Annotated in this window: 51 protein-coding genes (1 of these 51 cut by a window edge); 25 read left to right on the forward strand and 26 right to left on the reverse strand. The window is 66.9% G+C overall.

Annotated elements, in window-relative coordinates:
- Window positions 1-105 precede the first annotated feature (105 nt).
- The 4 genes from AACX88_RS04865 to AACX88_RS04880 all read right to left on the reverse strand — a co-directional run bounded on the left by AACX88_RS04865 (window position 106) and on the right by AACX88_RS04880 (window position 3,296).
- Window positions 106-621 carry a hypothetical protein gene (locus AACX88_RS04865; protein WP_339391984.1) on the reverse strand — a complete coding sequence of 172 codons (516 nt, stop codon included), beginning with the start codon at window positions 619-621 and terminating at the stop codon, window positions 106-108.
- A 147-nt stretch (window positions 622-768) separates the two neighbouring features.
- Window positions 769-1,698 carry an HNH endonuclease gene (locus AACX88_RS04870; protein ID WP_339391985.1) on the reverse strand — a complete coding sequence of 310 codons (930 nt, stop codon included), beginning with the start codon at window positions 1,696-1,698 and terminating at the stop codon, window positions 769-771.
- Window positions 1,685-2,125 carry a (deoxy)nucleoside triphosphate pyrophosphohydrolase gene (locus tag AACX88_RS04875; protein ID WP_339391986.1) on the reverse strand — a complete coding sequence of 147 codons (441 nt, stop codon included), beginning with the start codon at window positions 2,123-2,125 and terminating at the stop codon, window positions 1,685-1,687. The genes AACX88_RS04870 and AACX88_RS04875 overlap by 14 nt, the downstream gene beginning before the upstream one ends.
- 130 nt (window positions 2,126-2,255) lie before the next feature.
- Window positions 2,256-3,296: a DUF2891 family protein gene (locus AACX88_RS04880; RefSeq protein WP_339391987.1), complete on the reverse strand. Its 1,041-nt coding sequence runs from the start codon at window positions 3,294-3,296 to the stop codon at window positions 2,256-2,258.
- 370 nt (window positions 3,297-3,666) lie between these two features.
- Here AACX88_RS04880 and AACX88_RS04885 point away from each other — a divergent pair, with 370 nt between their 5' ends.
- Window positions 3,667-3,900, forward strand: coding sequence for a hypothetical protein (locus AACX88_RS04885; RefSeq protein ID WP_339391988.1), 234 nt, complete (start codon window positions 3,667-3,669; stop codon window positions 3,898-3,900).
- 70 nt (window positions 3,901-3,970) lie between these two features.
- Entirely contained in the window at window positions 3,971-4,375 is a 405-nt protein-coding gene (locus AACX88_RS04890; protein ID WP_339391989.1) for a hypothetical protein, read from the forward strand.
- Between the two features lie 67 nt (window positions 4,376-4,442).
- Here AACX88_RS04890 and AACX88_RS04895 read toward each other — a convergent pair whose 3' ends face one another.
- Complete coding sequence (locus tag AACX88_RS04895; protein WP_339391990.1) at window positions 4,443-7,748, reverse strand: DEAD/DEAH box helicase; 3,306 nt, start codon at window positions 7,746-7,748, stop codon at window positions 4,443-4,445.
- Window positions 7,749-7,880: 132 nt separating this feature from the next.
- A complete protein-coding gene (locus tag AACX88_RS04900) occupies window positions 7,881-8,678 on the reverse strand; it encodes a helix-turn-helix transcriptional regulator (RefSeq protein WP_339391991.1) in 798 nt (265 codons plus the stop codon).
- A gap of 163 nt (window positions 8,679-8,841) precedes the next feature.
- Between AACX88_RS04900 and AACX88_RS04905 the strand changes: the two genes are divergently transcribed.
- A complete protein-coding gene (locus AACX88_RS04905) occupies window positions 8,842-10,482 on the forward strand; it encodes an AMP-binding protein (RefSeq protein WP_339391992.1) in 1,641 nt (546 codons plus the stop codon).
- Window positions 10,483-10,552: 70 nt separating this feature from the next.
- On the opposite strand, the gene AACX88_RS04910 is transcribed toward AACX88_RS04905, so the two are convergent.
- From AACX88_RS04910 to AACX88_RS04920, 3 genes are read right to left on the reverse strand one after another with little or no spacing between them, the layout of a single operon-like run.
- Entirely contained in the window at window positions 10,553-10,849 is a 297-nt protein-coding gene (locus AACX88_RS04910; protein WP_339391993.1) for a hypothetical protein, read from the reverse strand.
- Window positions 10,846-11,214 carry a hypothetical protein gene (locus AACX88_RS04915; protein WP_339391994.1) on the reverse strand — a complete coding sequence of 123 codons (369 nt, stop codon included), beginning with the start codon at window positions 11,212-11,214 and terminating at the stop codon, window positions 10,846-10,848. Before AACX88_RS04915 ends, AACX88_RS04910 begins: the two co-directional genes overlap by 4 nt.
- Window positions 11,215-11,259: 45 nt before the next feature.
- On the reverse strand, window positions 11,260-11,511 hold the full coding sequence (locus AACX88_RS04920; protein WP_339391995.1) for a hypothetical protein: 252 nt from the start codon (window positions 11,509-11,511) through the stop codon (window positions 11,260-11,262).
- Window positions 11,512-11,573: 62 nt separating this feature from the next.
- Here AACX88_RS04920 and AACX88_RS04925 point away from each other — a divergent pair, with 62 nt between their 5' ends.
- The 3 genes from AACX88_RS04925 (at window position 11,574) to AACX88_RS04935 (ending at window position 12,964) form a co-directional block, all read left to right on the forward strand.
- Window positions 11,574-12,230, forward strand: a complete 657-nt coding sequence (locus tag AACX88_RS04925; RefSeq protein ID WP_339391996.1) for a homing endonuclease associated repeat-containing protein — start codon at window positions 11,574-11,576, stop codon at window positions 12,228-12,230.
- A gap of 191 nt (window positions 12,231-12,421) precedes the next feature.
- Window positions 12,422-12,706, forward strand: coding sequence for a GlsB/YeaQ/YmgE family stress response membrane protein (locus AACX88_RS04930; protein ID WP_339391997.1), 285 nt, complete (start codon window positions 12,422-12,424; stop codon window positions 12,704-12,706).
- Between the two features lie 69 nt (window positions 12,707-12,775).
- Complete coding sequence (locus AACX88_RS04935; protein ID WP_339391998.1) at window positions 12,776-12,964, forward strand: CsbD family protein; 189 nt, start codon at window positions 12,776-12,778, stop codon at window positions 12,962-12,964.
- 277 nt (window positions 12,965-13,241) lie between these two features.
- Here AACX88_RS04935 and AACX88_RS04940 read toward each other — a convergent pair whose 3' ends face one another.
- Together AACX88_RS04940 and AACX88_RS04945 are read right to left on the reverse strand one after the other, a co-directional pair.
- The gene (locus AACX88_RS04940; protein WP_339391999.1) at window positions 13,242-14,411 is read right to left on the reverse strand and encodes a pyridoxal phosphate-dependent aminotransferase; all 1,170 of its coding nucleotides are present in this window, start codon (window positions 14,409-14,411) and stop codon (window positions 13,242-13,244) included.
- Between the two features lie 312 nt (window positions 14,412-14,723).
- Complete coding sequence (locus AACX88_RS04945) at window positions 14,724-16,175, reverse strand: NAD(P)/FAD-dependent oxidoreductase (protein ID WP_339392000.1); 1,452 nt, start codon at window positions 16,173-16,175, stop codon at window positions 14,724-14,726.
- Between the two features lie 174 nt (window positions 16,176-16,349).
- Here AACX88_RS04945 and AACX88_RS04950 point away from each other — a divergent pair, with 174 nt between their 5' ends.
- The gene (locus AACX88_RS04950; protein WP_339392001.1) at window positions 16,350-16,793 is read left to right on the forward strand and encodes a cupin domain-containing protein; all 444 of its coding nucleotides are present in this window, start codon (window positions 16,350-16,352) and stop codon (window positions 16,791-16,793) included.
- A gap of 107 nt (window positions 16,794-16,900) precedes the next feature.
- Here the strand turns inward: AACX88_RS04950 and AACX88_RS04955 are convergent, their stop codons facing one another.
- From AACX88_RS04955 to AACX88_RS04965, 3 genes are all read right to left on the reverse strand, one after another.
- On the reverse strand, window positions 16,901-17,410 hold the full coding sequence (locus tag AACX88_RS04955; RefSeq protein WP_339392002.1) for a hypothetical protein: 510 nt from the start codon (window positions 17,408-17,410) through the stop codon (window positions 16,901-16,903).
- Window positions 17,411-17,476: 66 nt separating this feature from the next.
- Window positions 17,477-18,532: a DNA polymerase III subunit beta family protein gene (locus AACX88_RS04960; RefSeq protein WP_339392003.1), complete on the reverse strand. Its 1,056-nt coding sequence runs from the start codon at window positions 18,530-18,532 to the stop codon at window positions 17,477-17,479.
- 85 nt (window positions 18,533-18,617) lie between these two features.
- The gene (locus AACX88_RS04965; RefSeq protein ID WP_339392004.1) at window positions 18,618-19,244 is read right to left on the reverse strand and encodes a TetR/AcrR family transcriptional regulator; all 627 of its coding nucleotides are present in this window, start codon (window positions 19,242-19,244) and stop codon (window positions 18,618-18,620) included.
- Window positions 19,245-19,539: 295 nt separating this feature from the next.
- Here AACX88_RS04965 and AACX88_RS04970 point away from each other — a divergent pair, with 295 nt between their 5' ends.
- From AACX88_RS04970 to AACX88_RS05010, 9 genes are all read left to right on the forward strand, one after another.
- A complete protein-coding gene (locus AACX88_RS04970; RefSeq protein ID WP_339392005.1) occupies window positions 19,540-20,997 on the forward strand; it encodes an APC family permease in 1,458 nt (485 codons plus the stop codon).
- Entirely contained in the window at window positions 20,994-22,733 is a 1,740-nt protein-coding gene (locus tag AACX88_RS04975; RefSeq protein WP_339392006.1) for a N,N-dimethylformamidase beta subunit family domain-containing protein, read from the forward strand. The genes AACX88_RS04970 and AACX88_RS04975 overlap by 4 nt, the downstream gene beginning before the upstream one ends.
- Complete coding sequence (locus tag AACX88_RS04980) at window positions 22,730-23,083, forward strand: cupin domain-containing protein (RefSeq protein ID WP_339392008.1); 354 nt, start codon at window positions 22,730-22,732, stop codon at window positions 23,081-23,083. Before AACX88_RS04975 ends, AACX88_RS04980 begins: the two co-directional genes overlap by 4 nt.
- A 242-nt stretch (window positions 23,084-23,325) precedes the next feature.
- Complete coding sequence (locus AACX88_RS04985; protein WP_339392009.1) at window positions 23,326-24,522, forward strand: pyridoxal phosphate-dependent aminotransferase; 1,197 nt, start codon at window positions 23,326-23,328, stop codon at window positions 24,520-24,522.
- A 193-nt stretch (window positions 24,523-24,715) separates the two neighbouring features.
- The gene (locus AACX88_RS04990) at window positions 24,716-25,633 is read left to right on the forward strand and encodes a LysR substrate-binding domain-containing protein (RefSeq protein WP_339392010.1); all 918 of its coding nucleotides are present in this window, start codon (window positions 24,716-24,718) and stop codon (window positions 25,631-25,633) included.
- A 112-nt stretch (window positions 25,634-25,745) separates the two neighbouring features.
- Window positions 25,746-27,047: an MFS transporter gene (locus AACX88_RS04995; protein ID WP_339392011.1), complete on the forward strand. Its 1,302-nt coding sequence runs from the start codon at window positions 25,746-25,748 to the stop codon at window positions 27,045-27,047.
- A 112-nt stretch (window positions 27,048-27,159) separates the two neighbouring features.
- The gene (locus AACX88_RS05000; protein ID WP_339392012.1) at window positions 27,160-28,506 is read left to right on the forward strand and encodes a M20 family metallo-hydrolase; all 1,347 of its coding nucleotides are present in this window, start codon (window positions 27,160-27,162) and stop codon (window positions 28,504-28,506) included.
- Entirely contained in the window at window positions 28,503-30,053 is a 1,551-nt protein-coding gene (locus tag AACX88_RS05005) for an amidase (protein WP_339392013.1), read from the forward strand. Before AACX88_RS05000 ends, AACX88_RS05005 begins: the two co-directional genes overlap by 4 nt.
- 215 nt (window positions 30,054-30,268) lie before the next feature.
- Window positions 30,269-30,955, forward strand: coding sequence for a DUF1345 domain-containing protein (locus AACX88_RS05010; protein ID WP_339392014.1), 687 nt, complete (start codon window positions 30,269-30,271; stop codon window positions 30,953-30,955).
- A gap of 295 nt (window positions 30,956-31,250) precedes the next feature.
- On the opposite strand, the gene catA is transcribed toward AACX88_RS05010, so the two are convergent.
- The 5 genes from catA to AACX88_RS05035 all read right to left on the reverse strand — a co-directional run bounded on the left by catA (window position 31,251) and on the right by AACX88_RS05035 (window position 36,235).
- On the reverse strand, window positions 31,251-32,123 hold the full coding sequence (gene catA / locus AACX88_RS05015; protein WP_339392015.1) for a catechol 1,2-dioxygenase: 873 nt from the start codon (window positions 32,121-32,123) through the stop codon (window positions 31,251-31,253).
- An 88-nt stretch (window positions 32,124-32,211) separates the two neighbouring features.
- The gene (gene catC / locus AACX88_RS05020) at window positions 32,212-32,487 is read right to left on the reverse strand and encodes a muconolactone Delta-isomerase (RefSeq protein ID WP_339392016.1); all 276 of its coding nucleotides are present in this window, start codon (window positions 32,485-32,487) and stop codon (window positions 32,212-32,214) included.
- Window positions 32,488-32,556: 69 nt separating this feature from the next.
- On the reverse strand, window positions 32,557-33,657 hold the full coding sequence (locus AACX88_RS05025; RefSeq protein ID WP_339392017.1) for a mandelate racemase/muconate lactonizing enzyme family protein: 1,101 nt from the start codon (window positions 33,655-33,657) through the stop codon (window positions 32,557-32,559).
- Window positions 33,654-34,643 (reverse strand): LysR substrate-binding domain-containing protein, encoded by a 990-nt coding sequence (locus AACX88_RS05030; RefSeq protein WP_339392018.1) that lies wholly within the window; start codon window positions 34,641-34,643, stop codon window positions 33,654-33,656. The genes AACX88_RS05025 and AACX88_RS05030 overlap by 4 nt, the downstream gene beginning before the upstream one ends.
- Window positions 34,643-36,235: an AAA family ATPase gene (locus AACX88_RS05035; protein WP_339392019.1), complete on the reverse strand. Its 1,593-nt coding sequence runs from the start codon at window positions 36,233-36,235 to the stop codon at window positions 34,643-34,645. Before AACX88_RS05035 ends, AACX88_RS05030 begins: the two co-directional genes overlap by 1 nt.
- A gap of 526 nt (window positions 36,236-36,761) precedes the next feature.
- On the opposite strand from AACX88_RS05035, the gene hutU reads away from it, so the two are divergent.
- From hutU to AACX88_RS05075, 8 genes are all read left to right on the forward strand, one after another.
- Window positions 36,762-38,519, forward strand: a complete 1,758-nt coding sequence (hutU, locus tag AACX88_RS05040; protein ID WP_339392020.1) for a urocanate hydratase — start codon at window positions 36,762-36,764, stop codon at window positions 38,517-38,519.
- 185 nt (window positions 38,520-38,704) lie between these two features.
- A complete protein-coding gene (gene hutI, locus AACX88_RS05045) occupies window positions 38,705-39,988 on the forward strand; it encodes an imidazolonepropionase (protein ID WP_339392021.1) in 1,284 nt (427 codons plus the stop codon).
- 48 nt (window positions 39,989-40,036) lie between these two features.
- Window positions 40,037-41,353, forward strand: coding sequence for a YjiH family protein (locus tag AACX88_RS05050; protein WP_339392229.1), 1,317 nt, complete (start codon window positions 40,037-40,039; stop codon window positions 41,351-41,353).
- A 142-nt stretch (window positions 41,354-41,495) separates the two neighbouring features.
- Window positions 41,496-43,187 (forward strand): histidine ammonia-lyase, encoded by a 1,692-nt coding sequence (hutH, locus tag AACX88_RS05055; RefSeq protein ID WP_339392022.1) that lies wholly within the window; start codon window positions 41,496-41,498, stop codon window positions 43,185-43,187.
- Window position 43,188: 1 nt separating this feature from the next.
- A complete protein-coding gene (locus AACX88_RS05060) occupies window positions 43,189-44,487 on the forward strand; it encodes an allantoate amidohydrolase (protein ID WP_339392023.1) in 1,299 nt (432 codons plus the stop codon).
- Window positions 44,484-45,953 carry a formimidoylglutamate deiminase gene (locus AACX88_RS05065; protein WP_339392024.1) on the forward strand — a complete coding sequence of 490 codons (1,470 nt, stop codon included), beginning with the start codon at window positions 44,484-44,486 and terminating at the stop codon, window positions 45,951-45,953. The genes AACX88_RS05060 and AACX88_RS05065 overlap by 4 nt, the downstream gene beginning before the upstream one ends.
- 3 nt (window positions 45,954-45,956) lie before the next feature.
- Window positions 45,957-46,715, forward strand: coding sequence for an IclR family transcriptional regulator (locus AACX88_RS05070; RefSeq protein WP_339392025.1), 759 nt, complete (start codon window positions 45,957-45,959; stop codon window positions 46,713-46,715).
- A gap of 213 nt (window positions 46,716-46,928) precedes the next feature.
- Complete coding sequence (locus tag AACX88_RS05075) at window positions 46,929-48,629, forward strand: ABC1 kinase family protein (protein ID WP_339392026.1); 1,701 nt, start codon at window positions 46,929-46,931, stop codon at window positions 48,627-48,629.
- A 60-nt stretch (window positions 48,630-48,689) separates the two neighbouring features.
- Here the strand turns inward: AACX88_RS05075 and AACX88_RS05080 are convergent, their stop codons facing one another.
- The 4 genes from AACX88_RS05080 to AACX88_RS05095 all read right to left on the reverse strand — a co-directional run bounded on the left by AACX88_RS05080 (window position 48,690) and on the right by AACX88_RS05095 (window position 52,614).
- The gene (locus tag AACX88_RS05080) at window positions 48,690-49,070 is read right to left on the reverse strand and encodes a VOC family protein (RefSeq protein ID WP_339392027.1); all 381 of its coding nucleotides are present in this window, start codon (window positions 49,068-49,070) and stop codon (window positions 48,690-48,692) included.
- A 125-nt stretch (window positions 49,071-49,195) separates the two neighbouring features.
- Window positions 49,196-49,546: a hypothetical protein gene (locus AACX88_RS05085; protein ID WP_339392028.1), complete on the reverse strand. Its 351-nt coding sequence runs from the start codon at window positions 49,544-49,546 to the stop codon at window positions 49,196-49,198.
- Window positions 49,547-49,646: 100 nt separating this feature from the next.
- The gene (locus tag AACX88_RS05090) at window positions 49,647-50,900 is read right to left on the reverse strand and encodes a methyltransferase domain-containing protein (RefSeq protein WP_339392029.1); all 1,254 of its coding nucleotides are present in this window, start codon (window positions 50,898-50,900) and stop codon (window positions 49,647-49,649) included.
- 151 nt (window positions 50,901-51,051) lie between these two features.
- Entirely contained in the window at window positions 51,052-52,614 is a 1,563-nt protein-coding gene (locus tag AACX88_RS05095) for a cryptochrome/photolyase family protein (RefSeq protein WP_339392030.1), read from the reverse strand.
- 134 nt (window positions 52,615-52,748) lie between these two features.
- Here AACX88_RS05095 and AACX88_RS05100 point away from each other — a divergent pair, with 134 nt between their 5' ends.
- Window positions 52,749-54,059, forward strand: coding sequence for an ISL3 family transposase (locus AACX88_RS05100; protein ID WP_167560104.1), 1,311 nt, complete (start codon window positions 52,749-52,751; stop codon window positions 54,057-54,059).
- Between the two features lie 161 nt (window positions 54,060-54,220).
- Here AACX88_RS05100 and AACX88_RS05105 read toward each other — a convergent pair whose 3' ends face one another.
- The 3 genes in view from AACX88_RS05105 to AACX88_RS05115 are tightly spaced (at most 60 nt apart) and all read right to left on the reverse strand, a layout consistent with a single transcriptional unit that may run on beyond the window.
- Window positions 54,221-54,787, reverse strand: coding sequence for an NADPH-dependent FMN reductase (locus tag AACX88_RS05105; RefSeq protein WP_339392031.1), 567 nt, complete (start codon window positions 54,785-54,787; stop codon window positions 54,221-54,223).
- Window positions 54,787-55,980, reverse strand: coding sequence for an LLM class flavin-dependent oxidoreductase (locus AACX88_RS05110; protein WP_339392032.1), 1,194 nt, complete (start codon window positions 55,978-55,980; stop codon window positions 54,787-54,789). The genes AACX88_RS05105 and AACX88_RS05110 overlap by 1 nt, the downstream gene beginning before the upstream one ends.
- A 60-nt stretch (window positions 55,981-56,040) precedes the next feature.
- Window positions 56,041-56,455: the 3' portion of a MarR family winged helix-turn-helix transcriptional regulator gene (locus tag AACX88_RS05115; protein ID WP_339392033.1), read on the reverse strand. The gene runs 32 nt beyond the window's last position; only the last 415 of its 447 coding nucleotides appear in the window; the start codon falls outside the window, past its right edge — the gene reads right to left on this strand; it ends in the stop codon at window positions 56,041-56,043.

Raw genomic sequence — 56,455 nt, forward strand, 5'->3', positions numbered from 1 at the left:
ACCGGCAGCGGCTCCACTCGAGCCTCGGCTACCGCACGCCCGCCGAAGCGCGCGCCGACTACACCCTTCAGGCCGCGATCGCCGCCTGATCCACAAAGAGATCGTCTACGAAACTTGACACAGCCCATTGTGGGTGAACCGGGCGGTCTCCGCGGTGTCGCTGGACGGCGTGAGGCTGGCGTGAGTGATGCGGTGGTCGTTGAGGAGTGCCAGAGCGCGTTCGCTGACGAGGAGGTCGCTGCCTCGGCGGGCGAAGTCGGTTACTTCTGTGGGTCCACGGTCTTCTGAGGCTAAGGCTGAGGCCGGCTCGGGGCTGGGGACGAGACGTCCCCAGCGATCGGGGAAATCGGTGTTGCTCTCGGAGACGAACTCGGGTGACTTCGTGATGACGGGGTCGGTGCGCAGCTCGAACCCGGTGAGGTCGGAGGCGCGTAGTGCGTCGGCGAGCGTTCCGGAGACGATGAAGTCCGGTGCGACGCTGACGAGATCGTCATCGAGCCAGCCGGCGAACTCGCACCGCAGGGGATCGATCTGGGTGCTCGACCCGGTGGAATCTTCAGTCCATTGCGCACCCGGGCCGACCGTGCCGGTGGCTTCAGGAGACAGGGCGTGGCGGGTCATCGGTGGCTCCTCGGGGATGCGGGGTCACTGCGTTCAATATGAATTGAAACCTCCGCATGTCTGATCACCGAAGGCTCAATTTCCATCAGTACTAGATAAGTTTCAAAGTGGACTGACGACATGCCAATGATCGATCTTGGTCAGCTCCTATCCACTCGCCGTAGCGGCTTGGAACTCCTTATATTTGGTTTCCAGCAGCTCTTGATTGGGGCGGTCGCGTCGATGCGCTGGAACCTTCATGAGTTGCCGTCCGTGAAGGTCCTGCAGTCCGTGCCTGAGCATAGGCCCGTCGACCTCTTCGAGTAGATCGTGGCGGATCTGCACGACGGAGTCCGGGCGGATACCAAGGAAGTTGCGGTCGAACGCTGCGTGATGGATCTTACACATGGCAAGACCATTAGTCACTGCCGCGATTCCTCGTTCGTCTCGGTCTGGCACAATGTGCGCCGCGTCGAGCAAGCCGGGATGCCCGAGATTGCAAATGGTGCAACGGTTCTCATATGCAGAAAGAACCATCGACCTAAACGCTGGTTGGTGCACGCGCACCTTTGCCATGCGCTGGAGGTAACGACGAGTAACTTCTTCGTGCATTGACCCTTCCAGTTCAAATGCCGCAACGGAATCTTCGGCAGCAGTGAAGGCGAATTGCTGTTGTTCTGGCTCCTCAGCCACGATGAAGACCGGGGCGATGACTTGGTACCTGGCCGGATCCATCGCGACACCAAGGAACCAAATCAATGGCAAACGAAGATTCATGGCCTCTCGAAGGCCGACGTTCTCGGGATGATTCGGGTTTGTTCCACGCCACTTGTATCGGAAGAGGCCGTCATCGCCCGTCTTGTCCTCATATGGAGGTGGTTCCCCGGGCTTGGTGTACGCAGTGCGAAACGACAGCGCAGCCGCATAGCCGCGGGGCTTCCAAATGCCTTGCATGGGGGCTTGGAGCCGCACGGACTCGCCGGCAAACTGAAAGTCAAGGATGTCTTCTCGGGTTAACGGTTCAATGCCGCCGTCTGAACGCAGTTGCAACCAATCGATTGCGGCTTGTCGCAGCCCTCTCGGCTCAGCGGTCGGCATGGTGAGACTCCTCGTGAGGCACTTGCGACTGAGAGAGTGCAGAGATCAGCGAATCGACAATGGGCCAATCGGCAGGCGCCCAATCTAACGTGGAGAGCTGATCGACAGTGCACCAACGCATTGAATCGTGATCAGTGCTCGTACGAGGAGGGTGCGACACCTTCACGCGATAGCACGCTAAGTCAATCAGCGTGCCATTGCTCTTAGTGGTCTTGCGCTCAACCAGACTGAGTATCTGAGCGTCGAGCAGATCGAGCTCCTCCGCTAATTCACGCATGAGGGCCTGTTCGGGCGCCTCTTCAGTCTCAACCTTGCCTCCGGGAAACTCCCATTTGCCACCTTCGGCCTTTTGAGGTCGGCGGCGGCACGCAAGAAACTTGCCGTCGCGCTCAATTACCGCCCCGACAACTCTGAGCACCTCAACCATGACCTCATGCTATGTCAGATACTGCTCCAGCGACCGTCGAGAGCCGACCAATGTCCAGTAGCCTGGGCGTGCTTCTGCCGGACGAAGTTGGGATGTCGGATTACGCACCGATGAAGACGACTTCGCTACCTCACGTCCCCTGCAGCTCCAGAGCCTCCCACGCAAAGGTCGCGACCCAGTGCGATGACATGTACTCGTCGGACACTGCGGCCTCGAGACCAGGCGCCATCAATGCTTCGACGCGAGTGAGCATGCCCTTGGCCAAGTGATCGAGATCTTCGTTACCGGTCTTATCGGCGATCGCCTCGAGGTGCGGGGCCAGCCGCATGATCGAGGCCGCGACCGACAGCCCCAGCCCGTAGAGGTGGCTCTGGTATCCATCGGTGGGATCGAGCACCTCGACGGGCGTGAGTGCCGGCGACTCGGGTGAGAGCTCGGAGAAGAAGCCGGGCAGCCACACGGCGAGCTCGTCCTCGGTGAGGAGCTCGGTCATGAGGTCGGCCTCGCAGAGACCTGCCGAGAGGAAGTCGTGGCCGCTCCGCTCCTGCGTGAAGTTCCACGCCCGATCCTCGGCGTAGAACCTCCTCGCCACGCCCGCGATGACGTCGACGACGTCCCGCCGACCCTGCGCCCGCGCGCCGAGGAGAATCCTCCGCAGACCGAAAGCCGTATTCGTATGCACTCCATGACGCACTGGCTCCGGAACCTTCGGCAGCCACTCAACCGTGAGATCGAAGACTGTGTCGGCGAGGATCTGCGCATTCCCAGCCAAGTCACGCAGCTGCGGATCCTCACTGGTCCGCAGCGCCTCGGCGAGTTCGACCGCCCACGCCCACCCGTACGGACGCTCCCAACTCCGGTTCTCCCGGAGGAACCATGCCTCGGCATTGAGCTTCGCCTCATTGAGATGCGAGTGCAAAAGCTCGATCGCCTCATCCCGCCACGACGCGTTCTGTGCCACTTCGGAGCCGAGCAACTTCACGAGCAGATAGTGCATGTGCACGCTCGAGTGCCAGTCGAACGAATTCGCGAACGCCGGATTCTTCTCACTAGCCGGCACGATATCGGCGAGACTGTTCGCCACATGATGCGAGGCGTACGGGTAGTCCTGCGTGATGTTCGTCAGCGCGACTCGGGCGAACGGGTCGACGACGTCGTCGGGAGTGGGCATGCGCGGGTCCTCTTCTCAGGCGGTCGGCGTCGGAGTCGGACAGCCGTTGGCGAGCCGCGTCCTCCGCACTGCCTCGATTCTGTCACTACTTCGCCGTGGTGTGCTTCGCGGTGGCGGGGTGGCGACTGGCAATTCGGGACAACCCTGCCGCGACGCCGAAGCATGGTAGTTAGGCCCGACAGCAATGAAGCGATAACGGATCGGCCGGCCGCGCATCCCCGGCGGCGACTTCGCCCCCGAAGCCGCCGACTAACAACGACGGCCGGTCGCTTGCGGTGGGGAGGTGACCGGCCGCCGAATACAGGGAGACAGCTCAGGGGAAGCCGTGCCAGGGAGACCGCTTCAGGGCATGCCGCGCCGAAGCGCCTCTATGCCGTGGAGCGTCAGCCATTTCTCGGTGGCTCCGCTGGCCGAGACCGTCGCCCGCTCGGTCACCGTGATCACCGCGCTCGCCGCTGTCTTCGGGTACTCCCCGGCGGCTGCGCTGGCGAAGGAGGCGCTCGCCTCGGACGGGCGGGTCGCCGATCTCGTCGAACGTCAGGGGCTGCTCGAGGCGGCCGAGCTCGAGAAGCTGCTCACGCCGTCCCGGCTGACCGGGGTGTGACGGGCCGAGGGGTGTTTGGGGCGCGGGCTTGCTCTGGCTGAACCCGGGAGAACGTGGGTAGGGTGTGGGCATGGTTTCGCACAACGAGGCGCGCGACTCCTCCCAGCGGTCTCGACACAGCCGAACTTTTCGTTCTCTTCAGCGGTCGGACGCGATCCGGCATGAGCTGGCCAAGATCATGAAACGAGTCGGAGCCGTAGCCGGTCCCGGCCGACACAGCTTCGCCGACGGTCTCGAAACCCATGACATTGCGAGCATGGCGGTCATCCGGCTGGCCTCCGTCATCGAGCGGGGCGATTTTCCCTCGTCGAAGCCATTGCTCACGGTCGAAGAAGCGGCGGAAATTGCGGCTGCGCGAGAGATTGCCATGCACGGTGGTGCTGATGCCATGGATGACGACCTGCTCTGGATCGTCGTCACTCAGCGGATTCCGGCAATCGTCTGTCGCCTCCGCGGACTCCTCCCGGCTCCCTGAAGCAATCAGTATTCGCTCTGCGGACGCTGCATAGGCGAAGAACCCGATTCGTCGTCACTGAGCCGGCTCAGCTCCTGCCGTCGAACAGGTCTCGGATGTCCTCGGCCGTCACGGCCCGGCTGAACGCCTGACCGCTGGCACTGGCAACTCCGGCCGCGCCAGCCCCAGCGCCAGCATCCCCCTCCGCCTCGGTCATGAGGTCGGCGAAGAGCTCCGCCTTCCGCTCCTGCAGGCCGAGCACCTTCTCCTCGACGGTGCCCTCGGCGACGTACCGGTAGACCATGACGTGCTTCGTCTGACCGATCCGGTGCGCGCGGTCGATCGCCTGATTCTCCGCCGCCGGATTCCACCACGGATCCATGAGGAAGACATAGTCCGCCTCGGTGAGGGTGAGACCGAACCCGCCGGCCTTGAGACTGATGAGGAAGACGGGCGCGGTCCCGGACCGGAAGGCCTCGACCACCTCGGCGCGATTCCGGGTCGACCCATCGAGGATGACATGCGGGATCCCCCGGGCACCCAACTCCTCGGCCACATGGTCGAGGAACGAAGTGAACTGGCTGAAGACGATCGACCGGTGGCCTTCGGCGACGACCTCGTCGAGACGCTCGAGGAGGGCCGAGAGCTTGCTCGAGGGCACCTCGGCGTGCTCGGCGTCGACGATGCGCGGGTCGAGGGCGAGCATGCGCAACAGGGTGAGCGACCGGAAGACGATGAACCGCTGCCGGTCGTAGTCGCTGTCGATGAAGCCGAGGACCTTCTTCCGCTCCTTCTGCAGGATCCGGTCGTAGAGCTTCCGATGCGCGGCGCTGAGCTCGATGGTGATGACCTGCTCCTGCTTCTCGGGCAGATCGGCGGCGACGAGATCCTTCGTCCGCCGCATGAGGAACGGCCGGATCCGTCGCTGAAGCCGCTGCATCCGGCCCGGATTCTCCCCGGACTCGATCGGTCGGACGTACTCCTCCTCGAACCGGTGCGGGGACGGGAACAGACCCGGCGCCGAGATCGCGAACAGCGACCACACGTCGCGCAGCGAGTTCTCCAACGGCGTTCCCGTCAGCGCCAGCCGGAACGGCGCGTCGATCGACTTCGCCGCCTGATGGACCTGCGAGGTCCGGTTCTTGACGAACTGCGCCTCGTCGAGGATGAGCCCCGACCATGTGAGCCCGGCGATCTCGGTCTCGTCGAGGCGGAGGATCGCGTACGAGACGACGATGACATCGGCACCGGCGACCACCTCGGCGAAGGAGGTGCCCCGCTTCCTCGTCGACTCACCGATGACGCGAACGTCGAGGTCAGGCGTGTGCTTCGCGGCCTCCTGGGCCCAGACGGGGACCACCGAGGTGGGGGCGACGACGAGGAACGGCGGCTCGCCCGACCGGGGCGCGGAATCGCGATCGTCGGGTGATCGGCTCACGGTCGTCGGGCTTGCGATCGTGCGGCTCTCGGTCGTCGGGCTTTCGGTCGTGCCGCTCCCGGTCGGGCCGCTCCCAGCCGTCCGGCGGGCGTAGGCGATGAGCGCGAGCGTCTGCAGGGTCTTGCCGAGGCCCATGTCGTCGGCGAGGATCCCCCCGAGGCGGCAGCGGTGGAGCAGGGCGAGCCAGCGGAATCCCTGCACCTGGTAGGGCCGCAGCCGCACGCCGCCGAGGTCGGGCACCTCGGTGTCGGGAAGCCGGTCGAGGTCGGTGAGCGCTTGGGCGGACTCGCGCCAGGTCACGGCGGGTTCGGCTGCGTCGGCGAGGTCCTCGAACTCGGACCACAGACCGACGTGGAGGCGGCTGATCTTCGGGGACTCCGGTTCCCACTCGTCGATGAGGTCCGCCTCGGCGAGGAGGGCCTTGATCCGGTCGAAGACGGGACGGTCGAGGGTGAGGAACGAATTGTCGACGAGCTTGAGCTTGCGCATCCCCTTGGCCAGCGCCGTGAACAGCTTGACGAAGGGCACCGACTTGCCGCCGATGCTGATCTGGAAGCCGAGCTCGAACCAGTCGGTCTTCTCCGACTCGACCGAGGTGATCGTCACGCTCGGCTCCCCACCGAGCTCGCGGTAGGGCTGCTTCTTCCCGCGCGTGATGACGTGGACATGGTCGATCTCCTCGAGGCCGGGCAGCACGTTGGCGACGAAGTCGGCCGTGTCCGCGCCGTCGAAGTCGAGGTCCGTAGGCACGGTCGGGAACTCGGCGCGCGGGTCGGCGGGGACGAACCGGGCGAGCACAGTGGTGACGTGGGCGAGGACCGTGTCCTCGTGCTCGATGTCGCGGAGTTCGGCGGCCGGAGCGGTGGCGAGGTTGTTCGCCGAGGTGGCGCGCCCGTTCGTTGAGGCGTGCCCGGTCGCCGAGGTGGTCCCGGTTCTTCCGGGCCGCCGCACCGGCAGGGTCCGGCGGGGACCCGAGTACTCCCAGTACCAGCGCAGGTTGAGCCGGTCCTGCGCGCCGAAGGTGAGGAAGAGGACGAGCCGCGGGTCCCGGTAGCTGGGGAAGCGGACGGATTCGTCGGTGCTCACGACCTCGGTGCTCGTGCGCAGCAGCGGGTAGTACTCCGCGAAGAACTCCTCGGCCTCCGCCGTCGGAATCGTGATTGGGCCCGGGGAGGAGAGGACCGGAAGCGCCGAGGCGGTCGTCGGCTGGGCGGCCGGGGCCAGCGTGACCGTGAACCCGGTGCGGGTGTCGACGCCGAAGTACCCGTGCGTCCAGATCGGTTTCGCCAGGCCGGGCGCGAACTCACGTTCGTCGATCGTCACGTGCGGTTGCACGCGCAGCCCGCCCGGACCCTTGCGCACATCGATGATCGCCTTCGCCTCCCGGCCGATGCGGACGTCCATGCCGGGGTTGACGCCGACGAAGGCGATCCCGAGATCCGCCCCGTGGGCGAAGACGTCCCAGATCAGGGAGGTGTGGAAATCGCCGAGGTGGTACGGCGCCCCGTCGGGTGTGAAGTCGGTCTTGTCCCGGGTGCGCAGGCCCGCGAGTTGGGAGAACCACTCCTGGTGGCGGGGGTCGACGCCGAACTGGGAGACCATGCGGTCGATCGTGCGCCAGCTCAGCGATTTCTTCACCCAGTTGCCGGACTCGCTGAGGACGAGCGGGCGGATCGCGAGCGACGGGTTCGCGCCTGGGCTGACCTCGGCATTTGTCAGCAGCGCGGTGTGCTGGGGTTCGAACCACGAGCGCGGGACGACCTCGACGAGCTCGAATCCCAGGGCCACGGCCGTGTAGTCCTGCGGGGCCGCCTCGGCGAAGGAGGCGAAGGCGGCGCGCCAATCGCTGGGCGTTCTGGATGTGGACCGGGTCGCGGTCGAAGCGGAACGGTGCACGCGCACTCCGGGTGCACTGCCCTCGTCATCGGGGGCAGCGGTCGCGCGGTTCTCAGGCACGATGTCATCCTCTCATCCCCGACTGACGCGGGCACAGCGCGCACCTGGCAACCGCCTCGGCGACACCGTCTCCCTGGCCACCGCCTCGGCGACAATCGCCCCGGCGACCACCGCCTCGGCGAGCAAGTCCCCTCAGGGCAGCAGGCCGGCACTCCTCGCCTCGACGACCGCGGCGAGCCGGGTCCGTGCATCGAGTTTGGCCATGATCGCCTTCATGTACGCCTTGACGGTGAGCAGCGTGAGGCCGAGCCTGTCGCCGATCTCCTGATTCGTCATGCCCCTCGCCGCCAGGGACAGGACGTCGATCTCCCGATCGGTCAGCGACACCGGACCGGGAGGCGACGGATGCTCGGGTTCGGTGAGGGCCTCGGCGATGCCGCGCAGCTCGCTTCGCAGGCGCGGGTCCGTGACGGTTGCACTGAGTTCGCGGAGCTCACCATGGACGCGACGGACACGGGCGGTCAGTGCGCGGGCCGCCTCGGCGTCATGGGAACGGGCGACGATGAGGTCGTGTTCGAGGGCGCGCGCCTCGTCGCTGAGGGTCGAGAGCAGACGGTCGGCGAGGGTCTCGTCGCTGCGGAGGGCGGCGTAGAGGACGAAGGCGGTCTGACTGCCGATGACGACGGGGGCCGCGGCGATCGCCCGGAGACGTTCGGTGCGGATGACCGCATCGTACTGGTGGGAGATCGCGTCGGATGCGACGTAGTCGTCGAGCGCGAGCGGCCGTCGGATCGCGACCGCGCGACCGCCGAGCCCCGCGTCATAGGTCAGGGTGACGCCGGGCAGTGCCCCGACCGTGTGCCCCGAGAAGTGGTTGAGCGCGAGCTCACGGGTCGTCGTGACCTCTCCGCCGAAGGCCAGCGCCACGCCCGTGCGCGTCCGGACGCGATCGAGCGCGTGCCGGATCCGTTCGGCATCTGCACCGGCCATCGTCGCCCGCCCTCGCTCGGTCTCAGCCGCAGGTTGTGCGGCCCTCTTTGGAGGGTAGTCAGGTTCGCCGGGATTGCCTAGTCTCGCCTCAACGCGGTGGACGCACGCACCGCCGAGTGCCGAGACAACGACGCCGACGCCGAACGAGAGCGAGCCCCCTGCTATGACCGACCATCGACCTGCCGCCAAAATCGCCGAGGCAGCCCCCGCGCCGTGGACGAACCATGCCGACATCGTCGCCGAAGTCGACGACCTGCGCCGCCGCTTCTCCGCACCGGAGCTCTCTCTCGCCGAGGTGCTCTGCGACGCACATCCTGCCGCCGACACCGCGTTCATCTGCGTCGACGAGAGCTTCGAACCCTACCGGCTGAGCTACGGCGAACTCGCCGACCGGTCCAGGCGGCTGGCGAGCCTCCTTCGGGACCGAGGCATCGGTCGCGGGTCCCGCGTCGGCGTCCTCATGGCGAAGACCCGACAACTGCCCGTCGTGCTCGTCGCCCTGTGGCGCCTCGGCGCGGTCGAGGTTCCCCTCTTCACCGCCTTCGCCGGCCCGGCCATCGCCACCCGCGTCAACGGCGCCGGTGCGGGACTCATCGTCGCCGACGAGTCCCAGCAGCCCAAGCTCACCGGAATCGACGTTCCCGTGCTGGGGACCGGTCCCGGCCTCGACCTCGAGATCGATGCGCAGGAGCCGATCGAGGTCGCCGAGGCGGTCGGCGGGGACGGTCTGTTCCTCCAGCTCTACACCTCGGGGACGACGGGAACCCCGAAGGCGGTCGGCGTCTCGGGGTCTGCACTGGCCGCATTCGTCGCGTATATGCGCTACGGGCTCGGGGTCACCGACGATGACGTGTTCTGGAACGCCGCCGACCCCGGATGGGCCTATGGGCTCTACTACGGCATCGTCGGACCCTTGGCGATCGGGCGACCCAATGTCCTCTTCGCCGGGAACTTCACTGCGGAGTCCACGGCGCGCCTGCTCGATGCGCTGCAGGTGACGAACCTGGCCGCAGCACCGACCGTCTACCGGGCGCTGAAGAAGTCCGGCGTCATGCCGCAGCGTCCGCTGCGCGCGGCGTCGTCGGCGGGGGAGCCGCTGACCGCCGATGTCGTCGACTGGGCGCCCGAGGCGCTCGGGGTGGTCGTGCGCGATCACTGGGGGCAGACCGAGCAGGGGATGGCGATCGGCAATGCGTGGGACGAGCGGCTGCGCACAGAGGTCGCGCCGCGGTCGATGGGTCAGGCGCTGCCGGGATTCGTCGTGGGCACGGTCGACGAGTCGATCGCGCTCTCGGTCGATGAGTCTCCGCTCATGTGGTTCTCCGGCTATGTCGATGCTCCGGAGCAGACGCGGGAGCGCTTCACCCCGGACGGAGACTGGTATCTCACCGGTGACGTGGGTCGGGCGGACGGGGCGGATTTCTTCTTCGCCTCCCGCGACGACGATGTCATCCTCGCCGCCGGGTACCGGATCGCGCCGTTCGACATCGAGAGCATCCTCGTCGCCGATGCCGCCGTCATCGAGGCCGCCGTCGTCGGCCGTCCCGACGAGATCCGCGGTGAGGTCATCGAGGCGTTCGTCGTCATCGACGAGGCGGCCGAAGAGAGGGCCGGACGCGTGGCCGAAGAGGGCGCCGCCGGAGAGGGTGCTGCCGGTGAGGACCTGCAGTCACGTCTGCAGGCGGCGGTGCGCAGCATGTACGGCGCCCATGCGTATCCGCGCCGTGTCCACGTCGTCGCCGAGCTTCCCAAGACTCCGAGTGGCAAGGTCCAACGCTTCGTGCTCCGCGACATGGAGGTGTGAGAGCGGGAGCCGCACGGAAGATGTAGGCGCGCGGGCGCGGTGGAGGGTGGGGTGAACGGTGCCGGACGGTTCACTCCCCGCGCAACTCATCCCAGGCGAAGGAGGATGCGGCGACTTCAGCTTGGAGCATGTCGAGGAAGTCCTGGGCCATCTCCGCGATCTCCTCGTCGTCATCGGCACCGGGGACCGTCACCGGAAGGGTGAAGACTTCGTCGCCGACCGTGATGCGCACGTCGATGAAGTTGCGGCTACGTCTTTCGATGATGTCGAGACCGTCGAGTTCACCCTCGCGCAGGATGCGATCGACGGCGGGTCGGACGATGCGCTCCATGACCTGGTCGTCACGCAGCCGCGGTGTTCGAGTCATGACCACAGCGTCAGCGAAGACTCGGAGAACCGGGGTTCGCGCTCGACTCCGGGCGGCAACGGTGGTCTGCGGTCGTATTGAGCGATGAGGATAGATTCCTTGCGCTTGCCCTGTCCGTTGATGATGGCGAAGACCTCGGTTAGTCGTGCTGGAGGAGTCTGGGACGTCTTCGCCCACTCGATCGCCTCGTCGAGGGTCGCCGTTGCGGATTCATAGACGGCGACGGCCGTGAGATCCTGCGGATCGCCGTCGTACCCCGTCCAGTGCGCAACGCGGAATGCGTCAGCTTCGACCTCCCGTGTGATGTCGCGCTCATCAATGAGGGCGAAGGACTCGTCTGCGGATGCGCGTTCGGAGGGGTCCATAATCGGAGCATAGTCGCCCTCGGCCTTGTCTGACGGCGGAAGGGCTCACTCCCCGCGCAGCTCGCCCCACCCGAAGGAGGACTGAGCGACGAAGTCCTGGAGGTCGCTGACGACGCGTTCGGTCAGCTCCTCGACGCTGATCTCCACGTCTGGAATGTGCAGCCAGCTCCCAACCTGTTCATCTCCTGCAGTGAACTCAACGAGGAGCGAGCCGTCGTCCTCCCTGGTCAATCTCACGCTGTCGAGTTCGCCGTCGCGGAGGATCCGCTCGACTGCGGGACCGACCACGAGGTCCATGAGCTCATCATCGCTGAGTTCGTGCGCCATCCTCATGACGACAACGATAGTGTCAACATAGGATGAGAGACGTGAATGATGCCTCCGATCGGTCCCACATCTCGTCTCCCGCGATTCTCGGTGCCCTGCTGCTCGCGACGGCGCGCACGGTCGATCTGCTCAATGCCGCTCCTCCTCGCAACCCGACGAGGCCGCTTGGCCGACACGACAAGGACATCGTTGCCGGAGTCGAGACGGCGCTGCAGGCACAGTTCCCCGATGCGCCGAAACTCATCGCCGAGACCGTCGACGAGGTGGCCTCCGCCATCCGCTTCGTCCGCAACCGCGGAGAAACGCCGAGCCTGGCCGCAGCGAAGTACGACGCGGCACGCACGGCGTTGCTCGACCGCCTCGGCGTGGATTCGGCGAAAGGTGTAAGCGTCTGGCCGCCGACGAGCCAGACGGCCGTCCAGCGGTTCGGCTCGTGGAACGACGCGCTGACCGCCGCAGGCCTGGCGACGAGCAGCGTCGGGCGAGCCAAGGGCCAGCTCCGCTTCGATGCCGATGCCTACGATGCCGCGATCGCCGCATTCGTCGCCGACTGCGAGTCCCGCGGTGTTCCCGCCACCTACAAGGAGTACGGGTCCTACGCCGGAGAACACAAGGGCGACGTCCCGTCGGCGGCGGCCGTACGGAAGTTCTACGGAAGCTGGAACACGGCTCTCACCTCGGCGGGGTGACCGTTCGGCCGTGTGACGACCGTCCGCGGACCGGAAATCGAAACGACAACATCACTTGGGGAACGATCCGGCAAAAAACCTTGCACAATGTGCGTGAGGTTTGTAGTCTCTGAACGTCTGTACAGATGGAACCGATCGCGGTGGGCTGCCTGCTCGCCGGTGGTCGGTCACGGAATCGAAGGGACGGAAACATGGTTGTCATCGGTTGGATCATCGTCGGACTGCTCGCGGGCGCGCTCGCGAAGCTCATCCTGCCCGGTAAGCAGGGCGGCGGCTGGATCAGCACGATCATCCTCGGCGTCATCGGCGCATTCGTCGGCGGACTGCTCTTCGGGCTGTTCGGCGGCAAGGGGATCGGCGCTGTCTTCTCGGATCCCTGGTCATGGGGTTCGTTCTTCATCGCCGTCATCGGCGCGATCGTGTTCGCGTTCGTCTGGGGACTCATCACGAAGAACCGCGGCGCGAAGACTGCCTGATCGCGTCCCGGCCGGCACGCGGTCGGCCACAGCAGCACACACCAGTCGCTCGAAGCGAAGGAGAATGCAATGAGCATGAAGGACAAGTTCGACAACAAGGCCCAGGAGATGAAGGGCAAGGCCAAGGACGCCACCGGCAAGCTCATCGGCAACGAGCAGATGCAGGCCGAGGGCAAGGCCGACCAGGCTGCCGCCGGCACCAAGCAGGCCGGCGAGAAGCTCAAGGACACGTTCAACGACGTCACCGACCGTCGCTGATCTGTCCGCAGGCGCATCAGTGCGACGTCGCTGATGCGCTGGATCGCTGATTCGGCGATTCGCTGTGTTGGCGCCCGGTGATTGGGCGCTGACGGATGTCCCGGCGGTCGCGCTCAGCGCGGTCGGCCGGTGAACGCCGAGGCGGGAGTACTCTGAGTGCTCCCGCCTCTGTCGTTGTGTGCGGGGGTGCCGCGAGGGCTGTACACCTGGTCGCAACGAATGCTTCGGGGGCTCCGGGGTTGCGGTACCCCTTTTCCGAGGATGCCGCGGACCCGGGCTACCGGGTCGCGGCGAATGCCTCGAGGCGGCGACAGGCTTCCTCGATCGTCTCCGGTGAGACCGCGAACGTCAGTCGCAGGTAGCCTTCGCCGGCGGGACCGAACGCCGAGCCGGGGATCGTCGCCAGACCGTGCCGCTCGAGCAGAGCGGTGGCGACCTCCCATGAGGTCATGCCCCAGTCCTTGACATTGGCGAACGCGTAGAACGTCGCCTCCGGTCGCAGCACGCTGATCCCGTCGATCGCATTGACGCGGTCGACGATGAGGTCGCGGCGCTCCGCATACGAACTCACCATCTCCGCGACGACCGACTGCGGTCCGGTGACCGCGGCGATCGCCGCCTCCTGGACGAATGCCGGAAGACTCGAGGTCAGGCCCTCCTGGAGCAGCGGCATCGGCGGAATGAACGCAGCCGGACCGATGACGAAACCGCACCGCCACCCGGTCATCGCGTACGTCTTCGAAAAGCTGCCGACGACGAGGAACCGATCGAAGCCCGGGCGCACCTCGGCGATCGAGGTGAAGGTCGCGTCGTCGAAGACGATCTCGTCGTAGACCTCGTCGGAGATGATCGTGAAGCCGAACTCATCGGCGAGATCGGCGATCTGCGCGAGCTCCGCCCGGTCGATGATCGACCCGAGCGGGTTCGAGGGACTATTGATGATGATCGCCGCTGAATTCTCCGTCACGGCCGCCCGGACGTCATCGGCGCGGACCTTGAACCCGGTGTCCTCGGTGACGGGAACCGGGACGGCGATCGCGCCGAGGCGGTGGATCTGACCCAAGTAGTTCGGGAAGCTCGGGTCGGCGATGATGACCTCCTGCCCGGGCGAGACCGTCGTGTCGAGGGAGAGTGTGAGCGCCTCCATCGCGCCGAAGGTGATCATGACGTTCTCGGCGGTGACCTCACGGCCCCAGCGCACCGAGTACTTCCCGGCGATCGCCGCGCGCAGGTCGGGCAGGCCGGCGTTGGCGACGTACTTCGTCTCGTTGTTCTCGATGGCGCGGATGCCGGCCTGCTTGATGTGCTCGGGCGTGGGGAAGTCGGGCTCGCCGACCGTGAGTTTGACGGCCTCGGGATAGTTGAGCGCGATGTTGAACATCTTCCGGATGTCCGAGGCCGGATAGGTCTGCGCCATCGGGGAGATGCGGCGGTACGGGTCGGTCATGGCTGCGCTCCTTCGTCGGGGTGTCTTGAGTGTGGTCGGGGTGTGGTCCGAGTGTTGTCCAGGTGACTCGAGTGTGTCAGATGGGGCGCGGGCGGGCGCGGACGTCCGGCGCGGCGCGAATCGAGGACGAAAGCGGGCGTGATTGTCGAACGACCCGGCGCGAATCCAGGACGCTGAGTGTCGATTTCCGCGACCAGAATCGACACTCAGCGTCCTCGATCCGGGGCGTTTGCCCAGACCGGGGCGTCTGCCCAAAGCGCCGCGCTCGCCAGAACCGCAGCACCCACTCGCACCGGCACCAGCCCAAGCCCCCTACTCCGCGAGCCCGGCCAACCTTGCCCCGAAGCGTGCGAGCAGGCTCGTCTTCTTCGCGTCGGTGATCCGCTCCCAGTCGTCGGCGATGTTGAATATCCTGTACATCGAGCGGATGCCGAGCCAGCGGATCGGCTCGGGCTCCCACTGACCGGAGACGTGGTCGTTCCACGGCAGTGCGGTCAGCGGTGTCGGAGTCCCGCCTGCCCGATCGAGCAGGGTCTTCGCCGCCAGATGGGTGGCCGTCACCCCGTGCCCGGCATACCCGCGGGCCACGCCGATGCGCTGCTCGGGATCGAAGAAGATCCCAGCGCACCAGTCACGGGTCACTCCGAGGGCGCCCCTCCACGCGTGGGCGACCTCGACGTCGAGGGTCGGGAAGAGCGAGGACAGGCGCGTGCGGAGGAGGTCGACCACCTCGGCGGGGACACGACCGTCACCGGGCAGTCCCGAGTTGAACGCGTACGGCGCACCCCGCCCGCCGAGCGCGATCCGATCGTCGGCGGTGCGCTGGGCGTAGATGAAGGTGTGGGCGGCATCGCCGAGGCACTCCCGGCCGGCCCAGCCGATCTCGTCCCAGGCCGCAGCCGGCAGCGGATCGGTCGCGATCATGGACGAGAAGACGGGGATGACCTGGCGTCCCTCGAGTCCAGGCAGCTTCCCCGACACCGTGTCGGAGTACCCTTCGAGGCACACGAAGATCGTCTCGCCGTTGACCGGCCCGCGGTCGGTGACGACCGTGCCTTTGCCGATGTGGGCGGCCGTCGTGCCCTCGCAGATCGTCACACCCTGCGCGCGCAGCACGCGGGCGAGGCCTTCGACGAGGAGGGCGGGGTCGATGCGCGCGGTGCCGGGAACGAAGACGCTGCCGCGGGCGTCGTCGACGTTGATCCGGGCGCGGGTCTCGGCGGCGTCGAGGACCTGCATGTCCGCAGGCCCGTAGCCGTATTCGCGGTTGGCCTCGATGAGTTCGTGGATGCGCGCCATGCCCGCCTCGGACTGCGCGATGTCGATGTGGCCGCCGCGCACCGCCTGCGCGTCGATGCCCTCGGCCTCGAGCGTCTCGAGCACCTCGTCGATCGAGTCGAAGAGCGCCGACTGGAAGGCCCGCACGCTCTCGATCCCGGACAGGCCGGCCGAGCCGACCGGCCCGTCAGGGTCGTCTGTGCGGGCGCGGTCGACCGCCTCGGCGAAGCGGGCGCGGTTGCCGGGCATGAGCGTCGAGAGCCACCCGCCGTTGCGTCCCGAGGCACCGTAGCCGACGGTGCGCGCCTCGATGATCGTGATCGCCCAGTCGGGGTGGGCCTGCCGGGCGCAATAGGCCGACCACAGCCCGGTCATTCCGCCGCCGACGATGACGAGGTCCTGCTTGCCCGCGGGCAGGGGCGAATCGATGGGCTCGGCCGGCGACTGCGCCAGCCAGAAGGAGGCCTCGCCGTTGAGGTAGGTCACTGGACAACTCCTGTTTCCGTGCGCGATCACCTGGTGTGACCGTACGGAATCAGTTCTATCCCATCGTCAGTTGCGATGTAAATGGTTGTAAGTGCGTGTATTGGCATATGAAATCGCCGAGGTTGCCCCCGGATTCCGTGTCCACGACAGTCCCCGTCTGGCTACACTGGGTCCATGAGCGCAACGGAGCCGATCGACACCCGCACCTTCCCTCTCGAGCACGAGCTGATCGAGGACTGGCAGCGGATCGCCGCCGATGCCGAGAACGCACCGGCGACCGGTGCGGCGGCGAAGGATGGCGAGGCGGCGGGCGGAGCCACCGACTCGGCGCCGGGAGAGGCGACCGAGACGACGACGGCGTTCGCCGAGCTCGGATCGATCGCCGGCGTCGACTACGGACTGTGGGAGATGAGCGTCGGCGCGATGCGCGACATCGAAGGCGAGGAAGTGTTCCTCGTCATCGACGGCACCGGGCGCATCGAGTTCGACGACCCCGAGCAGTCGAGCATCGGGCTCGCACCCGGTTCGCTCGTGCGCCTGACCGAAGGCATGAAGACCCGCTGGTACATCGACGACGCGCCCCTGCGGAAGCTCTTCATCGCCCCGACCGAGGAGTGAGGTCACTCGGCCTCATGGTCGAGCGCCCGCTCGACGTCGGCGGTGATGGTGCGCCGTTGAGTGCAGTGGCCGCACTGGGACTTGGAAGCGCGTGGAGTCCTCAGTTCTCACTGAGGTCGACCTGGAGCACTTTCTCGTCGTGCAGTCTCGCGGTCGACGATGGATCGGTTCACGTCGTGAATGGCGGTGCGGACGGTCTTTCCGTAGGCGTCGTCAGACAAGTTGGAGGCGACTGCCTCAGCTTTGCCGATATAGTCAGCGGCGGCGGCGAACGCTCCCAGGCGACGGAGATCGTCGGCGATGTTGAGATAAAGACTAGGGTGGAAGCCTGCTACCCGGAGAGTCGCGTGATATTGCTGAGCGCGCTGATCGGAGAGTGCATCGGCGGCATCAAGCGCGCGGACATCCCAGATGAGAGCTTGTGCAGGGTCTTCGCAGAGATCTGCAAGGTAGTGCGCGAGCGTGCAGCGATGGAACGGATCGCCGGCGACTCCGATCTCGTGCCACAAAGTGAGCAGTCTTTGTCGAGCTGATTCGGTAGAGCCCACGCGTCCGGTTGAGACTGCCTCCTGTATGGACTCCATGATCGGATCCGAGGCATCGGCTTCTTCATTCATGTTTCTGCTTTTCCCTTTGCGTATCCGGTTCGCGGCGGGGGACGACCGCTACCGCGGTAGTCGTTCTCAGAGAAGGTCGGCTCGACAGGGCATGACAAGCGTGGTGAGGTCGCCGTTGTCCGCGCATCTGACAGTTACGGGGTGGTCAGGCCCGCGAAGTTCGAACATCACTTCATTGCCGACAGCGTGGCTCAGAGCTGGGTACAGCGTCGTGAGCTCGAACCAGACCCTGATTTCAGGGCCAGTCGCAGCGCCGTCCAGGGCGATCACAGAATCGGGCAGCAGCAGGCTGGACCCGAAGCCTGATACCCGGATTCCGAACTTCTCTGGTGCGTGTTCGAGCGCGCTGGAGATCTGTCGCTGATCGAGTATCAGACGATGTGTCACCGGCTCGAGGGATGCAAAAACACTCCTATAGTCTGGAAACGTCCCGGTCAACCGGTGGCACTGGACCACGTCGTCGCCGGACAGGCGGACGTCGAGCGTCAAGTCGCCTGCCTCAAGAGTCACTTTCGGGCTTCTTCGGATTAGCTGCACTGCGCTTCTCAGCTCGTCTGCGGCAACGGTTCCCGCCCACGGGGACGTGGGCAAGCGGAGAGGGACGAGTGTTCGAGTCGCCAGTCGATAACGATCAGTGGCGGTGAGCGAGATGGCGTCTGCTTCGGTCTCAATGTGGACACCATTGAGTGCGGGATCAGCAGTATCGTCGAGTGCGGAGGCCAGGATCTGATCGACCGCCCCAGCAAAGACTGGTCCAGCAAGCTCGCAGAGAACGAATCGAGGGCTGTCGTTCAGCTTATCCTTGAGTGCCGCCGCAATGTCCCGGGCCTTGAATGCGTCGTTGGTGACCTTCTCGAGCTGTTCGTCAATAAGGCGTGAGGCACCTGCCGCGTCGGATTCGAAGAGCTCTCTGACAACGGGCAGTGCCATTCCGATCTCGCGCAGCTGCCGAAGTTGCGTTGCCTGCGCCAGTTGGCATGTGCTGTACATTCGATACCCGGTGAGCGGATCGACATGATCGGGACGCAGCACGCCGGCATCGTCGTAATAGCGCAGTGCGCTGGCGGTCAGCCCAGCGCGTTCGGCGAAGGAACCGATGGAGATCAAGTCCGGGTCGTTCATCTGACCATCATCAGGCTTCAACCGGCTTGAAGGTCAACAGTCGTGTCGTCTGCGCCGGTGGCCAGCTTCGAATCTCAACCAAGTATCACGCGGTCGCCTGCGCTCGCTTGACCACCTCGGCGATCGCGGGCTGGTCGGCGATGACGAGACGCAGGAGCACCTCGGCGAAGGTGTCCGGCTGGACGCTGTGGAGGTCACGGGGCCAGAACATCGCCTCATTCGCGATCGCGTCGAAGAGCTCGAGCACGGCCTTGGGGTGTCCCGGCAGGAAGACGCCGGCACGGATTCCGCGCTCGAGCACGGCCTCCATCGTCGACCGCCCGGCCTCGACGGCCTCGCCCCATTCGGGGAAGAGCTCGGCGACGGCAGGGGGCTGGCGGAAGAGCCAGCGCGTGTCGATCGTCTCGTTGAACTCGACGATCATCTCGTTGCGGAACAGGCGATAGAGATCGAGCGCAGGATCGTCCTCGGAGTGTTCGAACTGCCCGGTGAGCAGGGTTGTCGGCGCCAGGCGGGCCGCGATGAGCTCGTGCCCGATCGCCTCCTTGCCCGCGAAGTAGTGGAAGAGCGAGGGTTGCTTGATCCCGACCGCCTCGGTGATCGCCCGCGTGCTCGCCCCCTGATAGCCGAGCTCGGAGAACAGCCGCGCCGATTCGCGGAGGATGCGCTCACGCGTATCGCCCGTCGTGTCCGCGTTCCGCGGTCTCGCCATCGTCCCTCCCTGTCCGTGCCCCCAGCGTACTGGTCCGCCGAGGCGGTGCTGCGGCCGTGCTGCACCTGACCGATCCCGACCGCTGCCCCCTCACGCCGAGGCGGCCCACCGGCGTGACTCAGCCCGCACGACCCTGCCCACCTGCGTCGACAACCATTCTTCGACCGTGCACCCGATCGGGTCTGTCCAAACAGCCTATCGAATGATAGATTATCCCCTAACCTATCGACCGATAGGTTATGCGCCGGAGCAGACTGGATCCACCGGCGCCTCCCGACCATGAAGGGACCGCAACGTGGCTCTCCCTCCCGCACAGACACGGGGCATCGGCACCCCCGGCCTCGTCTTCTTCGTCCTCGCGGCAGCGGCGCCGCTGACGATCCTCGCCGGCTTCGTGCCGCTGGGCATGCTCGCCGGCGGCGACGCCGTCGTCCTCGGCTTCTTCTACCCCGGACTCGTCTACCTCCTCTTCGCCGTCGGCTACACGACGATCGCCAAGCACGTCCCCGGCGGCGGCGCCTTCCTCACCTACATCGCCGCCGGCCTCGGCGCCCGCGCCGGCTCGGTCGCGGGAACGGTCGCCTACGTCGGCTACCTCGGCGGGCAGATCGGCTTCACCGCCTCGGCGTCGGTCTTCGCCTCCCTGACGATCGAAGGCCTCACCGGGGTGAGCGTCCACTGGCTGCCCATCGCCGTCATCATCACCCTCGCCGCCCTCACCCTGGCCCTGCGCCGCATCGGGGTGGGTGCTGTGACCGTGGCGATCCTCCTCATCGCCGAGGCGGCCATCCTCGTCGTCTTCGCCACCGCCGTGCTCGTCCAAGGCGGGTACGAAGGCCTGTCCCTGGCCGCGTTCGCCCCAGAGAAATGGGTCAGCGGCGCCCTGCCCGGCGTCTTCGTCCTTACCTTCGTCGCGTTCGTCGGCTTCGAGCAGACCACCGTCTACCGCAACGAGACGCGCGAGCCCAACACGACGATTCCGCGTGCGACCTACCTCGCCGTCGCCGCCCTGCTCATCGGCTACACCTTCGGCGCCTGGGTGATCCTTCAAGCCGCCGGTGTCTCCCGCCTGCCGCAGCTCCTCTCCGGCGACCCCTCCCGACTCGTCTTCGACCTCAACGACGAATTCGTCGGACCGTGGGCCACCGCGATCATGCTCCTCCTCGTCGTCACGAGCTTCTTCGCCGGAGTCATCGCCCTGCAGAACACGTCCTCGCGCTACCTCGTCAACCTTTCCCGCGGGGGACTCCTCCCGGTCGGTCTCTCCCGGCTCGCCCGCTCCGGCAGCCCGCTCACGGCGAACCTCGTCCAGGCCGGCGTCGTCCTCCTCGCCCTCTGCCTCTTCGCCCTCGCCGGCTCCGACCCCTACACACAGGTCGTGGCCTGGACGAACACTCCGACGATCGTCTCCGTCCTCGTCCTCCAGATCGTCACCTCGATCTCCGTCATCGTCTACTTCCGCCGCAATCCCCGGGCAGAGAGCGTGTGGAAGCGGGCGATCGCCCCCGGCCTCTCAGCCGTCCTCCTCACGCTCGCCGTGACCCTGCTGATCTCCCAGATGGGCGCGCTCACCGGACTCGGCCCCCTCGGCAACGCGTGCATCCTCGCCCCGCTCGTCCTCGCCGGGATCTACGGACTCATCCGCGCCACCCGCGTCGATGCCGAAGCCGCCGCTCTCGCCACCATCGGCGCCGAGGCGGAGACTGCCGACCCGTCCACCGACAGCCACACCGCACAGAGAGAAGGAAGATGAACACTCGCATCGACTACGCCTGGTCGACCCCCGGCGGCCTGCTCGAGAAGCCCGGCGCTGTCCCCGGAGCCACCGAACTGTGGGGATACAACGACCGGTTCGCCTACCACTCCGGCGAACAGGTCGACCTGCGCGTGCACACCACCGCTGCGAGCTACGACGTCGAGATCATCCGCGACGGCGCCCGCCCGGAGACCGTGTTCACCGCCACCGGCCTGCCCGGCACCCGCCAGGACACCCCCGACGACGCCTTCGCGACCGGCTGCGGCTGGGCGACCTCGCTGACGATCGACCTCACCGAGGAGTTCGGCCCCGGCTACTACCTCGTCATCTTCCGCACCGTCGACGACCACGGCCGTGAGATCGAGCAGGAGTCGTTCTTCATCGTCCGCCCCCACAGCGCCGAGGCGGTCGACCTCCTTCTCGTCCATGCGACCTCGACGATGCTCGCCTACAACGACTGGGGCGGAGGCAACCACTACCGTGGCCTGCCCGACGGGGACCGCAACGACATCCCCTCGCCGTACTCGTCGATGCGCCGACCCATCGCCCGAGGCATGCTCCGCAAGCCCATCGGGGCCCCGCGCAACGCCCACCTCGAGGTCAGCGTCCCGATCGGCTGGGAGCCGCGGCACCCGAGCTACGAATGGGCGTGGCAGCGCGGCTACTCCCGCCACCACAACGACGCCGGCTGGGCCAACTACGAACGGCCCTTCACCGTGTGGGCCGAAGAGCAGGGCTACCGGGTCGGACACATCACGCAGGCCGAACTCCATGCCGAGCCCCAGGTTCTCGACGGCTACCCGTGCGTCGTCATCGTCGGCCACGACGAGTACTGGTCGTGGGAGATGCGCGACACCCTCGACTCCTACGTCGACGGCGGCGGTCACGTCGCCCGCTTCGGCGGGAACTACGTCTGGCAGGTGCGCCTCGACCTCGAGACCGGGGTGCAGACCTGCTTCAAGGACCCCACCGCCGACCCCATCCGAGAGACCGACCCGTCGCGCCTGACAACGGCGTGGGATGCCCCGGAGATCGGCCGCCCCGGTGCTGAGACCATGGGGCTGACCGGCCTCGGCGGGGCCTACATCCGCTACGGATCGGCCGTGCCCAGGGGCAGCGGCGGCTTCACCGTCTACCGGGAGGGTCACTGGTCGCTCGCGGACACGGACCTCTACTACGGGGACGTCTTCGGTCAGGCGCCGCTGTGCATCGCCGCGTTCGAAGTCGACGGCTGCGACTACACGTTCCGCTACGGTCTGCCGTATGCGACCGGGGCCGACGGCGCCCCGGAGGACCTCGAGATCATCGCGATGGCTCCGGCAGTATCCGGAGGAATGGACCGGTGGGGCGGTCGCGTGCCGATCGGGGCTCCCGCAGTCGAGGCCGAACACCTCTTCGCCGGCATCTACCCCGACGGCATCCCGCCGCACCATCAGGGCAACGGGTACGGGGCGGCGATGATCGCGACGTTCGCCCGCGGGCAGGGCGAGGTCTACTGCGCGGGGACGACCGACTGGCCCTATGGTCTGGCTGCGAACGACCCGTTCGTCGTCACGATCACCCGCAACGTCCTCGACCGGTACCTCGCCCTTGGGCGATGCGGGGCGACGGACGAAACCGACGCGACTGCAACCCGGGCGACCGGCACCGGAACGGACGATGCCGGGACGGACGATGCCAAGGTGGGCACCGCCTCGGCGAGCGACGACACCACCACGGAGGAGACACGATGACGAAGCGCGTGCAGACGCTCACCGACGATCCTGAGCGGGCGGTCGTGCCGCCGCTTGCGGACTACGATGCGCATTCGGAGGGCTGGACAGAGACGGAGTTCCGCGTCGAGACGGGGCCGAACTCGGTGGCCGGTCGGTGGGAGGGCGAACCCGGCTGGGTCGAATTCGCCTCCTGGCCGTACCGGGAGTTCTGCGTCATCGAATCCGGGCGCGTCGCCGTGGAGGCCGCCGACGGCAGTCAGCGGCACGAGTACGGGCCCGGGGAGGCGTTCACGATCCCGCAGGGCTTCGCGGGCCGCTGGGTCACACTCGAACCGACTCGGAAGGTCTTCATCGGCGTCACCGAGTGACCCGGGAGTCGAGCGCCCCCGGCCGCTGAGCCGCGGACACGGCCGAACGCCCCGGCCCCGACCGTCGGACATAGCCGAACGCTCCCGGCCGCGAGCCTCGGTCACGGCCCTTCGGCCCTTGACGCAGTCGTTTATCGTGTGAGGTAGGCAGGCACTCCGCTGGTGCGGAGCGCCGCCTCCCACCAGCTGCATCACCGTCCTTCGGCATCGCCGTCGGGGACGGCCGTTCGAAGGAGCCGTCGATGAAGACCGCACAGCGTTTGCACGATCTGGGCACCGAGACCGCGTTCCGGGTGGCGCAGGCCGCCGCCGACTGGAGGGCGCAGGGGAATCGGGTCTATCCGTTTCACCTCGGCGATCTCGACTTCCCCATGGCCCCGCACATCGTCGAGGCGATGGATCGGGCGATCAAGGACGGCAAGACCGGGTACTGCCCGGGGCCGGGGATCCCCGAACTGCGGGCGGCCCTGGCCGAGGACATCGGGTCCCGTCGGGGTCTCGACCTCGATCCCGCCGAGGTGGTCGTGACCACCGGGGGCAAGCCTGTGATCACGAAGTTCCTCCAGGCGGTCATGGATCCGGGGGCTTCCGTGCTCTACCCGAACCCGGGGTTCCCGATCTACGAGTCGCAGATCGAGTACCTCGGGGGTGAGGCTCGGCCCTACCGGTACGTTCCGACCGAGGACGGGTTCGCCATCGACCTCGACCATCTGCGGGATTCGATCGACGAGTCGACCGTGGCGATCATCTACAACGACCTGCAGAACCCGATCTCGGCGGAGTCGACGCCCGGTGAGCGGGAGGCGATCGCGCAGATCGCGAAGGAACATGACCTGTGGGTGCTCTCGGACGAGGCGTACTTCGAGATGCGCTACGGCGGGCGGTCCGAGTCGATCGCCGCGCTGCCGGGGATGCGCGAGCGCACCGTCATCCTCTACACGTTCTCGAAGAAGTTCGCGATGACCGGTTCCCGGCTCGGGTGCGCGGTCGCTCCGCGGGAGGTCGCCGAGGCGATCTCGACGATGAACACGAACGACGAATCGTGTACGACCCATTACGTCCAGTGGGCGGGGATCGCAGCCCTGCAGGGTCCGCAGGAGCCGGTCGCTGAGATGCTCGAGGTCCTCCGCGCGCGCCGCGACGCCGCGTGCGCGATCATCAATTCGATTCCCGGCATGGAGGTCGCCGTCCCGGAGTCGACGTTCTACATCTTCCCCGACGTCACCGAGGCGATGGCTGCCAAAGGCATCGATTCGCTCGCGGAGTTCTCCACCGAGGCCCTGCATGCCACGGGCGTCTCATTCTGCACCCGCGAGCACTTCGGCCGCCCGCAGCCGGGGGAGGACCGGAAGTACATCCGGCTCGCCTATTCGGGCATCAGTGAGGACGACATCGTCGAGGGTCTGACGAAGCTCAAGGACTGGGTCGAGGCGGGGTGAGGGCAACCAGGAGGAGGCCGGAGATTTGCTTACACATAAGAAACATCTGGTTTCGGATCCTCCCTGGCTGAAGGCCCGAAGGTGGCCTATATGCCGAGGTGACAAAGTTGTTTGCAGTTGTCTCCGGGATGTATTGCGCAAGCTTCGAACCGTACCGATGGTTCGGGGTCGCCGTGATGAAATGATGTAGCGTATGGCCCTCGACTTCACTCTCGTTCAACTGAGGTACTTTCAGGAGGTCGCGCGACGCGAGAACATGACGGAGGCCGCCAGACATCTCAAGGTCACCCAATCGGCGATCTCGACGGCAGTATCACAGCTGGAGCGGTCGCTCGGGATCGACCTATTCATCAGGCAACGGAACCGTACGGTCGTTCTCTCCCCTGCGGGTCGACGTTTCCTGGCCGAGGTCAACGCCGTGCTCGAAGCGTCCGAAGCACTGGGAGAGACCGCACTTGGACTCGCCCGCTCCCTCAGCGGCACCCTCTCAGTTGGAGTATTCTCACCCATTGCCCCAACCCGCCTTCCGCTCATTCATGATGAATTCGAGAAACGCTATCCAGACGTCCGAGTCAACTATCTCGAAGCTGACTTGCAGGAGCTCCAGCGTGCAGTGGTCTCAGGTGAATGCGACATGGCTCTTACCTATACGCTCGGTCTGAGCGATCGGTTCGATGTCTATCTCATAGACGTGGTCCACCCGCATGTTCTCGTTTCTCAGCAACATCGCCTCGGAGGGGGTGAACATGCGCCGAGGTCGATTCATCTCCGTGAACTCGCTGCTGAGGACTACATCCAGCTCGACATGCCCTATAGCCGTCAATACAACGACGAGCTCTTCCGCATCGCCGGGATCGTTCCTCGGATACGGCATTCGTTCTCCGGATATGAGACCGTGCGATCCTTTGTTGCGATGGGGCACGGGTACTCCCTCCTCAGTCAGAGCGTGTCCTCTGGAACCTATATCGGTTCGAACACCGTCGATGTGCCGCTGCTCGACGATTTCCCGAGCATCGACCTTGCGTTTATCTGGCCCAAGGGATTGCGGCTCAACAGGCGGGCTCGCGCCTTCTGCGAACTCACTACGGAGATCCTCGTCCCGACTGCTTAAGCGGACATCCTCATAGATTCTGTTAATGAGGGACACAAAAAGTATCTGTTGGACCTATATGACCCTGCCCGCAAAGATGGGGGAATCCGCGACGACGAGGATTGGAGCAGGAATGTCCGCAACACAGGTGCAACAGGCCGGCAAGTCGACAAGCATGCAGAAGAAGGTGCTTGTCGGTGGAAGTATCGGTCAGTTCGTTGAGTTCTACGACTTCACGCTCTACGGGCTATCCGCTGTAATCCTCTCTGAGTACTTCTTTCCTCAGGGTGACCGAATCACCGGCCTTCTCGTCATTTTCGCGACCTTCGGAGTTGCGTTCGTCATGCGACCGCTCGGCGGCCTCTTCTTCGGCGCACTCGGCGACAAGGTAGGTCGCCGAAGGACCCTGACCATCACGATCTTCCTTGTCGGCATCTGCACCGCGCTGATCGGCGTCTTGCCCGGTTTCGACCAAATCGGCTGGGTCGCACCGATCCTGCTCATCCTTGCCCGTCTCGGCCAGGGCTTCTCAGCAGGTGGTGAATCTGTCGGAGGCCCGTCCTTCGTCTACGAACACGCACCGGTGGACAGGCGCGGCCTATGGATCAACATCACGCTCGCTGCGACGGCTCTTCCATCGGTATTCGCTGGTGGGCTTATCCTGCTTCTTTCGACGATAATGTCCGACGCTTCATTCGAGTCTTGGGGTTGGCGGATTCCGTTCCTTCTGGCATTGCCACTTTCAGCGGTGGGCCTGTGGATTCGATCGCGCACGGACGAGAGTGAACTGTTTAAGATGACCGTCGAGACGCGGCCGAAGGAGTTCAGTCCGATCCGCGAAGCATTTCGGGAGAACTGGGTCGGGATGCTCCAAGTGTTCTTCGTCCTCGGCCTCACTGCGTTGGGCTTCTATATGCTCTCCGCATACTTCGTCACCTACATCCAGACCGCGGGCGACCTCAATCGGGAGCAAGCCCTGCTGACAAATGCCATTGCCATGGCTAGCTACACTATCTTCCTGCCCATCGCTGGGCATCTGGGTGACCGGTTCGGGCGTCGGCCAATGCTCATCGCTGGATCAGTGCTTCTGGCTGCCGTCTCGATGCCTGCATTCGGGCTGGTGACAAGCGGGGAAATGGGCCCTGCATTCATCGGTCAGACGATTTTTGTCCTTGCGCTCTGCTGCTATGGCGGTGGATGCTACACCTTCTTCTGTGAGCGATTCTCGACAAGAACCAGGTTCACCTCAGCCGCGATCAGCTACAACGTCTCCTATGCAGTGATGGGCGGAACCGCGCCGTTCGTCGGTACTTGGCTCGTCGACGTCACTGGTGTCAACACAGCACCTGGGTTTTACATGGCGGCGTGTGCTGTTGTCGTCCTAGCGCTGATCTTCATCACCCGATTGCCCGAGACGCGGGGCCGTTTGGGGTGAGCGTAACGAGGCGTTGCGCGTTTCGAGAATCACTGACCCTGTATACCGAGCCCGAATCCTGCCAGAATCAAGTCTCACGTGCCGAGTCTTCTGCACGAGAAAGTGAAGCCTCATGAATTACACCGTACGGTCATCTTCGAGCGATTCGGTTTTCCTCGCCGACTTCCACCACGTTTCGACGATCGGAGCGACCGCCCGCAATGGTGTCGACAGGCAGGCAGCGACTGCTGAAGACGCTCGCACCAGAGATTGGATGTCCGCGTGGGTTGAGAAACATGGCTTCGACTTGCGTGTCGATGCGATTGGCAACATGTTCGCATGTCTCGAATTCGTCGCAGACGCTCCTTATGTGCTCATCGGTTCGCACCTTGATTCGCAGCCTCTCGGCGGACGGTTCGACGGTGCATACGGCGTCCTCGCTGCTCTCTTCGCTGCACTTCGCGTTAAAGAGTCGGTCGCCGAGTCTGGCCAGATGCCGCGCTTCAACCTCGCCGTCGTCAATTGGTTCAACGAGGAGGGCGGCCGGTTCGCCCCTTCGATCATGGGCAGTTCCGTATACGCAGGACTGTTCGATCTCGATGAGATGCTCGCCGTGAACGATCTTGGCGGTACTACTGTGGCAGAAGCTCTTACCGATATTGGATACGCAGGCATAGACACCCCACCGGAAGCGGTCTCGTACGCTGAGATCCACATCGAACAGGGTCGCATCCTCGAACGAGAGCGGAAGGATGTCGGTGTCGTCGAATCGAGTTGGTACACCCAGAAACTCGACATCGATGTCCTTGGTGAACAATCGCACACCGGAGCAACTGCCATGGCCGATCGGCACGATGCTCTCGTAGCAGCCGCGAAGGTCGTGCTTGCAGTAGCGAATGTGGTCGATGAATTCGACGACGAAGCTCTTGTGTCCTCGGTCGGGCAGCACGTTGTTGAACCGAACTCACCGATCGGTGTGCCGAGACGCGTACACATGGTTGCCGATCTGCGCTCCTCCGATCCAGCGGTCGTCCGAGCCGCCCGCGACTCGCTGAAGGCCCAGATCGCTGACATCGCGCTGGCTCATGACATCACCATCGAGATCGAGGACTTCGACATCCGCGACAAGCGGTATTTTCCCGAGGCTGGAGTCGAGCTGGCAGAGAAGGCTGTCGCCAATGAAGGGCTGAGTATGCGACGGCTTGAGACGATGGCCGGTCACGACTCCGTGGCGATGAACCACAGAGTGCCTGCTGTGATGATGTTCGTGCCCAGCGTAGACGGTGTCTCTCACTGCGAGCGGGAGTTCACGACTGACGCTGACATGTTGCGTGGCCTTGCTGTTCTCACGTCCGTTGCCCACGAACTTATCCGCGGTGAGCTCAGCGAGGAGCGAGACGTCACAATCTGGGTCGGCCGTTCAGTCGCTGAGGCGCGCATGATCGCCGGAGCCCCGACGAATGCTGGGATGAGCGCATGAGCTCTTCCGGCGAGCTCTGGGCGCTGCCCGCCACCGAGGTGCTCGCGAAGTTCCGCACGAAGGAGCTCTCTCCGGTCGACTACCTCGAGGCGCTCACCGCGCGCATCGAGGCGAAGGATCCCGACATCGGAGCCGTCACGGAGATCCTTCCGGAGGCGATCGCCTCGGCGAGGGATGCGGAGCGGTTCTATCTCCGGACCCGAGCAGACGAACTCGACGACATCCTTGCGATGAGGCCGCTCGTCGGCCTGCCCGTCATCGCGAAGGAGAAGCACGCGATCGCCGGGCACACGCTGACCCAGGGCCTGCTCCACGAGCGTCGGACCATTGCGGACAAGGATGCCGCCGTCATCCGTCGCATCCGCGACGCCGGCGGCTACATCCACGCCCGGTCCACCTCACCGGAGTTCAGTTGTGCGACCGTCACCCACTCGCCGATGTGGGGCGTGACCCGCAACCCGTGGAACCCGGACCTCTCCCCGGGCGGGTCCTCCGGCGGGGCGGGTGCTGCGCTCGCCGCCGGGTTCGCCCCGTTGGCCACGGCCTCCGACATCGCGGGATCGACGCGCCTGCCTGCCGCCTTCACCGGCACCGTCGGCTTCAAAGCCCCCTACGGCCGCGTTCCGGGCGCCCCGCCGCTGTCGGCGGACTGGTACCGCGGGGACGGGCCGATGGCCCGCACCGTCGCCGACACCGCACTCCTCGCCCGTGTCATGGTCGGCCTCGATCCCGGCGACGCGGCGACGATCGACTCACCCGACTACCTCGCAGGCTTGGACCGCACCCCCGCCGAGGTGATCGAGAGTCTGCGCGGCCTCCGCGTGGCCGTGTGTCTGCGGCTCGGCGACTTCCCCGTCGGCGACGACATCGTCCGCAACACCCGGGCCGTGGCCGCCGCTCTCTCCTTCGCCGAGGCTGAGGTCGAGGAGATCGAGATGCCGTGGACGAGCGAGAGGCTCTTCGAAACCTCGGCCACCCACTTCGGGGCGATCCTCGCTCCCGCGATGCGCGCAGCCACCGCAGGACACGAGGACACCCTCGCCGACTACACGTTGCAGTTCATGATCGACGCCGAGGCGGTCGCCGCCCGCCGGTCCCTCTACGAAGGTCTTATCATGGAAGCGGAGATCCAGGCCGAACTCACCACGGCGATGGCGGGGTTCGACATCCTCCTCACCCCCACCTCGGCGGTGGCGGCCCTGCAGGCCGATGCGAGCTACCTTGACGGGATTCGGATCGGCGCCGACGGCATTGGACGCGAGGGTCCCGGGGCGGGACTGCGTCTCGAGCACTACTGGCAGGCGCACATGACGGTGCCGTTCAACATCTGCAACCGGGTGCCCGTGGTCAACGTGCCCTCGGGGATGGCCGACTGCGGGATCCCCACCGGCGTCCAGGTCGTCGGTCGCCCCTTCGATGACGGCACGGCCTTCACGGTCGCCTCGGCGATCGAGCTTCTGCGCCCGTGGACGGGGCTGGCTCCGGAGTTGAGTGCAGGCCGGCGTGCGGACTGGCTGGTGGAAGGGGATGACCCTGCGCCGGGTTGAGGGCGGGGAAGACGCGCGCTGGGCTGAGGGCTGAAACGACGCGCAACGGTCTGAGGGAGGGGGCGTCGACGTTCTGGGCACGTTCCGCCGACGCTGCGCGGACGGTCGACTACTGTGAGCAGGAAGAACCTCAGCGACGCCGAGCCGGAGAGATGCCGACGATGAGACGCCGACACAGCCAGATGATCACGATCTCCGACGATTTGCGTTCGAACGTGAGCATCCTGCCTGCGGCAGTCGTCGGCGCCACCGTCGTCATCGGGTTCGGGCTCAACCCGCTCGGACCCAAGGAATCGCAGCTCACGGATTTCTCCGAACGACTCATCGAGATCTTCCTCATCGCCTGGCCCGTCTACGCCCTCGTCTACCTGCTGTGGACGCACGCAGGTCTCAAGGACCTCGACGAGTCCGAACTCGTCGTCCATTCCCGGTGGGCGCTCGCCCGTCGGCGGCACTGGTGGGCGATCCTCTTCAGCACCGGGGGAGCGGTCTCCTGGACGACGGTCGCCGCCTTCGTCGCGATCGTCCTCAACGTCTACTTGCTCTCCTTCGGCGCGAGTGACAGAGGCGGCCTGGCTGCCCTGCTCGGGATCGCCAATGTCGTCGCCTCATGGGCCGTGATGGTCTACTCGTTCGCCTTGGAGTTCATGCGCCTCGACCTGCGCGAGGGTGGAAGCCTCGGGGCGCGCCACCTCGAATTCGACATGGACGCCGAGCGGGCCTTCGGCGACTACCTGACGTTCGCAGTGCTCTCCTCGACGATGACCGCGGCCCTGCCGGGCAGGGCGATCACCCGGGCCGGTTGGACGCTCGTACGCAAGAACGTCATCGTCGCCTTCGCGTTCAACTCCGTCGTCGTAGCCACCCTCGTGTCGATGATCCTCTCGTATGTGACCATGTGAGGGGCGGGCGTCGCCGCAGGTCTGTGAGAGGCGATCCGGGGGGCGGGTGGTGCACGGGGGACCATGGCGCCTGGGCATGCGGGGCCGACTCCCGCGCGGGGGCGACTTCGGTGTGGGGCGGGCGGCGACTGCGATGCATCCGCCCGCTGGGCCGCTCAGGAGCGATCCACCACCTGGCCGGCCAGATCCGGCCCACTTGAGTTTGGAGAGCTCAGTTCACGAACTGAGCTCTCCAAACTCAAGTGGGCTCAAGCCGGGCCAGGGAACTGATGAGCGCCCGGATCAGCTCCACGCCTCAGCGCTCGGGGTCGAGGACGAAGTCGTAGACGGTGTACTCGCCTTCGGCATCGGGGTTCGGCTGCGGGTCGAGCATGAGCTCGGGCTTGACCGCCGAGGCGATGTCGTCGTTGTTGTGCGGGTCGCCGGGGAAGTACAGCTGCGAGGTGATGAGCATGTGCTCGGGCGCATGCACCTTGAAGTGCATGTGCGCGGGCCGCCACGCATGCCACCCGGCGGCTTCGATGAGCTGCCCGCACGCACCTTCGGTCGGGATCTGGTACGGCGCGGGGCGGATCGTGTGGATCTCGTACTCACCGTTCTCGTTCGCGACGAACGTCCCCCGCAGGTTCCACTCGGGCAGCCCGGGAGCGAACTGCGAGTAGAAGCCGAGGTTGTCGGCATGCCACAGCTCGAGCTTCGCGCCCGGCAGCGGTTCGCCGGAGACCGACTTCACCTGGCCCTTGAACACGAACGGCGTTCCCGGTTCGTCGGGACGCATGGGAATCGTGCCGTTCCACTCGAGCTCGGGTGACCCGTCGAGGTAGTACGGGCCCTCGATCGTGCCCTTCGACCCCTCTCGGTCGGCGTTCGCGACCTCCTCGACGGAGTGCTCGAGCCAGACGTCGAGGAACAGGGGCCATTCCCCGTCCTCGCCGACCTTGATCAGCCACGCCTTGAACGCGTTGTACTCCTCGTAGCTCATCTGCTCTTCGATGACGAGGTCGTTGAGAGCCTTGATCGCCTTGCCGGCGAGCCGGTCGACGCGTTCATGGTCGACGACGCCGGTGCTCCCGGCCTTCGCCTGGCGTTCGGCGAAGCGCGCCGAGGCGTTCGCGCCGGAGTCGGCTGCCTTCGCGGTGACTTCCGTTTCGAAGCTGTTGACTGACATTGTCTCTCCTTACGATGGGGCTCCGGCAGGCTGCCGGCGCCAGGGTTCGAACGCGCCGGACTCGGGTGAGCCGACTCGCGCGGACCCGTCAGATATGGGACGGATGGGTGGCCAATGGGGTGACGTGGATGCGCATGTGGGGAAAGAGGGGAAGGCCGCCGAGGAGGGAGTGGAGTTCGTCGTTGTCCGCGACATCGAAGATCGAGTAGTTCGCGTACTCGCCGACGACACGCCAGATCTCCTTCCAGCGTCCGTCACGCTGCAGATCCTGCGAGTAGGCCTTCTCCCGGGCCAGCAGGTCAGCGGTGTCCTCAGGCGACAGGTCGGCAGGAAGTGTGACGTCCATTCTCACGAGGTAGAGCATGGCGCTCCTTTCGGGTTCGCGGGTGAGTGGTCAGCGGTCGGTGGGAGCGAGGTCGGGCCTCGCCCGTGGTCAGTCGATGCGGTAGTGGGCGAGCTTCTCCTCGTCGATGATGGTCCCGACTCCGGGAGCAGTGGGGGCGAAGACCCGTCCATCGACGATCTCGAGCGGTGAGGCGATGAGGTCGTCTGACATGTCGAGGAAGTTCGACAGCTCCGCCGGATACCTCGAGGAGTGCTCGAAGGCCGCCCCGAACGTCACGGTGGCGATGCTGCCGAGCTGCGTGTCGATCTGATTGCCCATGAGCACATCGAGTCCGAGCGCCTCGGCGAACGCGAGCACCTTCTGCGACTCCGTGAACCCGGTCCGTGCCGTCTTGATCGACAGGGCGCTCGCCCCGCCGGTGTGGATCTCCCGGGCCGCCGCGCCGAGGTCGGGCGTCGATTCGTCGGCGACGATGGGGATCGGGGAGGCCGCGACGAGTCGCCGCCGGCCGAGCACCTCGGCGGCATCGTTCGGCTCCTCGAAGAACCGCAGATCCAGGCCCTCGGTGGCGGCGAGCATCTGCGCCGCCTCGGTGGCCGTCCACCCCCGGTTCGCGTCGAGGTAGAGGAGGACATCGTCGCCGAGGTGCTCCCGCAGTGCCGTGACGAGCTCGACGTCGAGGGACACCGGACGCCTGCCGACCTTGACCTTGAAGGCGCGGACCCCGAGGTCGGCGACGAAGCGCTGTGCCTCCTCGACGGCCGCCTCGGTGGGGGAGAAGCCGATCATGTGGGTGACGGCGAGCGAATCGCAGTACCCGCCGAGGAGGCGGTGGACAGGGGTGTTCAGCGCCTGCCCGATGAGGTCCCAGACGGCGATGTCGATCCCTCCCTTCGCCGTCTGGTTGCCGACGGTGCGGCCGAGTGCCGCATGGATCCGGGCACGGTCGAGGGGATCGGTGCCGATGAGGGCCGGTGCGAAGATTCCGCCGACGACCCCGATGACGGAGTCGAGGGTCTCGCCGTAGGTGTAGGGGCGCGGGGGGATGTCCGCGCACCCGACGAGACCGGCATCGGTGCGGATGCGCAGCAGCACGTGCTCGATGTCGTGGACCTCGCCGCTGGCGAAGCGCAGGGGTTTGCGCATGGGGATCCGGTAGGGGATCGTCTCCACCTCGGTGATCTTCACGATGAGGTCTCCTCTCGTTCGGCGTCGACGCTCCGTCCGTCGGGGTGCTGTCCGTCGACGCGTCCACTGTCGCGGTGTCCGCCGACGCCGGGGCCGTCTGCGATGAAGTCGGTGACGACGTCGGTCATGATCGCGGTCATCCGGGTGATCGCCTGCGTCTCGTCGTCGGCGCGCCAGATGAGCGAGAGGTCGGTACGCGGGGCGTCGTCGATCGCGCGGAACCACACGCCCGGGATGCCCAGCGAGGTCGCCGTTCCCGGCACGATCGCGGCCCCGAGCCCTGCGGCGACGAGCGACATGAGCGTCGAGGTCGCCGATGCGCGGATCGCGTAGTCCGGACGCAGCCCCCGCTCGCCGAGGTGGTCCGCCGTGGCCATCGACATCACCGAGTTCTCGGGGTAGCCGACGAGCGGGTGGGCGCCGATCTCCTCGGCGGTGACCGTCTCCGCCTCGGCGAGGGGCGAGCCCGCGGGGACCGCGAGCACGCAGACCTCGCTGCCGATCGTCCGGCATGTCAGCTCCTTGGCCACCGCGGTTCCGCGCAGCAGGGCGATGTCGATGCTGCGGTCGAGGGTCTGGGTGACCAGCTGCGGGGTGATCATCTCCCCGCTGACCGTGAGCTGGAGGCCAGGTGCGGCGGTGGCCGTGCGCCTGACGACCTGCGGCATGACCCCGTACGTCGTCGAGCCCGTGAAGCCGAGGCGCAGCGGACCCTGGAGGCCCGCGCCGATGAGTCCGACCTCCTTGCCGAGGGTGTCGATCTCAGTGAGCACTCGGTCGGCCTCGCGGAGCAGGTGGGCCCCGGCCGCGGTGAGCGAGACCGAGCGGGTCGTACGGTTGAGCAGGGTCGTGCCGAGTTGGCGTTCGAGCTTGCGGATCTGCTGCGAGAGGTAGGGCTGGGCGAGGTTGAGGCGTTCGGCGGCACGCCCGAAGTGCCGCTCCCTGGCGACCATCGCGAAGTACTGCAGCTGGCGGGTCTCGATCATCACGCGACCTCGGCGACGCCGGCAGGCGGTGTGGCCTCGATGCCGCGGAAGCGGGCGGCATGGGCGAAGTCGGCGAAGGCAAGCGGGCCGCCTCGGTGGGCGCTGATCCGCAGGGCCAGGCGCAGCACCATCTTGATGTCACGGGCCGTGATTTCGGGGAAGTCGGCGACGAGCCGGTCGAGCAGGGCGGGCTCGAGGACGACCTCGTTGCCGCAGGCCATGATCTCCCAGATCCGACGGGCATCGGCGGGGGTGGGTGCCTCGTAGTCGATGACCGCCGCACACCGGGCGAGGATCGCCTCGTCGACGCCGTCGCTGCGGTTGGTCGTGAGGAAGAGGAGCCCGTCGAAGTACTCGAGGGTGCGGAGGAACTCGGCGACGATCGCGTTCTGGATGAGGTCGAGCCCGCGTTCGAGGACGAAGACGTCGGCCTCGTCGAGGAGGAGGACGGCGTCCCAGCGCTTGGCCCGGTCGAAGATCGTCTCGAGGTTCTTCCGCACCGCCTCGGGCGTCGTGCCGAGCGAACCGGAGTGGATCGAATAGAGGGGGCGTCCGATCGCCTCGGCGTAGACCTCCGCCGTCAGGGTCTTCCCGACTCCCGGCCTGCCCTTGGCGAGGATGACGTTGCCGGCGGCCTTGCCGTCGATGATGTCTCCCGTGAACACCGTGATGTCGCTGGTGAGGATCGTGAGCAGCTCGCGCTGTTCGGCGGGGAGGACGAGTTTGTCCTGGAGGCTCGGATCGTAGGCGTAGGCGGTGAGGTCGCCGGTGTTGACGTCGAGGAAGTCCTGGGCGGCGAGGTCGAAGACGCGGACGGCGGTGACGACGGGGATCTCACCGTATTCGCCTTCGTCGAAGAGCACCGAGGCGGCGACCCCGCGCAGGGCCGCGACCTCGCCCGGGGCGACGTCGTCGACGACCTTGCGGGCGGTGCGTCGGTTCGCCGCCCGGTGGTCGTCGGTGCGGATGGCGCGTCCGGTGAAGACGAACTGGGCGCCGAAGCCGGTCTCGATGATCTCCTGAAACCGTGCCCGCCGGTCAGCGTAGTCGGCCTTGAGTGCAGGGGATTCGCGGAAGGCGCCCGCCGAGGTCAATGCCTCCTCTGCGGTCTTGCCCACGATCTCCGTGTCCTCGAAGTACAGGATCCGCGGGGCGCGAGAGGGCCGCTTGACCGTGGGGTTGTCCGCGTCGAGCGTGACCTTGATGCGCGGGCCGCGCGTCTTGTCCCCGTGCTCCATCTCGATGCCCGTGACGAGGTAGGGATGGAGGAAGCCGTCGGGTTCGCGGACGTAGAGCCAGCCGTCGATTCGGGCGGAGGAGAGGAACTGACGGAAGATCTCCGCCGCCGAGGCGATGTCGGGGATGACGGGCATCTGACCTCGGCGACTCGAGAGCACGGCGTCGACACGGCGCCCGAAGGCGGTGTCGTCGAGGGCGGCGGCCGCCTCGGCGAGGTCGGTCAGAGCGGTGTCGGTGAGGTCCCGGTCGGGGATGCCGATCTCCGCCGAACGCCAGTTCTGCGCCCGGATGCGGGTGGGCAGCAGGTCATCGGAGGCGGTGGCGCCGATGACCGTGGTGGGGGCGATGAACATCGTCGTTCCTCTTCGGGGTCGTATGAGCGTTCGGGTCGTACGGGTGTTCGGAGTCGTCTGACCGCGTGGGGTCGTGTGACCGGTGACGGGCGGACCTGGCTGTGCCCTTCACGCTAGTGCGACGGCGATCACATTTACAGAGCCGAAAAGTACTTGATTGATAACTCACAGGCATGAATGGGGAGAGTGCGGGTCCGCGCCTGCCTCACCTCGATTCATGATCAGTGTCCGATATTTCGGACAGAACTTGATCCGGACCACTTCCGCTTCTGCGGCCAGCGGTGACAATTGAATGTGTAGTCACAGACGATGCCGCGGCCGGCGCACAGTCGGCCCGACACGATCGGCGATCCGCTCCCTCGGACACCCGGGACGACTCGGGCGCCCAGGACGACCAGGGCACCGGGATGCCTCGGTCACCCGGGAGCCCTCGGTCCTCCGAGGCGGAAACGCCGCCGATCACAGAGACCAACGGTCCCACCCGTGCTGCCACCGCGCGGGCCGGGACACAGAGAAAGGGAGTCACATGACCGCCACGACCGAGAGCACCGGGTCGACCACCTCGGCGACGAAGCCGACGTTCACCCAGCACGACCCCAGCCGGGTCATCCGCGCCGACCGCGGCACCGACATCACCGCGAAGAGCTGGCAGACCGAAGCCGCGAAGCGGATGCTCATGAACAACCTCGACCCCGAGGTCGCCGAACGCCCCGAGGACCTCGTCGTCTACGGCGGCACCGGCCGCGCCGCCCGCTCCTGGGAGGCCTACGACGCGATCGTGCGCACGCTGAACGACCTCGAGGACGACGAGACCCTCCTCGTCCAGTCCGGCAAGCCCGTCGCCGTGCTCCGGACCAACGAATGGGCCCCGCGCGTCCTCATCGCCAACTCCAACCTCGTCGGCGACTGGGCGAACTGGGAGCACTTCCGCGAACTCGAGGCCGAGGGCCTGATGATGTACGGCCAGATGACGGCCGGATCGTGGATCTACATCGCTACCCAGGGCATCCTCCAGGGCACGTACGAGACCTTCGGCGCGATCGCCCGCAAGCGCTTCGACGGCACCCTCTCAGGCACCCTGACGATCACCGCCGGCTGCGGCGGCATGGGCGGGGCCCAGCCCCTGGCCGTCACCCTCAACGGCGGCGCCTGCCTCATCATCGACGTCGACAAGACCCGCCTCGACCGCCGTCAGGCCAAGCGCTACCTCGACGAGGTCGAGACCGACCTCGACACCGCGCTGGCCAAGGTCATCGAGGCGAAGAAGAACGGTCAGGCGCTCTCCGTCGGACTCGTCGGCAACGCCGCCGAGATCCTCCCGCTCATCCTCGACCGCCCCGAGGCCGCCGAGGTCGACATCGTCACCGACCAGACTTCTGCCCACGACCCGCTGTCCTACCTGCCCATCGGCGTCAGCCTCGAGGACTGGCAGAGCGAGGCCGACCAGGATGCGGAGAAGTTCACGCTGCGCGCCGAGGAGGCCATGGCCAAGCACGTGAAGGCGATGGTCGAGTTCCAGGACCGCGGCGCCGAGGTGTTCGACTACGGCAACTCGATCCGCGACGAAGCGCGCAAGGCCGGCTACGACCGCGCCTTCGCCTTCCCCGGCTTCGTGCCCGCCTACATCCGCCCCCTCTTCTGCGAAGGCCTCGGCCCGTTCCGCTGGGTCGCGCTCTCCGGCGACCCGAAGGACATCGAGGTCACCGACGCCGCGCTCAAGGAGCTCTTCCCCGAGAACGAGTCCCTGCACCGCTGGCTCGACGCCGCCGCCGAGTACGTCGAGTTCGAAGGCCTGCCCGCCCGCATCTGCTGGCTCGGCTACAAGGAACGCCACAAGGCGGGCCTGCTGTTCAACCAGCTCGTCGCCGAAGGCAAGGTCTCCGCACCCATCGTCATCGGCCGCGACCACCTCGACTCCGGCTCCGTGGCCAGCCCCTACCGTGAGACCGAATCGATGCTCGACGGCACCGACGCCGTGGCCGACTGGCCGCTGCTCAACGCCCTGGTCAACACCTCCTCGGGTGCGACGTGGGTCTCGATCCACCACGGCGGCGGCGTCGGCATCGGCCGCTCGATCCACGCCGGTCAGGTCTCCGTCGCCGACGGCACCGAGCTCGCGGCGAAGAAGCTCGCCCGCCTGCTCACCAACGACCCGGGCATGGGCGTCATCCGCCACGTCGACGCCGGCTACGAACGCGCCGTCGAGGTCGCTCAGGAACGCGGCATGCGCATCCCGATGATCCCCGAACTCGATGTCCGCGACGAGGAGTCCGCCGCCCAGTGACCGTTCCTCCGCGCTGTGTGCCCGCCCGCCGGGCACGCAGCGCGGGGGGCTTTCCCGTGCATGAGTCCCCAGGTCCCGCGGCACCCCCTCGGATCACCACCCGCCCAGTTCCCCGGCCGAGACGACATCCCCCACGCGTCCCGACCGACCGACTCCCGACCCCGACCGACCAGAGAGGCCCCACGATGAAGCTCATCACCGGAATCAGCGAACTCGTGACCAATGCGCAGGCTGATGCGAGCGCTCCCACCGCCGAGGTGGGCGATCTGGTCGTCATCACCGACGCAGCCGTGATCATCGACGGCGACCGCATCGCCTGGTCGGGTCCAGCCTCCGAGGCCAAAGCCGCTCTCGACACCCTGCACACCCAGCTCGCCGCACCCCGGTCCGCCGACGCCGAGATCCACAACGGCGAGATCGCGGCGGTCAGCGGCATCGAGACGATCGACCTCGGCGGGAAGGCCGTCATCCCCGGCTTCGTCGACAGCCACAACCACCTCATCTTCGCCGGCGACCGGTCGGCCGAGTTCGCCGCCCGCATGGCCGGGGAGAAGTACTCGGCCGGCGGCATCGCGACCACCGTGGCAGCGACGCGGGCGGCCGGCGACGAGGAGCTCGAGGCCAACCTCGTCCACCTCCTCGACCAGGCTACCCGCCAGGGGACGACGACGTTCGAGGTCAAGTCCGGCTACGGCCTGACCCTCGACGACGAGATCCGGGCGCTTGAGATCATCCGCCGCCACACCCCCGAGTCCACGCTCATGGCCGCCCACGTCATCCCGCCCGAGCACAAGGCCGACCCGGAGACCTACGTCTCGCTCATCATCGACGAGATCATCCCCGCCTCGGTGGGCACGGCGAAGTGGATCGACGTGTTCTGCGAGACCGGGGCCTTCGACGAGGACCAGACCCGCAGGATCATCGACGCCGGCAAGGCCGCAGGCCTGCTGCCGCGACTGCACGCGAACCAGCTCACCGAGGGCGGGGCGCTGCGCCTCGGCGCGGAGCTCGGCTGCGTCTCCGTCGACCACGCGACCTTCGCCTCCGATGAGGACCTCGCCACCCTCGCCGAGGCGGGCACAATCGTCACCCTGCTGCCCGGCGTCGAGTTCTCGACCCGCCAGCCCTACCCGGACGTCCGCCGCTACCTCGCGGCCGGAGTGAGTGTTGCGATCGCCTCGGACTGCAACCCGGGATCGTGCTTCACCAACAGCCTGCCCTTCTGCATCGCGGTGGCAGTCCGCGATATGCACTTCACCGTCGACCAGGCGGTGTGGGCGGCGACCGCCGGCGGTGCCCACGCCCTGGCCCGCACGGACGTCGGCCACCTCGGTGCGGGCGCCCGGGCCGACCTCGTCGTCCTCGACGCCCCCAGCTACCGTCACCTCGCCTACCGGCCGGGCGTGCAGCTCGTCGACCAGGTCTTCTCCGGCGGCGAGCTCGTCGCCGACAACCGGCCGGGAGCCTGAGCCGGTGACCGGGTTCGCACCGCTTACGAGATTCGAAGGAGAATCATGATGTCCCACACCGATGAGGCGCAGGCGACGAAGCCGACTGGCACGTGGCGGTTCTTCGCCTACAGCGCCATCGGCATCGTCATGTTCTTCGTGCCGATCACGATCGCCGGCACCTCGACGATCCCGCTCGACCACATCGTCACGGCGATCCGCACCTTCGCCGCCCCCGTCGTGCCGTTCATCGTGCTCGCGCTCATCCTCCTCGGCGCCGTGCGTCCCTTCGTCACAGGGACGTGGAAGTCCTCGGTGACGAAAGGGATCTTCGCGGTCCTCGGCGTCGTCGGGCTCGTCGTCGCGATCCTCATCCTCACCTCCCCGCCGGCGTGGCTCGCCGCCGAGGACATCGGACCCTTCCTCTGGGACAAGCTCGTCATCCCCGTCGGCCTCATCGTGCCCGTCGGTGCGATCTTCCTGGCCCTCCTCGTCGGCTACGGGCTCATGGAGTTCATCGGCGTCCTCGTCCAGCCGATCATGCGACCGGTGTTCAAGACCCCGGGCCGGTCGGCCATCGACGCCGTCGCCTCGTTCGTCGGCAGCTACTCGCTCGGCCTGCTCATCACCAACCGGGTGTACAAGGAGGGCAAGTACACCGCGCGGGAGGCCGCGATCATCGCGACCGGCTTCTCGACGGTCTCGGCGACGTTCATGATCGTCGTGGCGAAGACGCTCGACCTCATGGATCACTGGCTGCTCTACTTCTTCTTCACCCTCGTCGTCACGTTCGTCGTCACCGCGATCACCGTCCACCTCCCGCCGCTGCGGTCGATTCCCGACACCTACTTCCCGGGCGCGACCCCGCAGCCGGAGGAGAAGGTGACCAAGCATCGGTTCCGGGTGGCGTGGCGCGAGGCGAAGGCGACCTTGGCCGAGACCCCGAGCCTGGGGCGGAACCTGTGGGTGAACTTCCGCGACGGCCTGCTCATGGCGTCCTCGATCCTCCCGTCGATCCTCTCCGTGGGACTCATCGGCCTGCTGCTGGCGAAGTACACCCCGATCTTCGACTGGCTCGGCTGGATCTTCGTGCCCTTCACCTGGGTGACGCAGCTCTCCGACCCGGTGCTCGCCGGCAAGGCCTCGGCGCTGGGGATCGTCGAGATGTTCCTGCCGGCCACTCAGGTCGCCGGTTCCGACGACCTCGTGCTGCGCTTCGTCATCGCCGTCGTCTCCGTCGCCGGCATCATCTTCTTCTCCGCGATGGTGCCCTCGATCCTCGCCACCGAGATCCCGATCTCCGTCGGCGCGCTCGTCATCATCTGGTTCGAACGCGTCGTGCTCACGATCCTCATCTCCGCCCCGCTCGCCCACCTCCTGCTCTGAATCCGGGGTCCGCCGGCCGTACACTGCTCAGCGGACCCGCACCCACCTGCCCACCCGACCGCAGCTTCACCACCAGGCATGACCGTCCGGTCCCGCCGACCGCAGCTCCACCACCAGAAGTCACCACGAAGAAAGGCCCCCGATGTCCGCAGTCATCGATCTCGATCCGAACACCCTCACCTTCGCCGAGGTGGTCGACGTCGCACGCCATGACGCGAAGGTGTCCCTGAGCGAGAAGACCCTGGCCCGCGTCGGCAAGTACCGTGAGGCGATCGATGCCCTCGCCAAAGCGCCGAAGCCCGTCTACGGCGTGTCCACCGGCTTCGGCGCGCTGGCCCAGCGCCACATCCCCGCCGAGCTGCGCACCCAGCTGCAGAAGTCCCTCATCCGCTCCCATGCCGCAGGTGTCGGCGAGCCCGTCGAACGTGAGGTCGTGCGCGCCCTCATGCTCCTGCGTGCCCGCACCCTGGCCACCGGTCGCACCGGTGTGCGCGCCGAGGTGCTCCAGACCTACGTCGACATGCTCAATGCCGGCATCACCCCGGTCGTCCACGAGTACGGTTCGCTCGGGTGCTCGGGCGACCTCGCACCCCTGTCGGCGTGCGCCCTGGTCGTCATGGGCGAAGGGGTCGCGGAAGGTCCCGACGGTGTGGCCGGTCCCGCCGATGAGATCCTCGCCGCCGCCGGCATCACCCCGGTCACGCTCGCCGAGAAGGAGGGCCTGGCGCTCGTCAACGGCACCGACGGCATGCTCGGGATGCTCATCATGGCCCTGACCGACCTCGAGAGCCTGCTCACCGCCGTCGACGTCTCCGCAGCGATGAGCATCGAGGGCCTCTTCGGCACCGACGCCGTCTTCGCCCCCGAACTCCACTACCCGCTGCGCCCGCACGACGGTCAGGCCGCCTCGGCAGCGAACATGCTCGCCTCCCTCAAGGACTCGGGCATCACCGCCAGCCACCGGGATTCGACGCACCTCGTCCAGGACGCGTACTCGATGCGCTGCGCCCCGCAGGTCAACGGCGCCGCCCGCGACGCCGTCGCCTTCGCCACCCAGGTCGCCGAACGCGAACTGCGCGCAGCCATCGACAACCCCGTCGTGCTCACCAACGGCATGGTCTCCTCGAACGGCAACTTCCACGGTGCGCCGCTGGCCCACGCGCTCGACTTCCTCGCGATCGTCGCCGCCGACGTCGCCTCGATGTCCGAGCGCCGCACCGACCGGATGATGGACGTCGCCCGCAACCAAGGTCTCACCCCCTTCCTCGCCGACGACGCCGGCGTCGATTCGGGTCTGATGATCGCCCACTACACGCAAGCAGCGATGGTCTCCGAAGCCAAGCGCAACGCCGCCCCCGCCTCCGTCGACTCGATCCCGTCCTCGGCGATGCAGGAGGACCACGTGTCGATGGGCTGGTCCGCGGCCCGGAAGCTGCGCAAGGTCGTCGACAACCTCGCCAGCGTCATCGGCATCGAGTTCTACGCCGCCTCCCGTGCGTGCGACATGCGCGAAGCCGACCCCACACCCGTGACCGGCGCCGTGATCTCGACGATCCGTGAGACCGTGCCCGGTCCCGGCCCCGACCGGTTCCTCTCCCCGGAGCTCGCCGAGACGATCGCGAAGGTCAAGGACGGCTCCCTCGTCGCCGCCGCCGAGTCGGTCACCCCGCTCCACCACACCGTCACCGCCGAGGCCGGCATGTGGCAGCCCGTCGGCGGCGGACCGGCCGTCGACGACCCCGACTTCACGGCGCTCGGCAACCTCGACGCCGCCGCTGAGGCCTCGGGCACCGCCGCCGCGACGACCGAATACCACGCGGACGAGGACGCCTGAGATGAGCGACGTCGTCTCCCTGCTCGGCCAGATCGAGGACACCGGACGGGACACGAGAGGACCGGGCTACCAGCGCCCGGGCTTCTCGGCCACGGAGCGGGAACTGCGCGACTGGTTCCTCGCCGAAGCCGACCGGCGCGGACTCGACACCGAGATCGACGCCAACGGCATCACCTGGGCGTGGGTGACCGCGCCGGGTGAGAAAGCCGTCGTCACCGGCTCCCACCTCGACTCCGTGCCCGGCGGCGGTGCCTTCGACGGACCCCTCGGTGTCGCCTCGGCGCTGGCCGCCGTCGACGAACTCCAGGGTTCGGGCGCGCTCGAGGCCGCCACGCGACCGCTCGCACTCGCGGTGTTCCCCGAGGAGGAGGGCTCCCGATTCGGCGTCGCCTGCCTCGGATCCCGGCTCATCACGGGCGCGATCGACGCCGACCGCGCGCTCGGGCTCACCGACGCGAACGGCGACACCTTCGCTGACGTCGCCCGCGGCTACGGCCTCGACCCCGAGCGCATCGGCGCCGATCCGGCGCGCCTGGCGGGCATCGGGTCGTTCATCGAACTCCACGTCGAACAGGGCATCGGTCTGGCCGGCACTGATCAGGCTGTGGCCATCGGCACCTCCATCATCGGTCACGGACGCTGGCACTTCGCGTTCGCCGGTCAGGGCAATCACGCGGGAACCACTCCGATGAGCCACCGTGCTGACCCAGTGGTGGCCGCATCGCGAGTGATCGGCGATGTGCCGACCCTAGCGGCAGCCACTGACACGAGAGCCGTCGCAACCGTGGGCCGCACCCTCATCCACCCGGGCGGCACGAACGTCATCGCCTCGGGGATGAGCTTCTGGCTCGACATCCGTCACGAGGACGACGCGGTCGTCGACCGCGTCCTCGACGCGATCACGACCCGGGCCCGCGAACACGCCGCGGAGACCGGGGTGAGCGTGAGCATCTCGCAGGAGTCCTACTCGCCGACGACCCGCTTCACCGCCGAGCTCAACGACCGCCTGCGCTCCGTGCTCCCGGGCGCACCGATGCTGCCCTCGGGCGCCGGCCACGATGCGGGCATCCTCGCCCCGCACCTGCCCTCGGCGATGCTCTACGTCCGCAACCCCACCGGCGTCTCCCACGCTCCGGAGGAGGCGTGCGAGGACGACGACGCCCGGGCAGGAGTCGCCGCACTCGTCTCCGTCCTCGAGAACGAACTCGGCGTCCCGACCACAGGCGGAGCCGCCTCCCATCCGGCCTCCCGCGCAGACGAGCCCGGGCAGGCCGACACCTCGGCGGGAGGCCTGCGATGAGTACGCAGTTCTGGTGCGAAACGGCCTGGGTCGACGGCCAGGTCGCCTCCGGGGTGCTGCTCACCGCCGACGAGACGGGCACTCTCACCTCGGTCGAGACCGGAATCACCGCGGCACCCGACGGCGCCGAGGCGGTTCCCGGGCTGACCCTGCCCGGCGGCGTCAACGCCCACTCCCATGCGTTCCACCGCATCCTCCGCGGCCGCACTCACGGCGACGGCGGGACCTTCTGGACGTGGCGCGAGGTCATGTACTCCGTGGCAGGGCGGCTCAGCCCCGAGTCCTACGAGACCGTCGCTCGCGCCGTGTTCGCGGAGATGCTCGCCGGCGGGTACACCTCGGTGGGCGAATTCCACTACGTCCACCACGCCCCCGGCGGTGCCGCCTACCCGGCCGCCCACGCGATGGAGCGGGCGCTGGCCCGGGCGGCCGCCTCGGCGGGCATCCGCATCCGCCTCCTCGACACGTGCTACCTCACCGGGGGCATCGGCACCGAACTCTCGGCCGAACAGGCTCGTTTCGGCGACGGCACGATCGACGGGTACCTGGACCGCCACGCCGCGCTCGAGGAGACCTTCGCCGCCGAATTCCCCGTCGGCGCTCCCGGTGAGAGCTTCGTAACCGTCGGTTCGGCGATCCACTCGATCCGCGCGGTCCCCGCATCCGACCTGCCCCGGTTCGCCGAGATCACCGGCCCCGTCCACGTCCACCTCTCCGAACAGCCCGCCGAGAACGAGGCCTCGCTCGCGGCGTACGGGACGACGCCGACCCAAGTCCTCGCCCGGGCCGGGGTCGTCCGCGACACCCTCTCGCCCGTCCATGCGACGCACCTGAGCGAGGAGGACATCGCAGTCCTCGGTGAGGGCGCGACGACGATCGTCATGTGCCCGTGCACCGAGGCCGACCTCGCCGACGGCATCGGTCCGGCCAAGGAGCTCGCCGAGGCGGGGGCGAGGATCGCGATCGGCTCCGACCAGCACGTCGTCCTCGATGCGCTGCGGGAGACCCAGGGCCTCGAAGCCGGCGAGCGGCTGCGCAGCGGCCAGCGGGGACGGTTCTCCCCGGCCGAGCTCATCGCGGCCCTGACCACGGGTGGGGCGCGCAGCCTCGATCTGCCCGTCGGGGAGCTCAGCGCCGGCAGGGCGTGCGATTTCATCGCCGTGCGCACCGACAGTATGCGCACGTTCGGGTCGCTCGGGGAGCAGGTCGTGCTCTCAGCGACCGCCGCGGACGTCGCCCTCACCGTCAGCGGCGGGGTCGTGCGCATCCGCCACGGAGTGCACACCGAACTCGGACCCATCGAGGACCTCTACGCCGAGGCGTTCGCGGCACTGGGCATGGATCCGGGTGCCGGTTCTGAGACGGCTTCGGCCGTCGCCGAGACGGTCGAGACGACCACGACCATCGCCGAGGCGGCCGACCCTGGCACCCAGGCAACCGCACCCACCGCTGGGTCGGTGGACTGACCCGTGGCTGAGGTCCCGGCGCTGCGGCGATCCGTCGCGATCCTGCGGCACCTCGCGTCGTCGAACCGCGCGATCTCGGCCGGAGCGCTCGTCCGGGCGCTCGACCTGCCCCGGTCGAGCGTCTACGAGCTCCTCGCAGTGCTTGAAGAGCTCGGCCTCGTCGTGCGCACGGAACCGGGGTTCGTCCTCGGTCCCGGCGTCCACGAACTCGGCAGCTCCTACCTGCGGACCAACCCCCTGCAGCGGCTCGCCCAGCCGATCGTGCGGCAACTGGCTGAAGACACCTCGGCGACGGCGCAGCTCGCGGTCATCCGCGGGTGGGAGACGGTGTACGTGCTCAAGGAGCAGTCGATCAGATCGGTCGCCGTCGTCACGGCGACCGGGGTGCGCATGCCCAGCTACCTCACGGCCACGGGGCGGGCGATCCTCGCCCAGCTGCCGAAGTCCGAGGTGCTTGCGATGTTCCAGTCCGAATCCGCGTTCGTCACCCGCACCGGGCAGGGGCCTGCCTCCCTGCGGCAGCTCGGGACCCTGCTCGCGCAGACGCGGCGGGCCGGCTTCGCGATCGAGCACGGCGAGGTGACGCCGGGGATCTCGACGCTCGCCGCCCCCGTCTACGATGTGCTCGCCCGCCCGATCGCGGCCATCGGGCTCTCGGTCGCGGCCTCGGAGACGGAGACCGACGGTGCCCCCGACGTGTCCGAGACCCTCGTCGAGCGGGTGCTCACCGCCGCCGCCGAGGTGACCGCCAAACTCCGATAGCCCGCGGGCTCGCAGGGCAGGCGGACCCGGAGACGGGGAGGCCACCTCGGCGGGTATCCGCCGATCCGGGTACCCACCTCAGCGTTCCCACCCGACGCAGGGACACCTCGGCGAGGACCGTCTTCGCACCCGTCGCGGAGGCCGGACGGTTACACTGTGCCCACCCCACACGCAGCGGCGCTCGAGAGGGACCGCTCGAGACCAGGAGCAGGCATGGCATCCCCACATCTGACAATGTTCGGCGACGATGCGGGGCGGGCCCGCGAGATCCTCGAAGTGCTCGCCCGGTACGGCATCGCCGAGCGCTCCGCACGGACGCTCGCCGCCGCTGACGGCAGTTCGAACCTCGCGACGAAGTTCGCCGACCCGGAGCTCGTCAAACTCGACCCCGGTGCCCGGCTGACCGCGGCGTTCACCGAGCTCGGGACGACGTGGATCAAACTCGGACAGTCCCTGAGCATGCGGGCTGACCTTGTGGGATCAGATGTCGCCGAGGCGCTCTCACAGCTGCAGGCGGAAGTGCCCGCCGATCCGCCGGGGAAGGCGCGAGAGCGGGTCGAGTCCGACCTCGGTGCCCCGGTCACCGAACTCTATGCCTCCTTCGACGAAGAGCCCTTCGCCTCGGGCTCGGTCGCGCAGGCCCATCATGCGGTGCTCAAGGACGGCACACCTGCCGTGGTCAAGGTCCTCCACTACGGCGCCGAGGAGAAGGTGCGCGGGGACCTCGACCTCATGCGGAAGGTGGCGCGATTCGTCGAGAGCGCAGACCCGGAGCTTGCGCGATTCAACCCGTCGAAGGCCGTCGAGCAGTTCGCGGAGATGATGACGCAGGCGATGGATCTGCGCAACGAGCTGCGGTCGATGCAGCGCTTCACCCGAGAGCTCGCCGAGTTCGACTGGCTGCTCGTGCCCACGCCGTACCCCGAGCTCAGTGCGACCGGGGTGCTGACGATGGAGCAGATGGAGGGCAAGCAGCCGAAGAACCGGGACGACGTCACCGAGGCCGGGTGGGATGTCAACGACATGACGCAGCACGTGACGAACGCGTGGATGTCGATGATCTTCGACCACGGGCTCTATCACGCCGATCCGCACCCGGGGAACTTCCTCATCCCGGATCCCGAGCACCTCGTCCTCCTCGACTATGGGGACGTCGGCTATCTGGCCGGCCCACGGCGCAACGACGTCATCCGCCTGCTCACCGCCGTCATCGGCCGTGACGTCTCCGATCTCACCGACGTCATCATCGTCGTGTGCAACGCTCCGGCGTCGACGGACGTCAAGGACCTCGAGATGGCCATCGACAAATGGATGGCGCAGTACCTGCCGGAGGACACGGCGTCGAACGACATCGAGCTCAGTGCCGCGATGAACGCGTGCATGCAGCTCCTCCACGAGAAGGAGCTGGTCTTCCCCAGCGATCTCGCGATGCTCGTGCGGGTGATGGGTCGCCTCGAGGGGTTCGGGATCCAGCTCGGCAGCACGGTGACGATGGAGGAGTACCTCACGCCGTACCTGCGCCGGCATGTGATGCGGGAGTCCAGTCCGAAGAAGATGCTCGAGCGGCTGGTGCGGTCGACGACGAGTTGGACGCGGATGGCCCGCGAGCTGCCGCGCGACATCGAGATCCTCGTCCAGCAGCTGCGCAAGGGGGAGACACGGCTCGAGATCAATCTGCGTGACCCCGACGAGCTCACGGACAAGCTCATCGACGGGCTCATGGCGTCGTCGTCGCTGCTCGCGGCCTCCCAGCTGCTGGCGAATCGGACGGGACCGACGGTCAAGGGGATCTCTGTCGCCGGTCTCGCCGCGGCCGGGGTGTCCGTGGTGACCTGGCGCAGCCTGACCGTGCGCCGCAACAGTCACATCACCGTCACCGAGGAGCTCATGAAGATCGCCCGCAAGGCCCGGTGAGGGGTGGTGGGTGTTCGTCTCTGAGGGGGCGCGCCGTCGACGAACGCTCCGCGCCCAGCCTCAGAGGTAGGGCTGGGTGATGAGTTCGAGGTAGTGACCGGCCGGGTCGAGGAAGTAGACCCCGCGGCCGCCGTGTTCGGTGTTCGTCTCGTGCGATTTGGTGCGCTGCGGGTCGGCCCAGTAGTCGAGTCCGCGGTCGGTGAGCAGCGCTACCGCCGCGTCGAACTGTGCGTCATCGCAGAGGAAGGCCATGTGCACGGGCGAGAATTCATACGGCGGCGGGGGAGTGGCGAACTGGAGCATCACCCCGCCGGTGAGCATGATGTTGGCGAACGGCCCCCAGGACTGGGCGTGTTCGGCGCCGAGGATGTCGACGTAGAACTGCGCCGATTCCTGCGGGTCGGCGGCAGCGACGATGGTGTGGTTGAAGGTTGCTGACATGAAGATCTTTCCGGTCAGGGAGCTCGCGACGGTCGACCTTCAGGCGGTCGGCCCTCAGACGGTCGACCTTTCGGCAGTCGACCTGAGGCGCAATGCGGACTCCGTCCGCTGAGGCTACGGGTGCGTCACTCGCCTTCGTCGATGAGGGTGAGCAGCTCCTTCGCGGCTTTCTCGATCTCCGTGTGCTTGTACTCGCCGGCCCGGGATTCGGCGGCGATGACTCCGGAGCGGTGGACGACGAGGAAGTCGCCGTAGGGGAAGGAGTAGGCCTTCTTCGTGCGCGGGTCCGCGGATTCGTCGATGCCGAGGTGCCATTTCGCGTAGGCGTCCCAGCCGTTGTTCGTGATGAAGACGTCTTCGCTTTCGGCGCTCGGCTTCTCGGCCGACCAGTCGCCGCGATCGTTGCGGTCCACCTTGCCTGCGCGGATCAGTTCACGAGCGTACTCGACGGCGTCGGAGTTGAGTGAGATGGTCATGAGGTCAATCTAGCCTGCCGGTTGGGGTGACCGCACTGGTTTTCCGCTGGCAGTTTCCATCACTGCGCGTCCCCGCGGGGACGCCTCGAGCCGACTCGCCCTACCGACGGCGCAGCAGGACCGCGACCTCGAGGTGCTTCGTGTGCGGGAACATGTCGAACACCCGCGCCTGCTCGACGGTGTAGCTCGGCATCCGATCGAGGTCCTTCGCCAAGGTCAGCGGGTTGCAGCTCGAGTAGACGACGTGCTCGACGCCCGAGTTCTCGAGCACCTCCGACAGCTTCGCCCCGATCCCGCGCCGGGGTGGATTGACGATGATGAGATCCGGCCGTTCCCTCTCGCCGAGGTGGACGCCGGCCTTCCCGGAACCTCCGGTCGGTGCGGTGTCCGTCGCGGCACAGTCGAGATGGGTCGCCGCGAAATCCGTGGCGTCCCCGGCGATGAACTCCGCGGAGACGCCGAGCTCTGCGGCACTGAGCTTCGCGGACTCGATCGCCTGCTCGCTGATCTCAATGCCCGTCACCCGCCGAGGGGCGACCGCGCCCGGCGCCGCGCACCACAGGGCGAACCCGCCGACACCGCAGTAGAGATCCCACAGGGTGCGGGGCTCCACCTCGTCGACCCAGTGGGCGACCTGATCGTAGAGCGCGGTGGCGACCTCGGTGTTCGTCTGGAAGAAGCTCCGGGGGCGCAGATGGAGGTCGACGCGTTCGAGGTCCATCCGCAGGGTCTCTCCGCGGAGCATCACCTCCCGGCTGCCCTCGAGTGCGGCCTTGTGCTCGGGCAGGAGATTGACGGAGACGACGCTTGCCTGCGGGATCGCCGCGAGCAGGGCGTCTCTGCGCGCGGTGATGACTTCGAGGCCGAACTGCGAGCGGACGACGAAGCGGACCATGAGCCCACCCGACGGAGCCGCGGTGACATGGACGAACTTCAGCTCACCTCGGCGAGCGGAGACGTCGTAGGGGTCGAGCCCGGTCGCGTCGAGGAAGTCGGCGAGAGCGGGGATGACGGCGCGGATCGACGGTGCCTGGATGCCGCATTCGCGCAGGTCGACGCCGTGGAACTCGTGGTCGAGGATGCCCAGTGTCACCGCACCTGCGGCGCCGCCGACCGCGAGCTTCGCCCGATTCCGGAAGTCGTGATCGGGGCCGAACGCTGCCGGCAGCCAGAGGTCGGGGGCATGGCTGGCGAGGATCTCGCGGCACCAGGATTCCTTGTCGGAGATCTGCTGGGCGTGGGGCGTCTCGATGAGGGAGCACGAACGGCAGCGGTTCGCGTCGAAGTAGTGGCAGACCAGTCGCCCGTCGTTCGCCGAGGCGGGGGTGAGAGGCAACGCGGTCATGCGTTCCATTTTAGGCCGGGTCCAGGCGACCACCACGCCGAGGCCACCGCCCCACTCGAATGTCCACCGAGACCGCCACTTTCCGCTGAGACTGCAGGCTGCAGGCGGCGGTCTCGGCGGAAGTTGGCGGTCTCGATGAGGCGGACGCGAGTAAGGCGACTCAGTCGGCGCTCTGTGCGCTCTTCATCGCGTCAAAGGCGGCAAGTGCTGCCTGTCGCGACTCGCCGAGGTCGACGATCGGCACCTGTTCGCCGGCAGAGCCGTCGTCGCTGTCACCAGCATCGACTTCGCGCGCACTCTCACCCGTATCCCCCTCGAGCCACTGCCGCACGTACACGCCGTCGGGATCGAAGCGAGCGCGCTGACGCTCAGGGTTGAAGACCCGGAAGAACGGAGAGGCATCGGCACCACAACCGGCGACCCACTGCCACGAGACCGGGTTGTTCGCTTCGTCCGCGTCGACGAGCGTGTCCCAGAACCACTGCTCGCCCAGCTGCCACGGCAGCAGCAGGTTCTTCGTCAGCAGACTCGCGGCGACCATGCGCACCCGATTGTGCATCCACCCGGTCCGCCACAGCTGCCGCATGCCCGCATCGACGAGCGCGATCCCCGTCCGCCCCGCCTGCCACGCCGCGAGCGCCTCCGGATCGTCCTCGTACGGGAAGCCCGCGAACTCAGGCCGCATCGGACGCCGGTCGAGATCGGGCACGTGGTACGTCAGATGCCACGCGAACTCCCGCCAGTACAGCTGCCGGATCCACGCCTCCCGGTCGACCGCCCCGACATCGCCGAGCGCATCGACCGCGGCGAGAAGCTTCCGCGCAGAGATCTCCCCGAACCGCAGCCGCGGCGACAGAGCCGATGTCCCCTCAGGGTCGCCGGGGATGTCCCTGTCTTCGGCGTACCCCGCAATCCTCTCGCCGAGGTGGTCCACCGCTTCGTGTGCCGCGACGCACCCGGGCGTCCAGTGTCGCGCAATCGTGTCCTCCCACCAGGGGAAACGCGGGTCCCCCTCACCGAGGCTGATCTTCGCGGCACCGGCACCCTCACCGCTGCGCAGGGAGAAACGCGTCGACGCCGGTCCCGTTCCGGCCTCGAGCAGGCCCAGGTCGTCGACTTCGGCGAGGAGATGCGTGTTCGCACCACGCACGCGATCCACTCGATCGGCGACCTCCTGTGGAAGGCTCTGCGCCTTCACTGCCGGCAGCGGCAGGTCGACGGACACCTGCCGAGCGGCGTTCCAGAATGGCGTGAACACCTTGTAGTAGGCGCTCGCCGAGGAGGGCTCGACCTTCCACGGTTCGACGAGCAGGGCGCCGGGGGAGTCCTCCGACGCGATGCCCCGCGCTTCGAGTTCCCGGGCGACCGCCTCGTCGAGAGCGCGGGATGCCGGTGCATAGCGCCGGGACCACCGCACGGTGTCGGCCCCCAGTTCAGCGGCGACCTCGGGGATGATCTGGGTGGCGGTGCCCGCCGCGAACAGCAGGGGAATGCCGCGCTTGTCCAGCTCGGCACCGAGCACCTGCAACGACTCGTGGACCCACCAGCGCGTCGCGGCACCGAGCGGTCGCGGCCCTCGACCCTCGGTATCCCTCTCCTCGCGGATCCAGATCGCGACGACATCACCGTCGTCGCGGGCAGCGGTGAGCGCTTCGTGGTCGGTCACGCGCAGATCGTCGCGGAACCAGAGCAGAGTGAGAGGCCGAGAGGCACGAGACACCATGGCAAGGATTATTGGCTCTTCGTAATTGAGAGTGTAGATCGGTGATTCCAGGACACGGCGAGTCGCTGCGCGGATAGACGTCGAGGTCTTCCGATGATGGAAGTTCTCACACAATCCATCCGAAAGACCTCGACGTGGCCAAGCCTACTTTCTCGACCCCTGACCTCACGACATTCTGCCGACTCGACACCCTCGATCTGACCTGCACCGGCCAAAACATCACCGGGCACAAGGCGATTCTGGAATGCCGGCCCAACACTGCTGATGACTGGTGCCGTCGGTGCGGTGGCCACGGGATCGTTCGCGATACCGTCGTCCGCCGTCTGGCCCACGAACCTTTCGGCTACCGACCAACCACGCTTCATCTTCGCCTCCGCCGTTACAAATGCGTCGAGTGTGGCCGCGTCTGGCGTCAAGACGCCACAGCCGCGGCACCACCACGAGCGAAGATCTCGCGAACCGGCCTCGACTGGGCGTTGCGTGCCCTCGTCATCGATCACGACACCGTGTCCGTCATCGCTGCGAAACTCGCAGTGTCCTGGCACACCGCGAACTCCGCCGTCCTCGCTGAAGGTCAGCGGTTGTTGATCAACGACCCGACTCGTTTCGACGGGGTCAGCGTCATTGGTGTCGACGAGCATGTATGGCGGCATACCCGGCGTGGCGACAAGTACGTCACCGTCATCATCGACCTCACCCCGATCAGCGAGGGAACAGGCTCGGCACGTCTGCTCGACATGGTGGCTGGCCGTTCGAAGCAGGTGTTCAAACAATGGTTGAAAGACCGACCGAAAGACTGGCGTGAGGGCATCGACGTCGTCGCGATGGACGGATTCTCCGGCTTCAAAACAGCCTCAGCTGAGGAGCTGCCCGACGCTGTCGAAGTCATGGACCCCTTCCACGTCGTCAAACTCGCCGGTGATGCCCTCGACGAGGTACGTCGCCGAGTTCAGCAAGAGACAACCGGCCATCGCGGACGAGCAAAGGACCCGTTGTACCGGGCAAGAAGAACTCTGCACACGGGCAGCAGCTTACTCACGACCAAGCAGCAGGAAAGAATCGCGAACCTCTTCGCTGACCCGAACTTCACCGAAGTCGAAGTCACCTGGGCCGTCTACCAAGACATTGTCAGCGCCTACCGAACCGCGGACCGCAAAGAGGGCAAGAGACTCTTGCAAACGGTCATCGACGCCCTGACAACGAATCTGCCATCCGAACTTGTCGAGCTCAAACGGTTAGGACGAACGTTGAAGCGTCGAGCTGCTGATGTGCTCGCGTTCTTCACCCGACCGGGAACGTCGAACGGTCCCACTGAAGCGATCAACGGCAGACTCGAGCATCTACGCGGGTCCGCGCTGGGATTCCGCAACCTCACGCATTACATCGCGAGGTGTCTGCTCGAGTCCGGTGGCTTCAGACCGGTTCTACACTCTCAATTACGATGAGCCACCAAAACCCTATTCAGCGTTCTTGCAAGGACGCTGGACGGAATCGCTCAACATTCCGAGAACGAGCGCGCTCACCTGCGCGAATGCAGATCACGCAGGCGAAACTCCGGGGAGGGTTTCCGCTCCCCGGAATCTGCTTGACGAATTGCCGCCGCGCCTCAGAATCCGTACGCCGCTTCCTTCTCCTCCCGGATCGCCGCATAAGTGCGAGTGAGCATCAGGGTGTCCTCGACGAGGCGGTCGAGGCGCTGGATGACATCGCTGCTGACGATCTGATTGCGGTGCAGGTCCTTCTCCTCGACGAAGACGTAGGGCTGGACGACCTGCGCCTTCATGTAGGTGAGGATCGGGACGAGCTGCTGGGCCGGGATGAGGAAGTGCTTCGGCGAACCCGCGGTCGCGACGATGCCGACGACCTTGTCGCGGAAGGCGTTGACCGGCAGCAGGTCGAAGACGTTCTTCAGCGTCGCCGGGATCGACGCCTGGAAGATCGGGGTGCCGATGACGATCGCATCGGCGTCCATGATCGCCCGGGCGACGTCGCCGGTGTCGCCGGTGTACTCGGTGTAGTTGCGACCGTCGGCGAAGACCATGTCCACCTCGGCGAGGTCGATGAGCCTGACCTCGACCTCCGGGTCGGAGGCCATGACGGTCTGGGCGACGTATTCGCTCACGGTCCGCGTCTTCGTGCCGACGTTCGAACCGGAGAGGACGACGATCTTCATCACACGAGCTCCTCACTCTTCGCACCGGCACCCGCACGGTCAGCTCCGTTCGCGCTGTCGGAACCCGCGCCGGCACCGTCAGCATCGGTGGCGCCGTCGGCCTCGACCGCGGCGGCCGGCTGGGCGGTGTACTTCTTCACGGCCGGGATGATCTCCGAGCCGATCGTCTCGATCTGCTTCATCACCCGATCGAACGGCATGCCGCCGAAGTCGATCTGACCGAGGTAACGCTGATGGCCGAAGACCTCGTGCTGGTGGAGGATCTTCTCGACGATCTCCTGCGGGCTGCCGATGTTGACGATGCTCTGCGGGTCGACGCTCTGGGCGAAGAGCTGCTTGGGCATGCCCTGACCGTTGACGCGGATCATGCCGTCGTTGACGTGCGGGTAGAGCTCCTTGAGTGCATCCTGCGAGGTGGCGGCCGTGTAGAGGAACCCGGCCGTGGCGATCGGCAGGGTCGCCGGATCGTAGCCGGCATGACGTGCGGCCTCCCGGTAGGCGTCGACGGTGGTCTTGAACACCGAGGTGGTCCCGCCGAGGTGGGCCATGACCATGGGAACCCCGGCCAGTCCTGCCTTGATCGCGCTCGCCGGTGCGCCGCCCACGGCCCGCCAGATCGGCAGGGGATCCTGCTGGGGGCGGGGGAGGACCTCGGCGTCGTTGAGCGGAGCGCGGTACTCGCCGCTCCACGTCACGCGCTTGTTCCGATTGATCTGGAGGAGGAGGTCGAACTTCTCCTCGAAGAGCTCCTCGTAGTCGCGCAGGTCGTAGCCAAGCAGCTCGAAGAGGCCGATGCGCGAGGCGCGACCGGCGACGAGTTCGGCGCGACCCTCGGAGAGGTGGTCGATCGTCGAGAAGTTCTCGAACACGCGCACGGGATCGGAGGTGCTGAGGATCGTCGAGGTGCTGCCGATGCGGATGGAGTCGGTGGCCTGGGCGATCGCGCCGAGGATGACGGCGTGGGCCTGTGAGGCGAAGTACCGCTGGTGGCTCTCGCCGACGCTGAAAAAGTCGAAGCCGGCGTCTTCCGCGGCCTTGGCGTAGGCGACGAACTCGCGGATCCGCTCACCGGCGCTCACGCGGGTCCCGTCGAGCGGGTTCGGCAGATGGTCGCCGAGGGTGTACATGCCGAACTGCAGGCCCTTGGCGGGGTCGAAGTTCAGGGCTTCCATGGGGGTGTCGGTCTCAGGCACGGTGTCTCCTTCAGGACGATGGTTTTCTCGTTTGCCATGTCAACTGATGGAGGTGCGACTTTATTCCCCGGTGCTTCTCCGGCGTTCGACGCTGTGGTCGTAGAGCTTCTTCAGCAGCGCATGGAGTTCGGTCATCTCGTCTTCGTCGAGGACGTCGTCGAACATCGACGACTGGAGGGCGAGCTGGCTGGGGAAGGCCTGCTCGAGGAGGTCCCTGCCCTTCTCGGTGAGCGAGATGTACTTCGTCTTCCAGTCCTGGCGCCGCGAGATCAGCCCGTCGCGCTCTAAGCGGGCGACCATCCGGGAGATGCCGCCGCCGCTGACCGTCAGCCGCGCTGCGAGATCGGACTGGGTCACCGGCTGGTATGCGCTGATGTTGGCCAGCGCCTCGAACTGTCCGACGGTGAGCCCGAACTGACGCAGGTGACCGTTGGAGATCTGGTTGCTGTTCTGGACGAAACGCGCCATGCGCAGC

The sequence above is a fragment of the Brevibacterium metallidurans genome (genome assembly GCF_037101285.1).
GTDB lineage: Bacteria > Actinomycetota > Actinomycetes > Actinomycetales > Brevibacteriaceae > Brevibacterium > Brevibacterium metallidurans.

What these genes read in the sequence shown, in the direction of transcription:
- AACX88_RS04865 (WP_339391984.1), bottom strand. Translation starts at nt 621, where the DNA reads ATGACCCGCCACGCCCTGTCTCCTGAAGCCACCGGCACGGTCGGCCCG.
- AACX88_RS04870 (WP_339391985.1), bottom strand. Translation starts at nt 1,698, where the DNA reads ATGCCGACCGCTGAGCCGAGAGGGCTGCGACAAGCCGCAATCGATTGG.
- AACX88_RS04875 (WP_339391986.1), bottom strand. Translation starts at nt 2,125, where the DNA reads ATGGTTGAGGTGCTCAGAGTTGTCGGGGCGGTAATTGAGCGCGACGGC.
- AACX88_RS04880 (WP_339391987.1), bottom strand. Translation starts at nt 3,296, where the DNA reads ATGCCCACTCCCGACGACGTCGTCGACCCGTTCGCCCGAGTCGCGCTG.
- AACX88_RS04885 (WP_339391988.1), top strand. Translation starts at nt 3,667, where the DNA reads ATGCCGTGGAGCGTCAGCCATTTCTCGGTGGCTCCGCTGGCCGAGACC.
- AACX88_RS04890 (WP_339391989.1), top strand. Translation starts at nt 3,971, where the DNA reads ATGGTTTCGCACAACGAGGCGCGCGACTCCTCCCAGCGGTCTCGACAC.
- AACX88_RS04900 (WP_339391991.1), bottom strand. Translation starts at nt 8,678, where the DNA reads ATGGCCGGTGCAGATGCCGAACGGATCCGGCACGCGCTCGATCGCGTC.
- AACX88_RS04905 (WP_339391992.1), top strand. Translation starts at nt 8,842, where the DNA reads ATGACCGACCATCGACCTGCCGCCAAAATCGCCGAGGCAGCCCCCGCG.
- AACX88_RS04910 (WP_339391993.1), bottom strand. Translation starts at nt 10,849, where the DNA reads ATGACTCGAACACCGCGGCTGCGTGACGACCAGGTCATGGAGCGCATC.
- AACX88_RS04915 (WP_339391994.1), bottom strand. Translation starts at nt 11,214, where the DNA reads ATGGACCCCTCCGAACGCGCATCCGCAGACGAGTCCTTCGCCCTCATT.
- AACX88_RS04920 (WP_339391995.1), bottom strand. Translation starts at nt 11,511, where the DNA reads ATGGACCTCGTGGTCGGTCCCGCAGTCGAGCGGATCCTCCGCGACGGC.
- AACX88_RS04925 (WP_339391996.1), top strand. Translation starts at nt 11,574, where the DNA reads ATGAGAGACGTGAATGATGCCTCCGATCGGTCCCACATCTCGTCTCCC.
- AACX88_RS04930 (WP_339391997.1), top strand. Translation starts at nt 12,422, where the DNA reads ATGGTTGTCATCGGTTGGATCATCGTCGGACTGCTCGCGGGCGCGCTC.
- AACX88_RS04935 (WP_339391998.1), top strand. Translation starts at nt 12,776, where the DNA reads ATGAGCATGAAGGACAAGTTCGACAACAAGGCCCAGGAGATGAAGGGC.
- AACX88_RS04940 (WP_339391999.1), bottom strand. Translation starts at nt 14,411, where the DNA reads ATGACCGACCCGTACCGCCGCATCTCCCCGATGGCGCAGACCTATCCG.
- AACX88_RS04950 (WP_339392001.1), top strand. Translation starts at nt 16,350, where the DNA reads ATGAGCGCAACGGAGCCGATCGACACCCGCACCTTCCCTCTCGAGCAC.
- AACX88_RS04955 (WP_339392002.1), bottom strand. Translation starts at nt 17,410, where the DNA reads ATGAATGAAGAAGCCGATGCCTCGGATCCGATCATGGAGTCCATACAG.
- AACX88_RS04960 (WP_339392003.1), bottom strand. Translation starts at nt 18,532, where the DNA reads ATGAACGACCCGGACTTGATCTCCATCGGTTCCTTCGCCGAACGCGCT.
- AACX88_RS04965 (WP_339392004.1), bottom strand. Translation starts at nt 19,244, where the DNA reads ATGGCGAGACCGCGGAACGCGGACACGACGGGCGATACGCGTGAGCGC.
- AACX88_RS04975 (WP_339392006.1), top strand. Translation starts at nt 20,994, where the DNA reads ATGAACACTCGCATCGACTACGCCTGGTCGACCCCCGGCGGCCTGCTC.
- AACX88_RS04980 (WP_339392008.1), top strand. Translation starts at nt 22,730, where the DNA reads ATGACGAAGCGCGTGCAGACGCTCACCGACGATCCTGAGCGGGCGGTC.
- AACX88_RS04985 (WP_339392009.1), top strand. Translation starts at nt 23,326, where the DNA reads ATGAAGACCGCACAGCGTTTGCACGATCTGGGCACCGAGACCGCGTTC.
- AACX88_RS04990 (WP_339392010.1), top strand. Translation starts at nt 24,716, where the DNA reads ATGGCCCTCGACTTCACTCTCGTTCAACTGAGGTACTTTCAGGAGGTC.
- AACX88_RS04995 (WP_339392011.1), top strand. Translation starts at nt 25,746, where the DNA reads ATGTCCGCAACACAGGTGCAACAGGCCGGCAAGTCGACAAGCATGCAG.
- AACX88_RS05000 (WP_339392012.1), top strand. Translation starts at nt 27,160, where the DNA reads ATGAATTACACCGTACGGTCATCTTCGAGCGATTCGGTTTTCCTCGCC.
- AACX88_RS05005 (WP_339392013.1), top strand. Translation starts at nt 28,503, where the DNA reads ATGAGCTCTTCCGGCGAGCTCTGGGCGCTGCCCGCCACCGAGGTGCTC.
- catA (WP_339392015.1), bottom strand. Translation starts at nt 32,123, where the DNA reads ATGTCAGTCAACAGCTTCGAAACGGAAGTCACCGCGAAGGCAGCCGAC.
- catC (WP_339392016.1), bottom strand. Translation starts at nt 32,487, where the DNA reads ATGCTCTACCTCGTGAGAATGGACGTCACACTTCCTGCCGACCTGTCG.
- AACX88_RS05030 (WP_339392018.1), bottom strand. Translation starts at nt 34,643, where the DNA reads ATGATCGAGACCCGCCAGCTGCAGTACTTCGCGATGGTCGCCAGGGAG.
- AACX88_RS05035 (WP_339392019.1), bottom strand. Translation starts at nt 36,235, where the DNA reads ATGTTCATCGCCCCCACCACGGTCATCGGCGCCACCGCCTCCGATGAC.
- hutU (WP_339392020.1), top strand. Translation starts at nt 36,762, where the DNA reads ATGACCGCCACGACCGAGAGCACCGGGTCGACCACCTCGGCGACGAAG.
- hutI (WP_339392021.1), top strand. Translation starts at nt 38,705, where the DNA reads ATGAAGCTCATCACCGGAATCAGCGAACTCGTGACCAATGCGCAGGCT.
- AACX88_RS05050 (WP_339392229.1), top strand. Translation starts at nt 40,037, where the DNA reads ATGTCCCACACCGATGAGGCGCAGGCGACGAAGCCGACTGGCACGTGG.
- hutH (WP_339392022.1), top strand. Translation starts at nt 41,496, where the DNA reads ATGTCCGCAGTCATCGATCTCGATCCGAACACCCTCACCTTCGCCGAG.
- AACX88_RS05060 (WP_339392023.1), top strand. Translation starts at nt 43,189, where the DNA reads ATGAGCGACGTCGTCTCCCTGCTCGGCCAGATCGAGGACACCGGACGG.
- AACX88_RS05065 (WP_339392024.1), top strand. Translation starts at nt 44,484, where the DNA reads ATGAGTACGCAGTTCTGGTGCGAAACGGCCTGGGTCGACGGCCAGGTC.
- AACX88_RS05075 (WP_339392026.1), top strand. Translation starts at nt 46,929, where the DNA reads ATGGCATCCCCACATCTGACAATGTTCGGCGACGATGCGGGGCGGGCC.
- AACX88_RS05080 (WP_339392027.1), bottom strand. Translation starts at nt 49,070, where the DNA reads ATGTCAGCAACCTTCAACCACACCATCGTCGCTGCCGCCGACCCGCAG.
- AACX88_RS05085 (WP_339392028.1), bottom strand. Translation starts at nt 49,546, where the DNA reads ATGACCATCTCACTCAACTCCGACGCCGTCGAGTACGCTCGTGAACTG.
- AACX88_RS05090 (WP_339392029.1), bottom strand. Translation starts at nt 50,900, where the DNA reads ATGGAACGCATGACCGCGTTGCCTCTCACCCCCGCCTCGGCGAACGAC.
- AACX88_RS05095 (WP_339392030.1), bottom strand. Translation starts at nt 52,614, where the DNA reads ATGGTGTCTCGTGCCTCTCGGCCTCTCACTCTGCTCTGGTTCCGCGAC.
- AACX88_RS05105 (WP_339392031.1), bottom strand. Translation starts at nt 54,787, where the DNA reads ATGAAGATCGTCGTCCTCTCCGGTTCGAACGTCGGCACGAAGACGCGG.